This is a genomic window from Actinoplanes sp. NPDC049802, assembly GCF_040656595.1.
Lineage (GTDB): Bacteria > Actinomycetota > Actinomycetes > Mycobacteriales > Micromonosporaceae > Actinoplanes.
The window spans coordinates 1-56,449 of sequence record NZ_JBFAMR010000001.1; the positions used below are offsets into that span (position 1 = coordinate 1).

Below are 56,449 nucleotides of genomic sequence, written 5' to 3' on the forward strand. Positions count from 1 at the left end.
GTGTTGCCCCCCCCCCCGCGGCCGCCCGCCCCGCCCCCCGCCCGGCCGCGGCGGTCAGGGTTCGGTGGGTGTGAGGACCACCTCGGCGGAGCCGGTCTGCCCGTCGGCGTCGGTGTATTCGGCGACGAAGACGGCCACCAGGCCCTCGGCTCCGGCGTGACCGGGGTCGATGAACGTGGTGATGGATCCGGTGCAGCCGGACGTGGTGGACAGCGGGTGCCCGTGCTCGTCGTGGCCGAGGATGTAGGACACCTCGACGTTCGCGCAGTCGACCGGCTGGTCGTCGACGACGTTCACCTGGAAGGTGACGGTGTCGCCGAACTCGAACGGCTGGTCCTCGGTGGGTGTCACGAACGAGACGGTCGGTGCGACCGGCCCGACGTGCAGCAGGAACTCGGCGGAGGCGGATCGCCCGGTGGAGTCGGTGACTTTCAGGGTGGCCCGGTAGTCGCCGTTCTCGGTGTACGTGTACGCCGGGTGCGGATGCCGGGAGTCGACGTCGCCGTCGGCGTCGAAGTCCCAGGCGTAGCGCAGCGCGTCGCCGTCCGGGTCGACGGTGCCGGCGCTGGTGAAGTTGACGGTGAACGGCGCCGAGCCGACGGTCGGCTCCGCGTTGATCTTCACGATCGGGGTCTTGTTCTTCGGCGCGTAGTCGATGCGGGCCAGCTGCGCCTCGGGGTTCTCGGCGAAGAAGCCGTCGCCGTACTCGAGGACGTAGAGGGCGCCGTCGGGACCGAATTCGAGGTCCATCGGGTTGTCGAAGACGATCGTCGGCAGGACCGCTTCGACGGCGGCGACCTGGTTGGCGCGGTCGAGGGTGAACGCCTTGACGTAGTCGCGGGTCCATTCGTAGAACAGCGGCTTGCCGTCGAAGTGGGCCGGCCAGCGGGTGGGCGAGTCGTTGCGCCGGTCGTACTGGTAGGCGGGTCCGCCCATCGGGCCGATGCCACCGGTGCCCAGTTCGGGGAACTGGGTGCTGGCCGTGTACGTGTAGACGACCTCCGCCTTCTCCACGCTCGGCAGGTTGCGCAGCCCGGTGTTGTTGGGTGACTCGTTGACCGGCTGGGCGCAGTTGAACGGCGCCCGGGAGGTGCTGGTGGCGAAGTCGTAGTCGACGTACGGCATGTCGGGCGCGACGCAGTAGGGCCAGCCGTAGTTGGCGGGTTTGTCGATGGCCATCCAGCGGCCGTGGCCGGCGGGCCCGCGGGCCGGGTCGGCGTTGCGGGCGTCGGGCGAGTAGTCGGCCAGGTAGATGACGCCGGTCTTCTCGTCGACGTCGAAGCGGAACGGGTTGCGCAGACCCATGGCGTAGATCTCCGGGCGGGTCTTCGGGGTGCCCGGCTTGAACAGGTTGCCGCGCGGGACCGTGTAGCCGCCGTTGGGTTTCACGGTGATCCGCAGAACCTTGCCCCGCAGGTCGTTGGTGTTGGCGGAGCTGCGCTGGGCGTCGAACGCCGGGTTGCGGTCGGGCCGCTCGTCGATCGGGGTGTAGCCGCTGGAGGCGAACGGGTTGGTGTCGTCGCCGGTGGACAGGTAGAGGTTGCCGTGCCGGTCGAAGTCGATCTTGCCGCCGACGTGGCAGCAGATGCCCCGGTCGACCGGCACCTGGAGGATCTTCTGTTCGCTCGCCAGGTCGAGGGTGTTGCCGCGCAGCTTGAACCGGGACAGTTGCAGGTGTCCCTTGAAGGGCGCGAAGTCGGCGGCGGTCCCGTTCTCGGGGGCGTTGCCCTCGTTGACGGTCGGGGTGGCCGGGTCGTCGACGGGGGTGTTCAGCACCGGGGAGTAGTAGACGTACACCCAGCGGTTGCGGCTGAAGCCGGGGTCGACGGCGATGCCCTGCACGCCCTCCTCGTCGTGCTGGTAGACCGGGATCGTGGCGGCGAGGACGTTGCGGCCGGTCCTGGGTTCGTGGATGCGCACCTGGCCGCGGCGGGCGGTGTGCAGGACGCGTTTGTCGGGCAGGACGGCGAGGGCCATCGGTTCGCCCGGGTAGTCGTTGAGGGTGACCTTCTGGAAGTCGGTGTCCGGCGGCGGGGCGGCCGCCTGGGCGGGGCTGCCGAGTCCGGAGACCAGGGTGGTGACGAGCAGGATCGCGGCCGCGCCGGTGAACAGCCTCCGCATGTCAGTACCTCAGCCCGGTGAGGTACTGGTAGCCGACACGCGCGGTGTCGAGCGCCTGCTCGGGGGTGCGTGGTGGGCTGCCGGCGTCGTCGCGTTCGACGATGTATTCGATCAGTCCCGCCTCGTGGGCGCGGCGGAAGACCCGCTCGAAGTCGATCAGGCCGTCGCCGGGGTCGGCGAACCCGCTGCTGACGCTCATGTCCTTGACGTGGACCTGCTTGATGCGGCGGCGGTTCTTCTCGATCAGGTCGACCGGGTCGGCGGCGCCGCGCCACGCCCAGTAGATGTCGACCTCGAGGTGCACCAGGCGGGGGTCGGTCTCCCGGGTGAGGATGTCGAAGCCGGTGGTCTCGGTGCCGGTCTGGCGCAGGAACTCGTTGTGGTGGTTGTGGTAGCCGAAGCTGAGTCCGGCGCGGCGGGCGAGTTCGCCGGCCTTGTTGAGGTCGGCGGCGAAGGCCCGGTAGACGGCGGCGTCGCGGATCGGCCCGGTGGGCCCGGTGCCGAAGTACGGGTGCACGATGTATTTGTTGCCGACGATGGCGGCGTCGTCGAGGGCCCGTTTCCAGGTTTCGGCGTTCCACGGCTGCGGGATGCCGGCGTGGCCGGAGGTGGCGCGCAGGCCGGCGTTGTCGAGGGCGGCCCGGAACTGGGCGGCGGTGCGGCCGACGAAGCCGGCGTGCTCGACGCGGGTGTAGCCGATCTCGGCGAGTTCGGCGAGGCTGCCCTCGAGGTCGATGGCGAGCTGGTTGCGCAGCGTGTAGAGCTGCACGCTGATCTGGTCGCGCGGCACCCGGTGCGGGGAGCCGCCGCCCGCGGCGGCGGGTGACCCGATCGCGGTGGACGTTCCGACGGCGGCGGCCCCGGCGGCCGCGGCGCCGAGCAGATGGCGGCGGCTGAGGGCGGTAGGACGGGATGGTGACTCGTGCATGGTGATGCCTCCGGTTACGGCAGTGAACACGGATGGCCCGCGGGCAGCGAGGACATGCGCCCGCAAGCGGCAACTTTCGTGCAGAGCGGTTTCCGTATCGCACGTTACCGCGTATTCACGCTCGTCACTAGAAAAACATCTGCATGAATCAATCTAACTTTCGTACGCGCAAACGAAAGCGCACGGTGGACCGGACCGGGCGCGCACCAGCGCCCGGCCGGACCGCGACCAGGGAAAAGGGCTACTGACTGGAGGAGAAGGCCGCGTCGAACGCCGCCGACGGAGCGTCGAACGCCAGCCCGCGCACGAACTGGAGAGCCTCCGGGGCGCCGACGAGCCGGTCCATGCCGGCGTCCTCCCACTCGATCGAGATCGGGCCGTCGTAGCCGATCGCGTTCAGCGCCCGGAAGCAGTCCTCCCACGGCACGTCACCGTGACCGGTGGAGACGAAGTCCCAGCCACGCCGCATGTCCGCCCACGGCAGGTGGGAGCTGAGCCGCCCCCGCCGGCCGTCGCCGGTGCGCACCTTCGCGTCCTTGCAGTCGACGTGGTAGATGCGGTCGGCGAAGTCGAAGATGAAGTTGACCGGGTCCAGCTCCTGCCAGACGAAGTGCGACGGATCCCAGTTGAGGCCGAACGCGGGACGGTGCCCGATCGCCTCCAGGGTGCGCCTGGTGGTCCAGTAGTCGTACGCGATCTCGCTGGGATGCACCTCGTGCGCGAACCGGACGCCGACGGAGTCGAACACGTCGAGGATCGGGTTCCACCGGTCGGCGAAGTCGGCGTAACCCCGCTCGATCATCGACGGCGGGACCGGCGGGAACATGGCCAGCGTGTGCCAGATCGACGACCCGGTGAAACCCACGACGGTACGTACACCGAGCTTCGCGGCCGCACGGGCGGTGTCCTTGATCTCCTCGGCCGCCCTCCGGCGTACCCCCTCGGGTTCGCCGTCGCCCCAGATCCGGGCCGGCAGGATGTCGCGGTGCCGCTCGTCGATCGGATGGTCGCAGACCGCCTGCCCCACCAGATGATTCGAGATCGCGAACACCCGCAGATTGTGTTTGGCCAGCGTCTCGCGTTTGCGGTCGATGTAGCCGTCGTCGGCGAGCGCCTTGTCGACCTCGAAGTGATCGCCCCAGCAGGCGATCTCCAGACCGTCGTAACCCCAGCCGGAGGCCAGCCGGCACACCTCGTCGAACGGCAGGTCGGCCCACTGGCCGGTGAACAGGGTGATCGGTCGCGCCATGGTCTCACTTCCTCGCAGCAGTGTCTCGAAAAGGGATTCGATGCCCGGCGCGAGGAGCCGGAGAAAAAGGGCGAGCGGGCAGGTGCGGCGGGGATGCCGGGGTGGGTTGCGCCTCCCGTCCCGGGCACCGCTGTGTCCACGGTCGCCGCAACCCACCCTAGTAGCGCCCGGACGTCTAGGGAAGACGCCACCGCTGGTTCGCACCGGTGTGACAGTCCCAGATGTGGATCTGCTGGCCGTCGGCGGAACTGTTCTGCGACACGTCCAGGCACCGGCCCGACTGCGGGTTGCGGACCGTGCCGTCGGCCTGCGCCACCCAGTTCTGCGCGCCGGTGCCGTTGCACGTCCACAGTTGCGCCCGGGTGCCGTTGGCAGTGCCGCCGCCGGCCACGTCGAGGCACTTGCCGGACTGCGGGTTGCGCCACACCTGGCCGCTGACCTGCCAGTTCTGCGCGCCGCTGCCGTTGCACGCCCACAGCTGGATCTTGGTGCCGTCGGCCGAGCCGCCGTTGCTCACGTCCAGGCACTTGCCGGCCAGCCCGACGACCGGCCCGGCGCCACCGGTGCCGCCGCCCAGCTCCTTGACCCGGATGTTGCGGAAGGACGCCTCGTCGCCGTCCCCGTGGTTCTGGATGCCGATGTGGCCGGCCAGTGACCGTACCGGATCGGTGTTGGTGTAGTCGTTGATCTTGACGCTGTTGAGGAAGAGCTGCAGCCGCTCGCCCTCGACCCGGATCTCGTAGGTGTTCCACTCCCCCGGCGGGTTGAGGCCTGCGTCACGGGCCGCGATGTCGGCGGCTTTGAACCCGTAGACCGCGCCGGTGGTGCGGTCGGCCGCGTCGGTGGCGTCGATCTGGATCTCGTAGCCGTTGTTCACCGCCGACCACGGGTCACTCGACGGCGGGAACCCGACGAAGACACCGGTGTTGTCGTCCCCGGCGAGCCGCCAGTCGAGCTTGAGCGAGTAATTCGTGAACTGCTTGGCCGAGTACCAGTACAGGCCCATGCCGCCGGTCGACGTCAGCGTGGCGTCGGTGCTGGTGAAAGCGCCCGGCCCGGCCTGCGACCAGCCGGCGGTGGAGCCGTTGTAGAGCGCCGTGTAGCCGGTCTCCGGACGGCAGTCGGCGTGCGTGCGCCGGGCCGTGTAACGGAGGCCGCCGAGCAGGTGCGCCCGGAACGCCGGTTCACTGTACGCCGACTGCGTGTGCCCGCCGCCGGTGTAGAACGACCGGCCCGCGTCGACGGTCTTGCACCAGGCGTGCGGGTGGTCGGCGCCCATCCGGCCCCCGGAATACGACGCCTCGTCCAGGGTGGCCAGCACGTGCGCGGTGTCGCGGGCGTTGGTGCGGTAGTCGTACCACTCGTCGGTGCGCGGCCAGGTCTGCGGCAGGTGGGCGGTGGCCGCGTGTGCCCGGTCCTCCACCTTGACGGTCGCCTGCTGGACCGCCGGATGCGAGGCGAAATAGGCGCCGACGAGCTGGCCGTAGAACGGCCAGTCGTACTCGGTGTCGGCGGCCGCGTGCACGCCGGTGTACCCGCCGCCGCCCCGCACGTACGCCTCGAAGGCGCTCTGCTGGCCGGCGTCGAGGACGTCGCCGGTGGTGTTGAGGAAGACGACCGTCTCGAAGCGGGCCAGGTTGGCGCCGGTGAACGCCGCGGCGTCCTCGGTGGCGGTGACGGTGAAGTTGTTCGCGGCGCCGAGATCACGGATCGCCTGGACACCGGCGGCGATGGAGTCGTGCCGGAATCCGGCGGTCTTGGAGAAGACCAGCACGTCGTAGGCGGGGTCGGCGGCGGCGGCGGGGGTGGCCGCGGTGGTGCAGGCCAGCGTGGTCAGTGCGGCCGCGGCCACGGCGAGCGTTGTTCGGGAGCGTCTGCGCACGGGGATCTCCTCACAGAGGGGGTGCCGGTCCCGGCGGACGCTGCCGGGACCGGCGGACGGGAGGATCAGGGCAGGTTCCACTGCTGGTTGGCGGCGCCGAGGCAGTCCCAGATGTGGATCTGCTGCCCGTCGTTCGGTTTGGCCTCGGAGACATCCAGGCACCGGCCGGACGCCGGGTTCCGGAGCGTCTTGTCGGCCTGCGCGGTCCAGTTCTGGGCGGCCGTGCCGTTGCACGTCCACAGCTGGACCTTGGTGCCGTTGGCGGTGGCGCCGCCGGCCACGTCGAGGCACTTGCCCGACTGCGGATTGCGCCACACCTGCCCGTTGACCGCCCACACCTGGGCGGCGGAGCCGTTGCACGTCCACAGCTGGATCCTGGTGCCGTCGGCGGTGGCGCCGCCGTTGACGTCCAGGCACTTGCCGGCGAAGCCGGTGACCGGGCCGGTGCGGGCGGTGGCCAGCGTGAACGCGTCGACGTCGAAGAGCGCGCCGGCGCCGCCGCCGAAGGTCAGGTACAGCGTCGTGGCGCCCGCCGGCGGGTTGGTGATCGCCCCGCTGACGTCGGTGAAGACGTTCCAGCCGCCGGTCACCGGCACGGTGGCCGAGCCGAGCACGGTTCCGGTGGCCGAGCCGGCCCGCACCTGGATCGTGCCGCCCACCCCGGCCGACGAGACCCGGGCGCTGAACCGGGACACGTTGCCGAGCCGGTACGGCTGGAACGCGATCCAGTCCCCGTTGTGGATGTCGCCGACGGTCCTGCCGCCCTCCGCCTCCGGCTTGTTCATCGGGGCGACCCCGGCCGAGCTCTTGTAGTGCTCGGCCTGCCGGTGCGCGGGTTGCAGGGTGTGCTGGGCGTGCGTGGTCAGGCCCCCGGCGTCGGTGTACTCGGCGTCGAAGACGGCGAAGATGTTCGCCGCGGTGTCGTGCTCGCCGTCGACCGGGATGGTGAGCGTGCCGGTGCAGCCGGTCTTCGAGGTGATCTGGTGCCCGTGCTGGTCGTGGCCGAGCACGTAGGTCATCTTGACCTTCGCGCAGTCGATCGTGGCGTCCTCCGGGTCGGTGACGGTCACCGAGTACGGGATCGCGTCGCCGAAGGAGAACACCTGCCCGTCGCCGGGCGCGGTGATCCGCACGGTCGGCGCGGTGTTGCCGACGCCGATCTGCACGCTGTCGGTGCCGGTGGCGCCCTGCGGGTCGGTGACGGTGAGCCTCACGTCGAAGACGCCGTCGCCGGTGAACGTGTGCGACGGGCCGGCCGCCGTGGAACTGCCGCCGTCGCCGAAGTCCCACCGGTAGGTGAGCGCTCCGCCGTCGGGGTCGGTGGAGCCGGCCGACGAGAACTGGACGGTCAGCGGCGCCTGGCCGGAGGTCCTGTCGGCGCCGGCCACCGCGGTCGGCGCCCGGTTGCCGCCGCCCACGTGGTCGTAGCGGTACAGCGCCGAGTTCTCGTCGCCGCTGAAGTAGCCGGTGCCGTAGTCGAGCACGTAGAGCGCGCCGTCCGGCCCGAACGCGAGGTCCATCACCTGTTTGCCGTTCCAGGTGAACGCCGAGATCTCGCCGGCCGAGCCGTCGGCGCCGACGTGGATCGGCTTGATCCAGCCGCGGCCGAACTCGGCGGCGAAGAAGTGCCCGTCCAGCGACTGCGGGAACTTCGTGGTGGACGGGTTGGCGGCGTTGTAGCGGTAGACCGGGCCGCCCATCGGCGACTCGGAGCCGCCGCCGAACTCCGGCGGGGTGCCGGCGTCCCCGCCGTACCGGATCCAGGAGGCCTTGGCCGGCGGCAGCGTGCCCAGGCCGGTGTTGCGCGGCGAGTTGTTGACCGGCCCGCCCGCGCAGTCGTACCTGGCCCCGGTCGCTCCGGTGGCGAAGTTGTGGTCGGCGTACGTCTCGGCGGTGGTGTTGGTGCCGGTGCAGTACGGCCAGCCGTGGTTGCCGGGCCCGGTGACCCGGTTGAACTCCACCTGGCCGCTCGGGCCGCGTGCCGACGACGATCCGGCGTCCGGGCCGTAGTCGCCGACGTAGACCACGCCGGTGGCCTTGTCGACACTCATCCGGAACGGGTTTCGGAAGCCCATCGCGTAGATCTCCGGGCGGGTTCCGGCCGTGCCCGGCGCGAACATGTTCCCGGCCGGCGACGTGTACGTGCCGTCCGCGTCGACCTTGATGCGCAGGATCTTGCCGCGCAGGTCGTTGGTGTTGGCCGCGGTCCGCTGGGCGTCGAAGGCCGGGTTGCGGTCGGCGCGCTCGTCGATCGGCGTGTAGCCGCCGGACTGGAACGGGTTGCTGTCGTCGCCGGTGGACAGGTAGAGGTTGCCGGCCGCGTCGAAGTCGATGTCCCCGCCGACGTGGCAGCAGATGCCGCGGGTGGCGGGCACGTCGAGGATCGTCTTCTCGGCGCTGAGCTTCCAGTCCGCGGTGAGGGTGAACCGGGAGAGCCGGTTGACGCCGTTCCAGGCGGAGAAGTCGCCGCCGGTGTCCGGCGCGTCCCCGGACGGGGTGCTCAGCGGCGGCGCGTAGTAGAGGTAGATGAACCGGTTCGTGGCGAAGCCGGGGTCGGCGCCGACACCCTGCAGTCCCTCCTCGTCGTGGGTGTAGACGGCGAGGTTGCCGACGACGGCGGTGTTGCCGGCCGCGTCGGTGCGGCGCAGCGTGCCGTTACGGGCGGTGTGCAGCACGGACCGGTCCGGCAGCACCGCGAGGCTCATCGGTTCGCCGACCTCGGGTTCCCCCTTGGCGAGGGTGACCTGCTGGAAGCCGGCCGGGTCGACGGGGTGCGCCCGGGCGGGGGCCTGGCCGGTCGCGAGCACCAGAACGGCGGCGAAACCGGCGGTCCACCATCGGCGGCAAGACGTTTCGGGCATACCTGTTCCATCCTTCGGAGCTGGAGGAATGGGTGGTCGCGCCGCCGACTACCTTGCCGGGAACAGTAAAGAACCCATCGACTTTTGTCACTACGTACGGAACTTTTCAACGCTGACGGTCAATCGTCTCGTGCGCCAGCGCCGTCAGGCGGGCCGCCACCTCCGCCGGGATCCCCGACCCGGCCAGCGCCGCCAGCGCCGACTCCACCCGCAGCTTGATCAGCCGCTCGACACCGTCCAGGGCGCCGGTGTCGACGATGATCCGGCGCAACTCGGCCGCGCCCTCCTCGTCCAGATCCGGGCGGCCCAGCAACGCCCGGATCCGGGCCACCTGCCGATGGTCGGCGGCCTCACGGGCCAGCGCCATCAACACCGTGCGCTTGCCCTCGCGCAGATCGTCGAGCACCGGCTTGCCGGTCACCGCCGGATCACCGAACACGCCGAGCACGTCGTCACGCAACTGGAAGGCGTCGCCGAGCGGGTCACCGAACGCGGCGAACGACTCCAGCAGGCCGTCCCCGGCGCCGGCCAGAGCCGCGCCGATCTGCAGCGGCCGGGTCACCGTGTACCGGGCCGACTTGAGCCGGATCACGGTCAGCGCACTGGCCGTCGACCCGTCACCGACCCCGGACACCAGATCGAGATACTGGCCCGCGATCACCTCGGTACGCATCGCGCAGAAGACCGCGTAACCCCGGCTCAGCTGCTCGTCGTCCAACCCGCAGCCCAGGAACATCTGATCCGCCCACGCCGCGCACAGGTCACCGCACAGCAGCGCGGTGTTGCGCCCGTACCGGGCCGCGTCGCCGCGCCACGACGACCGGGTGTGCAGATCGGCGAAGAACGCGTGCACCGACGGCTCACCACGGCGCCGCTCGCTGCCGTCCATGATGTCGTCGTGGATCAGCGCGAACGCGTGGAAGATCTCCAACGCCGCGGCCGCCGTGACGATGCCCGGACCGTCCTCACCGCCCGCGCCGTGCCAGCCCCAGTAGCAGAACTTCGGCCGCAGCCGCTTGCCCCCGGACAGCAGGAACCGTTGCAGCGTGCTGAACAGTCCCCGCGGCGTCCCCTCCGGCCACTGCGGGCCCTGCCCGGCGAGGAAGTCGGCGAGCCGTGCGTCGAACCGGGCCCGCAAAGTCAAAGTCCCCTCCCCTGTCCCTCGGCCAGGCGCAACAGCAGGCTCTTCACCTCGGTCGCGGCGATCCGGCCGACCGCCCCGGCCGGATCCGAGCACAGCAGGACCGGGGAGTCGGCGGCACTGTCCGGCAGGCGGCCGTGCGAGCCGCGTACCGCCCCGGCTCCGGCGTCCAGACCGACCACCCGCATCAGATACCGCATACCGAGCTTCTTGCGGCCCAGCGCGACGGCGGCCCGCCGCTTCGCGGCGGCCGGACCGGCCGGATCGAAGAACAACTCGGCCGGGTCGTAGCCGGGCTTGCGGTGGATGTCGACCAGCCGCGCGAAATCCGGGGCACGGGCGTCGTCGAGCCAGTAGTAGTAGGTGAACCACGCGTCCGGCTCGGCGACCAGCACCAGCTCCCCGGAGCGGGCGTGACCGAGCCCGTCACGGACCTCGGCCACCCCGGGCAGACCCTCCAGCAGCGCCGCGACCGCCGGCACGTCGTCCGGGTCACGCACGTACACGTGGGCGATCTGATGGTCGGCGACGGCGAACGCCCGCGACGTCCACGGGTCCAGATACTCCATGCCGGCCTGCGTGTAGACCCGCAGCAGGCCCTTCTCCCGCAGCAGCCGGTTGACGTCCACCGGCCGGTCGACCGGGGTGATCCCGTACTCCGACAGCGCCACGATCGTCGCCCCGCGCGCCGCCGCGGCGTCCAGCAGCGGCCCGAGCACCCCGTCCAGCTCGGCAGCGGCGGCCGCCGCACGCGGGTCGCCGGGCCCGTACCGTTGCAGGTCGTAGTCGAGGTGCGGCACGTACACCAGGGTCAGGTCCGGGTCGTGGGCGGCCATCACGTGCTCGGCGGCCCGGCAGATCCACCGCGACGACGCCAGGCCCGCGCCCGGCCCCCAGTAGGTGAACAGCGGGAACGTGCCCAGTTTCGCGGTCAGCTCGTCGTGCAGCTCGGGCGGGTCGGTGTAGCAGTCGGGTTCCTTGCGCCCGTCGGCGTGGTAGACCGGCCGTGGGGTGACCGTCCAGTCGACGTCCGCGCCCATGGCGTACCACCAGCAGATGTTGGCGACCGTGTAGCCGGGCGACCGCTTGCGGGCGGCCTGCCACACCCTCTCCCCGCCGATCAGGGCGTGATGCTGGCGCCACAGCAGCACCTCACCCAGATCGCGGAAGTACCAGCCGTTGCCGACGATCCCGTGCCCGGCCGGGGTCCGGCCGGTCAGCAGGGTGGCCTGCACGCTGCAGGTGACGGCCGGGAGCACCGGGTCGAGCCGGGCGGCGGGGCCGATCGCCCGCAGCCGGGGCATGTGTTCGAGCAGGCGCGGGGTCAGCCCCACCACGTCGAGGACCACGAGTTTCGTCATCCGTGCGCTCCGGTCAGCTGGTCGCGGGTCCAGGCGAGTTCACCGGCGATGCCATCGGCCAGTTCCGCGGGCGAGGTGGGCCGCCGCCCGGCCGGCAGGACGTCCCAGGTGTAGGTCTCCACATCGAAGTGGTCGCAGTCCACGACCGCGAGCGCCTGCCGCAGCACGTCCGTGGTGGCCGTCAGCGGCGGCTCCGGCGGGGTGTGCACCGGCACGTGGAAATGCACCCGCCACGGCCCGGCCGGATTCTCGGCCAGCGCGATGTCCAGGTCGTCGTAGCCGTGCCCGCCGGCGGTCCGGGTCTGGTGCAGGAACCGGGGCTCGGCGTAGCGCTGCAGCACCGCCCGGGCGGCAACCGGGTCGGCGACCTCCAGCGCCGCCGACACCTGCACCTTCACCACCGGGATCCCGGCCGTGGCCAGCCGTTTCACCGCCTCCGCCGGGTCCTCCCACGCGCACGCCAGGTGCGCCAGGTCGAGGCAGACGCCGAGCCGGTCGGTGTCCGCGCCGGCCAGCATGCCGACGGCCTGGGCGGTGGTCTCGGCGACACAGCCGGGCTCGGGTTCGAACGCCACCCGTACCGGCCGGCCGGTCTCCCAGGCGATCTCGGTGAGACCGTGGGCGAGCCGGTCGAGCATGTGCCGGGCCGCGTCCCGCCGGGCCCGCGGCCACGGCTCGCGCCAGGCCAGCGGCAGCGTCGACACCGAGCCCCGCTCGGCGTCACCGGGCAGCAGGTCGACCAGGATCCGGGCCAGGTCCAGCGTGTAGTCCAGGCGTTCCGGGGTGGTCCAGTCCGGCCGGTAGACGGCGTGCTTGACCACCGGCGCCTGGAACGCCTGGTACGGAAAACCGTTGAGGGTGACCACCTCCAGGCCGCGCACGTCCAGCTCCCGGCGCAGCCGCCGCCGGGCGTCGCGGTCGCCGGCCAGCGCGGCGGCCACCGGGGCGGCCAGCCACAGGCCCAGGCCCAGCACGTCGGCGCCGAGCCGCTCCCGGACCGCCACGGCGTACGTGCCGAGCTGGCCGACGATGCCGGGCAGGTCCTCGGCCGGGTGCACGTTGGTGCAGTAGCCGAGATGGACCTGCCGGCCGTCCGGGCGGCGTACCCGCATCAGCTGCCCCCTCGCAGGATGGAACTGCCCTCGAACAGCGGCCCCGTGCCGGCCTTCCCGCTCAGGTCCAGACGGCCGGACTGGGCGAAGAACTCCACCGGATTACGCCACAGCACCCGGTCCACGTCGTCGTCGCCGAAACCGGCCGCCAGCATCGCCTCACCGGTACGCCTCGTCAGCAGCGGATCCGAACGGCCCCAGTCGGCGGCCGAGTTCACCAGCATCCGGTCCAGGCCGTGCGTACGCAAAATCTCCACCATCCGCGGCGGCGACATCTTGGTGTCCGGGTAGATCGAGAAACCCATCCAGCAGCCGGAGTCGTGCACGTCGCCGACGGTCACCTCGTTCAGATGGTCGATCACCACCCGGCCCGGGTCGATGCCGCTGTCGCGCACCACGCCGAGAGTCCGTGTCACGCCCCGCGCCTTGTCCCGGTGCGGGGTGTGCACCAGCGCCGGCAGCTCGTACTCGACGGCCAGCGCCAGCTGCGCGGTGAACGCCTCGTCCTCCTCCGGCGTCATCGCGTCGTACCCGATCTCGCCGACCGCCACCACCGAGTCCTTGTCCAGGTAGCGCGGGATCAGGTCGAGCACCGGCCGGCAGCGCGGGTCGTTGGCCTCCTTGGGGTTCAGCGCGATGGTGGCGTGGTGACGGATGCCGAACTGGGCGGCCCGGAACGGCTCCCACCCGACCAGCGAGTCGAAGTAGTCGGTGAACGAGCCGGGATTGGTCCGCGGCTGGCCCAGCCAGAACGCCGGTTCGACGACGGCACGGACACCGGCCTCCGCCATGCGCTGGTAGTCGTCGGTCGTGCGTGAGGTCATGTGGATATGCGGGTCGAAGATTCGCACGGGACCTCCCAGGGGGACGGGGTCAGGGGATGCGGTCGAGCAGGCGGCGCGCGTCCGGTGGCAGCTCACGCCCGGCCGCCGCACGCTCCGCGTGCAGTGCGGCGATCATCGACGCCAGCTCACGGTCGGCGCGTTCGTCCAGGTGGTCGACGTTTTCCAGGGGTACGCCGAGGAAGACGCACTTCAGGACGGCGTGCCGCCAGGAGTGCTGGTCGAGATGCCGGGCGTACGGGCCGAGCGCCGCCGCGATCAGCCGGGTGTCGTTGGTGCGCAGCGCGTCGTGCAGCAGCGGCACCGCCTCGGCCCCGAGCGGCAGCGACGGCAGCGCCGTGAGGACGGCCAGTCTCTCGGCCGCGTCGCCGTGCCGGTACAGGTCGTCCACCCAGTGCGGAACCGTCTCCGGCGGCAGTGCGAGCAGCAGCCGTGTCCGGGCGTCCTCCTCCGGCCGGCAGTGGCGGCCCGCCGCGGCGAACAGGCGCACGATCGCCCGGGGGTCGTCGCGGACCCGCGCTACGGCGTCGGTGAGCCAGCCGTTCTGGTGCATGGCACCTCCTCGTCTAGCGCTCGGTGGCGCGGCCGCCCTGCTCAGCAGACCGGCTGCCCTGCCCAGTGGTCCGGCCGCCCTGCTCAGTGGTCCGGCTGCCCTGCTCAGTGGTCCGGCCGCCCTGCTCAGTGGTCCGGCCGCCCTGCTCAGTGGTCCGGCCGTCCTTCTCCGCTGCCCGCAGGAATTCCAGGGACCGGGCCGCCACCGTGGGGGCGGCGTGCGAATGCCGGGGCAGTTCCACGGCGACGAGCCCGGCGTACCCGGCCGCGGACAGCGCCGCCAGCACCGGCGGGAAGTCGATCTCCCCGGCGCCGAATTCGAGGTGCTCGTGCACGCCCCGCCTCATGTCGTCGATCTGAACGTTGACCAGGTGCCCCGCCACCGACGCGACACAGTCAGGAACCGGATCCGGCTCCAGACATCGACAATGCCCGATATCGAGCGTGATGCCGAGCGTCGCCGGCGAGCCGAGGGCCGCGTGCAGCCGCCGCCAGCCGGCGATGTCCGCCACGAGCATGCCCGGCTCCGGTTCGAATCCGAGCGTCACACCGCGCCGCCGGGCGACGTCGACGATCCGGGCGCAGCCGTCGGTGAGCCGGTCCCAGGCGGTGTCCTCGGTGACGTCGGCCGGGCGAATCCCGGCCCAGAACGACACCGCCTCGGCCCCCAGGTCGGCGCCGATGTCGACGGCCCGGCGCAGGAACTCCAGCCGCAGCTCCCGCTCGTGTTCCAGCAGCGTCGGCGAGTGTTTGCGCCAGGGATCGAGCAGGTAACGGGCACCCGTCTCGATCACCACGGACAGGCCGAGCGACGACAGCCGCGCGGACACCTCGCCGACCCGGCGCGCCAGGTCACCGGCGAACGGATCCAGGTGGTCGTGGTCGAGGGTGAGCGCCACACCCGCGTACCCGAGGTCGGCTATCACGGCGAGCGCGTCGCCGAGCCGGTGGTTGGCGAACCCGTTGGTGCCGTAGCCGAACCGCAGGCCGCTCACGTGGGGCCGGCCTTCCGTGCCGGCGGACCGTCGAGGACCGCGGCGCCGGCCGCCGCCACACCCGCACCGGGACGCCCGGCCCGGGCGGTCACCGTGCCCCGCGACACCGGGAACGCGACGATCCCGGCCGTCACCGCGCCCCGCGGCGCCACCGGATCCCGGCTGGTCAGGCGGCCGTTCATGCCGGGGCCTGGCCGAGACCGGCGACGAAATCGGTCAGCATCCGGAACTGGTCGGCCAGGCCGTGCGGGACGTCGCCCGGCGGATCCTTGAAGAAGAACGCCAGCTCGGTGAGGGCCCCGGATCGCCCGGCGGCGTGCGCGGCCGCGGTCAGCCGCGCCAGGTCCAGCACCAGCGGGGCGGCCAGCGCCGAGTCGCAGCCGTGCCAGGTGAACTCCAGTCGCATCCGGGTGCCCAGGAAACCGGCGAACGTCACCAGGTCCCAGGCCGTCTTGAAGTTGCCGATGTCCTCGACGTACTCGATCCGGACCGTCCCCTGCGGCTGGTGGCCGAGAGTCTCCCGCAGCACTCGCTGTTTGCTGGCGCTCTTGGCGTCGTTGGCGGCCGGATCGGCGAGGTTCGCGCCGTCGCCACCGCCGAGCAGGTTGACGCCGGACCACGTGAGCACGTCCAGGTTGCGCTGGGCGAACATCGGCGCCAGCACCGACTTGAGCAGGGTCTCTCCGGTTTTGCCGTCCCGGCCGGCGTAGGGCAGCCCCTGCCGCCGGGCCAGTTCGTCGAGGGCCGGCAGCCGGGCGCCGGTCGACGGGGTGAAGTCGACGTACGGGCAGCCGGCCCGCAGTGCCGCGTAGGCGTGCAGTGCGCTCGGTGGCAGCACCGGCCGTCGCCCGCCGAGGGCGGTCTCCAGCAGCGCCAGGTCGGCGTGCGCCGGGTCCGGTACGGCGGCCGGCTCGGTGGAGGCGACGTTCACCACGACGACCCGGTCCAGCCGGTGCCGTTCCCGGAACTCCACCAGGTCGGCGATGACGAGGCCGGCCCTCGCCGCCTGGGTCGGGCCGTCCGGCAGCGGCCGGATCTCGGGGTCCAGGGCGGCCAGGTCGGCCTGCACGGCGGCCACCAGGCGCGCCGGCACCACCCCGGCGTCGGACAGGGCCTCGGCTCTCTTGGTCAGCGGCACCGTGGACGGATCGTGGCCGCCGAAGACGAGATCACCGAAACCGGGGAGGGCGGCGCCGCGCAGGCCCGGCAGTTCGGTGACGCACCCGGTCGGTGCGGCCAGGCCGGCGCGCACGGCGAGAGCTCCGACGATGCTGGTGACCGCGACGCTGCCGCGGCCACCGACCAGCCAGACACCCAGGGACATGACTCCTCCGCATTCGTTGGCGTTGCCGGACGGCGCCGCCGGGACAGCGGCGGCGGGCAGGCGGAGCCGGTGCGGCGTTCCGGCTCCGCCTGCCGGTCCAGGGGGGTTTGCCGCGGTTCACCCGGCCCGGCCCGGGAATCCCGTCCGTGCCACGCCGGGTGGCGGTCGTCTCCCGCACCGCCCGTCCGGACACGGGGCGCACCGTGTCCGGACCCTCGCGGACGTGCGGGAGGCCGGTCGATCAGCAGCGGTCAGGCGGCCACCTCCGCGAGGATCGGCTCCACGTCGGTCCATCCGGAGCCCTGCCCGGCCGACCGGAGAACGGCGTCCAGCACCAGCTGCACCTGGAGCGCGTCGGTGAACGACGGCGCCGGGGCGGCGCCGGTGGCGATCGCCTCGATCAGGTCGCGGGCCTGGTGGGTGAAGGAGTGCTCGTATCCGATCCCGTGGCCGGGAGGCCACCAGGCGGACATGTACGGGTGCTCCGGTTCGGTCACCAAAATCCTGGTGAAACCCTGTTCGGTGGACGGCCCGGTGGCGTCGTAGAACTCGAGCTCGTTCATCCGCTCGAAGTCGAAGGCGACCGACCCCAGCGAGCCGTTGATCTCCACCCGCAGCCCGTTCTTGCGGCCGGTGGCGAAGCGGGTGGCCTCGTACGTGGCGACCGCGCCACCGTCGAGCCGGGCCAGGAACAGCGCGGCGTCGTCGACGGTCACCAGCCCGGTGGCGGCGGATCCGTTGCCGTCACCGGCCGCGGCGCTGAGCCCGCTGGAGGCCTGCGGCAGCGGCCGTTCCTTGACGAACGTCTCGGTCAGCGCGGTCACCCCGGTGATGTGCTGACCGGTGACGAACTGGGTGAGGTCGATGATGTGCGCGCCGATGTCGCCCAGCGCGCCGGAGCCCGCCTTGTCCTTCTGCAACCGCCAGACCAGCGGGAACTGCGGATCGGTGATCCAGTCCTGGAGGTAGGCGGCGCGGATGTGCCGGATGTCGCCGATCCGCCCGCCGGCCACCATCCGGCGCATCAGCGCGACCGCGGGCACCCGGCGGTAGTTGAACCCGCACATCGACCGGACTCCCGACGCGGCGGCCCGGTCGGCGGCGGCCACCATCTGCCGGGCCTCGTCGATCGTGTTGGCCAGCGGCTTCTCGCACAGGACGTGCTTGCCGGCGGCGAGGGCCGCGATGGCGATCTCGGCGTGGCTGTCGCCGGGGGTGCAGACGTCGATGAGGTCGATGTCGTCGCGAGCGACCAGGGCACGCCAGTCGGTGGTGTGCTCGTCCCAGCCGAGCCGGGCCGCGGCGGCCGCGACTTTCGCCTCGTCGCGGCCGCAGACCGCTGTCATCCGGGCATGCAGGGGCAGGTCGTGGAAGCGGTTCACGGTGCGCCACGCCTGTGAGTGCGCGGCGCCCATGAACGCGTAGCCGACCATGCCGACCCGCAGGTGCGATTGCGTGGACAAGATGGGTCTCCCCCCGGTACGCGCGTCAGAACCCGAGCTTGATGTAGTCGCTCGCGTTCTCCTTCGTGATGGTCTCCGAGGCCAGCACGATCTCCTTGGGAACCTGGAGTTCCACCAGGTCGGCCATGCCCTTGTTCTGGCCGATCAGCCGGGCCAGCGAGATGGCGGAGGACGCCATCGACGGGCTGTAGGTGACCGTGGCCTTGAGCGGCGTGTTGTCGGCCTGGATCGTCTCCATCGCCTTCTTCGAGCCGGCGCCGCCGACCATGATGAACTCGCTGCGGCCGGCCTGGTTGATCGCGGCGAGCACGCCGACGCCCTGGTCGTCGTCATGGTTCCAGAGGGCGTCCATCTTCGGCAGCGCCTGGAGCAGCTGGGAGGCCTCCTGCTGGCCGGAGTCGACGGTGAACCGGGCCGCCCGGCGGTTGGCGATCTTGAAACCGGCCGCTTTCAGGGTGTCGGAGAAGCCCTTGGACCGCGTCTGGGTCAGCTCCAGCTCGTCCATGCCGGCGATCTCGCCGATGATCGGGTTGCTGACGCCTTTGGCCCTCATCTGGGTGATGATGTAGTCGGCCGCGGCGACGCCCATGCCGTAGTTGTCACCCATGATCTGGGTCCGGTAGGCGCGGGCGTCGGGGAAGGCCCGGTCGAGGTTCACCACCGGGATGCCGGCCGCCATCGCCGCGAGGCCGACCGAGTTCAGCTCCTTGCCGTCGTAGGGCAGCATCACGATGACGGTGGGCTTCTGCCCGACCAGGGTGGACAGGGCGGCACGCTGGGCGGCGGCGTCCGCGCCCGCCTCCACCGACTTGAACTCCACGTCGGAGTACGCCTGGGCCTGAGCCTTGGCGTTGGAGGTGATGGCGCCGATCCATCCGTGGTCGGCCGCCGGCGCGGAGAAGCCGATGACGACCTTCTGGCCGGGGGCCGCGTTGCCGCCGGTGTCCGTGGCCTTGGTCTGCGCTTCGGTCGGCGAGGCCTCGTTGCTGGTGCAGGCGGTGAGAAGGGTGCCCGCGCCCACCGCGGCGCCGCCGAGCAGCAGCCCGCGTCGCGACAGGTCGGAATTGAACTTTGCCATGATCGGCTCCTATGTCATCAGGGTGTGCGGAACCCGGCGGCCGCCCTGCCGGCGGTCACCTGTGGACGAGCGGGTTCACGTGTGGGAGGTGACCTTGTGACGGGCGAGGAACTGGGTGACGGACTTGAAGCGGAACTGCTGAACCAGGACCGCGGCGACGATGATGCCGCCCTTGACCATGTTCTGGGCCTCGGTGGAGAGGCCGTTGATGGCGAACAGATTGGTGATCGTCGCGAAGATCAGCACGCCGAGCATGGAGCCCACGATGGTGCCCCGGCCGCCGCTGAGCAGGGTGCCACCGATGATGGCGGCGGCGATCGCGTCCAGCTCGTACAGGTTGCCCATGGCCGCCTGCGCGGAGGTCGCCTGGGACGTCAGCATGATCGCGGCGATGCCGCAGCACAGGCCGGACAGCCCGTACAGGAGCATGGTGTGGCGTTTGACGTTGATGCCCGCCAGGCGGGCGGCTTCCGGGTTGCCGCCGACGGCGACCGTGCGCCGGCCGAACGTGGTGCGGTTGAGCAGCACCCAGCCGGCCACCGCCACCGCGGCGAGGATGTAGACCAGCTGCGGGATGCCGAGGATCTTGTCGGCGGCGATGCCGTTGATGAACTGGTCGGAGGAGATCTGCGTCTGTTTCCCGGAGATCGCCGCGGCCAGGCCGCGGGCGGCGACCAGCATCGCCAGGGTGGCGATGAAGGGCACCAGGCGACCGTACGAGATGAGCACGCCGTTGATCATGCCGACCGCCACGCCGACGGTGATCGCCGTGAAGATCATCCCGGCGGCGCCGTAGGACTGGGTGGCCACCGTGGTGCACCAGACACCGGCGAGCGCCACGATCGCGCCGACCGACAGGTCGATGCCGCCGCCGATGATCACGAAGGTCATCCCGACCGTGACCACGCCGACGACCGACGCGAGCTGGAGGATCGACAGCATGTTGTTCCACACCCAGGTGGAGTCGCTGTAGAGCTCCGGCTTCGTGATCGCGCCGATGGCGATGAGGGCGAGCAGCACACCGACCAGGATCAGGTTGCGGGTCACCGACTCGCCGGACTCACCGCCCCACGACCGCCGCCGGTCACCCCCGTCGGGTGGCGCCGTGCCGGCGGCCTCCACCTTGCCTTCGCTGAGGGTCACGCGGGCGCCCCTTCCATGAGCGACCCCGCCATGACGAGGTCGAGGACCGTGTCTTCGTCGAGCTCTTCGGACGGCGCCTCACGGACGACCCGGCCCTCGCGCATCACCAGCACGCGGTCGGACAGGCCGAGCACCTCGGGCACCTCGCTGGAGACCAGCAGCACGCCGACGCCCTCGGCGGCGAGACCGCGGATCACCCGGTACAGCTCGGCCCGGGCGCCGACGTCCACGCCGCGGGTCGGCTCGTCGAGCAGCAGCAGCCGGGTGTCACCGAGCAGCCACCGGCCGACCACGACCTTCTGCTGGTTGCCGCCGGACAGGGTGCGCACCGGGCGGCGGACGTCGCGGGGCCGCATGTCCAGCGATGTCGCCACCCGGTCGGCGGCGGCGCGTTCCCGGCGGGCGTTGGTGAACCCGGCCCGCGCCAGACGGGAGAAGGTCGCCAGCGTCATGTTGCGGTAGATCGGTTCGCCGAGCAGCAGGGCCTGGCTCTTGCGCTCCTCGGGGGCCATGCCCATGCCGGCGCGGACCGCGGCGCCGACGTTTCCGGGGCGCAGGGCACGTCCGTCGAGTTCGACGGTTCCGCTGTCCGGGCGCCGGGCCCCGTACAGGGTTTCCAGCAGCTCGGAGCGGCCGGAGCCGACCAGCCCGGCGATGCCGACGATCTCGCCGGCCGCGACGGTGAGCGAGACGTCCCGGAACTCGCCGGCCCGGGTCAGGTCACGCGCCCGCAGCAGTTCCCGCCGTTCCGGCGGCGCGGGCGGGCGCGGCGGGAACACGTACTCGATGGTGCGGCCGGTCATCCGGCTGACCAGTTCGCTGGTGGGGGTGGTCGCGGCGGACAGGTTCGCGGCGGTGGTGCGCCCGTCCTTGAGGACGGTGACCCGGTCGCCGATCTGCCGGATCTCCTCCAGCCGGTGCGAGATGTAGATGACCGCGATGCCCTGCGCGGTCAGGGTGCGGATGATGCGGAACAGGTTCTCCACCTCGTCGTGGGCGAGCACCGCGGAGGGCTCGTCCATGATCAGCAGTCGGGCCTCCTGGGACAGTGCCCGGGCCATGCTGACCACCTGTTTGCCGGCGGACTGGAGGGCGTAGACCATCCGGCGGACCGGGATCTCCTCGTGGCCGAGCGAGCCCAGGATCCGCCGGGCGCGGTCGGCCATGGCGCCGCGGCGGATGAAGCCGAACCGCCGCGGTTCGTGACCGAGGAACACGTTCTCCGAGACGTTGAGGTCGTCGACCAGGTCGAGCTCCTGGTAGATGGTGGCGATGCCGGCCTTCATGGCGGCTTGCGGGCCGGCGAACGCGACCGGTTCGCCGAGCCACTCGACCGTGCCGGCGTCCGGGCGGTGCACCCCGGACAGCACCTTGATCAGAGTGGATTTGCCGGCGCCGTTCTGCCCGAGCAGACAGTGCACCTCGCCGGCCCGGACCTCCAGTTGCACCCCGTCCAGGGCCCGCACCCCGGGGAAGGTCTTCACCAGATCGGTGAGCCGCAGGACGACCTCGTGCTCACTCATTCCGGCACCCTCGATTCGCTCCGGCGGTTCACACCCCGGCCCGACGGTCCACCCGTGCGCCCGTTCATGAGGCCTGCTCGAAGGCGACGTCGCTGGCCAGCACGGCCGCGCCGGTCACCCCGGCGCGGGAGCCGAGCTCGGACAGCACGATCGGCAGGTTGCCGGTGGCCAGTGGCAGCGATCGGCGGTAGACCGCGCTGCGGATCTCCGCCAGCAGTATGTGACCCAACTGAGCGAGCCCTCCCCCGATGACGATCATGGACGGGTTGGCGAAGCTGACCAGGGAGGCGAGCACGGACCCGAGCTTGTGCCCGCCCTCCCGGATCAGCTTGATGCAGGTGACGTCGCCCTCGGTGGCACCCTCGGCGACGTCCCGGGCGGTGAGCACGCCGTTGACGGCCAGCCGGTCGGCGAGCGCCGGGGAGCCGCCGGCCCGGGCGGCCACCATCGCGTCCCGCGCCAGCGCCGTGCCGCTGAACAGCGCCTCCAGGCAGCCGACGTTGCCGCACGAGCACATCGGACCGTGCGGGTCGACCTGGATGTGCCCGATGTCCCCGGCGCAGCCGTCGGTGCCGCGGTAGACGTCGTCGTTGAGGTAGATGCCGCAGCCGATGCCGGTGCCGATCTTCACGAACAGGAAGTCCTGAACGCTGTGCGCCACTCCCCCGTGCTGCTCGCCCACGGCCATGATGTTCACGTCGTTGTCGACGACCGCCGGGCAGCCGTGCTCACGGGTGAGCAGCTCACGGACCCCGAACCGGTCCCAGCCCGGCATGATCGGCGGCGAGACGGGCACTCCGTCGCGGAAGCTGACCGGGCCCGGCACGCCGATCCCGATCGCGTCGAGCCGGTCGTAGACCCCGTCCACCCGCGCCTTGGCCAGGAGCTCGTTGACCCGGTGCAGGATGGCCTTGGGGCCGGAGCGGATGTCGGCCTCCTCGGTGTAGGCGGCGACCGGCTCCAGCCGGGCGTTGGTCACCTCCACGTCGATCGAGCTGGCGCCCAGATCGACCGCGGCGAACCGCAGCCGCGGATGCAGTTCGACGAGCGTCGAGCGTCGCCCGCCCCGGGAGGCCGCCATCCCGGCCTCGACGAGATAGCCGGCGGCGACCAGGCGCTCCACTTCGGCGAGCAGCCGCGGCCGGGGAAGTTGCAGGCGATCGGCCAGCTCGGCCCGCGACGTGGCGCCCTCGTTGCGCAGCAGGCGCAGCAGCCGCAGGTAGGGAGGATCGATCGTCATACGCACGGTTTGACCTCATATCCGCACGCCGCAGCGCGCCGCGGCCGCCAAAGTCACATCGGTGTTTCGTCGATGTGTTACATGCGCCACAGTAGAAGTGATTGATTTAACTGTCCATAGCTTCCTTAGGATCCACATCGAACTTTCGACAGATCATGCAAAAGCTTCGGGTCACCAGGCGAGGTCCTCCAGATCCAGACCCCAGCCATCCATCGGTACGGTCGGCAAAGCGCCCGGCCACGACAAAGGCATGCAGTCCATCGCGGAGTCGCACAGGTCAGGCAGATCCAGCGGCCCGAACGGATGCCCACCGCCGCCGGCCAGCCCCACCAGCCCGGGGTCCAGGTCATCGAGGAACACCGGCCGATCATGGCGGCGCCGGTGCTGCCCGGACCCGTCGCGATGCGGCCGATTCCGCTGCTGGTGAGCCCTCACACCGGCGGGCTTCGCGACCGGCTTGGCCACCGGCCTCCCGACCGGCTTGGCCGCAGGCTTCGCGACCGGCTTGGCCACCGGCTTCACGACCGGCTTGGCCACCGGCTTCACGACCGGCTTGGCCACCGGCCTCGCGACCGGCTTGGCCACCGGCTTCACGACCGGCTTGGCGACCGGCTTGGCCACCGGCTTGGCGGCAGGCTTCGCGACCGGCTTCGCCAACGGCTTGGTCGCAGGCTTGGCCACGGGCTTCACTGCAGGTTCGGCATGGACCGGCTCGGTCGCCGGCGTGACGGCCGGCTGGGTGGTGGCGGGCGTGACGGCCGGCCGGGTGGTGGCGGGCGTGATGGCCGGGACGTACGGCTTGGTGACCTGCGCCGGGCGGACAGGTGCCGGCTTGCCGGTGGGCGCAGGCGGCAGATCGGGGCCCGGCCGGCCGCCGGTGGGCACAGGCGAGCCGGCGACCGGCCCTGCGGAGGTGGGCACCTCCTGGCTGACGGTCGGGAACGCTTGGCTGACGGTCGGAACGGGCTGGCTGACGGTCGGCACCGGCCGGGTGGTGGGCGGACTGGTCACCGGCCGGCTGGCACTGGGCGAAGGCGTGACGGGAGTCCCGAGTGGACCGAGGATCCGCAGAACGACGGCGTCGGCGTCACCGTCGGACGACGGGCTGGGGATGGGATCCGGTATTCCGCTGCGCGCGATCGGCGGCGGCAGCAGCGACGTGATGACGACGACCCCGGCGACGGTGGCGAATCTGCGCATCCGGGCGACCTCCTTGAACAGAAAGGACGAAACACCCCGAGGCTAACGCCAAGATCCGACAAAACGGTCATTACTCGCATAAGTCGAGCCGTCATCATTCCGCGGCGGCCGACGGGCCGGCGTCCAGGGCGATGTGCGCTCTGAGTCCTCACAACCCGGGGTTGATCACGCTGAGCGTGAAACCTGGCCTGGTCGCGGTTGTCGCTGGTTGGGGTGATGAGGAAGGCCCGGTATGCGACGACGCCTCACCATTGGTGATAGCGAGTGCGGCTGTCGGGGCACCCTCCCCGCCGGCTCACCAGCGATACCTCCGCCCCAGCCCGGATCTGGTCCGCCTGGACAGCCTCCTGCGCCCACAGTCAGGATAGTTTCCGGTCAGAACGCGACACCCGTTGTGGATGTGATGACACCCGTTGCGGGTGTCATGTTGCCGGACCACACATACAGCCGTGAGCCGTGTCCGTCTCATCGGATAGGGATTCGTTCCTGAGTGCTGCGAACCCGTGATCGTCGCAGCGGTTCCGCATCTCGGCTGGCCGACGCCACCCAGCAGCTCCACATCCCAGCCAGCCGACGCCACCCAGCGGTTTCGCATCTCGGCTGGCCGGCGCCACGCGGTGGCATTCATGGACGGTGTCAGGGGCCGCCGGCGGTCACCGACGAGTCGTCGCGGCCGGGCAGGTCTTTCTCACCGCGCGGCGCTCAGCTGTCGCGCGCCGACCCGTCGAGCGGCAGCACCACGATGCCGTCGTCGTCGCTGACGACCTCGGCGCCGGGCGTGAACCGGCAGCCACCGAATTCGATCACGCCGTCACGCCGCCCCGCCCCGGTCTTGCCGCTCTTGCGCGGGTTGGAACCGAGCGCCTTGATCCCGATCGGCAGCTCCCGCAGGGCGGCCACGTCCCGGACCGCTCCGTTGATGATCACGCCGGCCCAGCCGTTGCCGACGGCGAGCCCGGCGATGACGTCACCCATGAGGGCGGTGTGCACCGAGCCTCCGCCGTCGACGACCAGGACGCGGCCGCCGCCGGGTTCGCCGAGCACCGACTTGAGCAGGGCGTTGTCCTGGAAGCACGAGACGGTGACGGCGGGCCCGGCGAACCCGGCGACGCCACCGTACTGGCGCAGTTGGGTGTCGCAGGACTCGAGACGGTCGCCGTGCTCGTCGTACAGGTCTGCGGTGCTCTTCATCGGTTTCCCCTCGACGCGGTGGCGCACGCCACGATGCCTTCGGCGGTGAACCCGCCGCCGCTGATCATCGCCGATGACGGCGGCATCGTGGCGTGCGGGCGGTCAGCCCTCGGCCGGCCAGGTCTTGGCCACGAGGGTGAGCACGTCGTACGTGGCGACCGGCTGGTCCTCCTGGTTGGTGACCACGGCGTCCCACCGGACCTCGCCGTAGTCGGCGCTGTCGCGCGGCTTGATCTCCTTGACCGTCAGGGTGACCGCGATGGTGTCGTCGACCTTGACCGGGGTGAGGAAGCGCAGGTTGTCGACGCCGTAGTTGGCCAGGACCGGGCCCGGCGACGGCTCGACGAACAGTCCGGCGGCCAGGGAGACGACCAGGTAGCCGTGGGCGACGATGCCGCCGAAGAGCGGGTTGCGGGCGGCGGCCTCGGCGTCGGTGTGCGCGTAGAAGGTGTCGCCGGTGAACTCGGCGAAGTGTTCGATGTCGGCGAGACCGACGGTGCGCCCGCCGGACCGGATGGTGTCGCCGATCCGCAGCTCGGCGAGGCTCTTGCGGAACGGGTGCACGTCCTCCGTACGCTGCGAGGCGCCCGTGGTCCAACGGCCGGTGACCGCGGTGAGCAGGTCGGGTGACGCCTGGATCGCGGTCCGCTGCATGTGGCCGAGGACCGCGCGGACGCCGCCGAGCTCCTCGCCGCCGCCGGCCCGGCCGGGGCCGCCGTGCACGAGCATCGGCAGCGGCGAGCCGTGTCCGGTGGACTCCTTGGCGTCGTCGCGGTCGAGCAGGAGCACCCGGCCGTGCCACGGCGCCAGGCCGAGGACGACGGTCCGGGCGACGGCCGGGTCGTGGGTGGCGACGGAGGCGACGAGGCTGCCCTTGCCGCGGGCCGCCAGGGCGACCGCCTCGTCCAGGCCGTCGTAGGTGAGCACGGTGCTGACCGGGCCGAACGGTTCGACGTTGTGCGGTTCGGTGGCGCCCGGCGTGGCCCGCAACAGCAGTGGGGTGAAGAAGGCGCCGCGTTCGGCGTCGCCGTCCAGCAGCGGCTGCCCGGCCGGGTCGCCGACGACGATCTCGGAGCCGGCCCGCAGCGCTTCGACGGCTTTGCGGACCTCGTCGCGCTGGCCGAGGCTGGCGAGCGCGCCCATCCGTACGTCGGGGTTGCGCGGATCGCCGACGGTGATCTTCGAGAGCCGGTCGGCGAGGGCGCCGACGACCTGGTCGGCGATCGTGGACGGCACGATGACCCGGCGGATGGCGGTGCATTTCTGGCCCGCCTTGACCGTCATCTCGGTGACGACGCCCTTGACGAACAGGTCGAACTCGGGGTCGTCGGCGCGCACGTCCGGGCCGAGGATCGAGCAGTTCAGCGAGTCGGCCTCGACACCGAGCCGGACGCCCCCATCGAGGACGTTGGGGTGGCGGCGCAGGATGCCTGCGGTGTGGGCGGAGCCGGTGAAGGCCACCGAGTCCTGCTCGGTCAGCTCGTCGAGCAGGCTGCCGGCGCTGCCGGTGATCAGCTGCAGGCTGCCTTCCGGAAGCAGGCCGGACTCGATGATCCGCCGGACCACGAGTTCGGTGAGGTAGGCGGTCTGGCTGGCCGGTTTGACGATGGTGGGCAGGCCGGCGAGGAAGGCCGGAGCGAGCTTCTCCAGCATGCCCCAGACGGGGAAGTTGAAGGCGTTGATCTGTACGGCGACGCCGGGCCGTGAGGTGAAGACGTGCTGCCCGACGAAGGTGCCGGCCTTGCCTAGGCGTTCCACGGCGCCGTCGATGACGATCGTGTCGTTGGGCAGCTCGCGGGTGCCCTTGCCGGCGAAGCTGAACAGGGTGCCGATGCCGCCGTCGACGTCGACGGCGGTGTCACGGGTGGTCGCGCCGGTCCGCACGGACAGCGCGTAGAACTCGTCCTTGCCGGCCATCAGATGTTTGGCCAGCGCTTTGAGGGCGGCGGCGCGCTGGTGGAAGGTGAGCGCCCGCAGCGCCGGCCCGCCGACCGTCCGCGCGTGGGCGACCATGGCGCCGATGTCGAGCCCACGGCTGGAGATGCGGGCGACCTCCTCGCCGGTGGCGGCGTCCAGCAGCGGGTCGCCCTCGGCGGCGGCGCGGAACCAGCGTCCGGCGGCGTAGCTCTCCAGCAGCGTGCTCACGCTTTCCTCCTACGGCTGATGGTTGCGCGATGCGGCAGACTCGTGTCACGGTATTACAGACCGATCGGTAAGTAAATCGCCCGGTAAGTAGATGCGTGGAGGTGCCAATGACGGACGCCCTTCTACAGGCGGAGTTCGACGCCACGATCGCGCATCACGACCGCATCGAGCCGCGCGACTGGATGCCCGACGGCTACCGCAAGACCCTCATCCGGCAGATCGCGCAGCACGCCCACTCCGAGATCATCGGCATGCAGCCGGAGGGCAACTGGATCAGCCGGGCCCCGTCGCTGCGCCGCAAGGCGATCCTGCTGGCCAAGGTGCAGGACGAGGCCGGCCACGGGCTCTACCTCTACTCCGCCTGCGAGACCCTCGGCATCTCCCGCGCCGAGCTGGTCGAGCTGCTGCTGTCCGGGAAGCAGAAATACTCGTCGATCTTCAACTACCCCACCCTTTCGTACGCCGACGTGGGCACCATCGGCTGGCTCGTCGACGGCGCCGCGATCTGCAACCAGGTCCCGCTGTGCCGCACCTCCTACGGCCCCTACGGCCGGGCCATGATCCGCATCTGCAAGGAGGAGTCCTTCCACCAGCGGCAGGGCTACGAGCTGCTGATGACGATGATGCGCGGCACCGAGGAGCAGCGGGCCATGGTGCAGGAGTCGGTCGACCGCTTCTGGTGGCCGTCGCTGATGATGTTCGGCCCGCCCGACGACCAGTCGCCCAACAGCGGGCAGTCGATGGCCTGGGGCATCAAACGCAACTCCAACGACGAGCTGCGGCAGCGGTTCGTCGACATGACCGTGCCGCAGGCCGAGGCGCTCGGCGTCACCCTGCCCGACCCGCGGCTGCGGTGGAACGCCGACCGGGACCACTACGACTTCGGCGAACCGGACTGGGCCGAGCTGACCGCCGTGATCCGCGGCAACGGCCCCTGCAACGCCGAGCGCATGGCCCACCGCCGGGCCGCACATGAGGACGGAGCATGGGTACGCGAAGCGGCCACCGCCTTCGCGGAAAAGGCCGCCCGGTGAACCCCGGCCGCGGCGACTGGCCGCTCTACGAGGTGTTCGTCCGCGGAAAGCGCGGGCTCAACCACGTGCACGTCGGCTCCCTGCACGCCCCCGACGACGCGTTCGCCCTGTCGCACGCCCGCGACGTCTACACCCGCCGCAACGAGGGCGTCAGCATCTGGGTGGTCCGCGCCGAGGCGATCACCGCGTCCAGCCCGGACGAGAAGGATCCGTTGTTCGCGCCGAGCGGCGACAAGGTCTACCGCCATCCGACGTTCTACGAGATCCCCGCCGACGTCCCGCACATGTGAGAAGGACCCATGAACGACGACAGCGTCTACGACGGCCTGCTCGGCGGCGACTCGTCGCAGTGGGCGTTCGGCACCGACTTCGAGGATCCGCTCGCCGGTGTCGACACCACGGTCCCGGCCGGGATCGACGGCGCGGAGCTGGCCGTCTACTGCCTGATGCTCGGCGACGACACCCTCGTGCTCTCGCAACGGCTGGCCGAGTGGTGCAGCCGCGCGCCCGAGCTCGAAGAGGACATCGCGCTGGCCAACTTCGCCCTCGACCTGCTCGGCCAGGCACGGCTGCTGCTGGCCCGGGCCGCGGCCGCCGACCCGTCGATCGTGCCGCCGTTGCCGGAGGGGTCACCGGTGCCGGCCGAGGACGCCCTGGCGTTCTTCCGTGACGCCGGGCGGTTCCGCAACGTACGCCTCGCCGAGGTGCCCAACGGCGACTTCGCGCACGTGGTCGTACGTCTGCTGCTCTTCTCGATCGCCCGGCTGGCGATCCTGCAAGAGCTGCGCGGCAGCGGCGACGCGGTGCTCGCCGCGGTCGCCGCCAAAGGCGTCAAGGAGCTGACCTACCACCGCGACTGGGCCGGCCGCTGGTTCGTCACCCTGGCGCGGGGCACCGCCGAGTCCCGGCGCCGGTTGCTCGCCGCGCTGGAACAACTCTGGCCGCTGCGCGCCGAACTGACCGCCACCCATCCGGTGGAACGGTCACTGGCCGCCGCGGGCGTCGGCGTCGACCCGGCCACCATCGCCGCCGAGACCGAGGTGGTCCTGGACCAGGTGCTCGCCGTCGCCGAGGTGGACCGCCCGCAGCGGGCACCGCTGGCCGGGGTCGGCGGCCGCGCCGGCCGCGACGGGCTGCACACCGAGGCGCTGAGCCGGATGCTGGCCGAGATGCAGGTGGTCGCCCGCGCCCACCCGTGCGGCCGATGGTGACCGTCCGCGAGCGGGCCGCCGCCGTCGCCGCCGCCGTCCGCGACCCCGAGATGCCGATGCTGACCCTCGCCGACCTGGGCATCCTCCGCGACGTGCGGGTCGAGGGCGACGTCGTGGTCGCGTCGATCACTCCGACGTATTCGGGATGCCCGGCCATGGCCACGATGCGTGACGACCTCGTGCACCGGCTCACCGACGCCGGATTCGCCCGGGTCGAGGTTCGCGTCGTCCTCGATCCGGCCTGGTCCAGCGACTGGATCACCGAGACGGGACGGGCCGCCCTGCGCGCCGCCGGTCTCTCCCCACCCGGCCCCGCGAACCGCCCCGCCGGGCCGGTTCCGCTCACGCTGGGGCCGGCCCGGCGGGCGCTGACGTGCCCACGGTGCGGCTCCGCCCGTACCGAGAGGGTCTCCGAATTCGGCTCCACCGCCTGCAAGGCCCTCTACCGCTGCGCGGACTGTCTCGAACCGTTCGACCACGTCAAGGAGCTGTGAGTGACCGCCGCCGTCCGCACCCGCACCGCCTTCCACCCGTTGCGGGTCGCCGCCGTCGAGCGCCTGTGCGACGACGCGGTCGCGGTGACGTTCACGGTTCCCGAAGAGCTGCGGGAGGCGTACGCGTTCCGGGCCGGGCAGTCACTCACTCTGCGCCGCGTGATCGACGGGCGGGAGGAACGCCGCACCTACTCGATCTGCGCGCCGGCCGGGCAGGCGCCGCGCATCGGCGTCCGCGAGATCCCGGACGGCCTGTTCTCGTCGTGGCTGGTTCACGACGTCCGGCCGGGCACGGTCATCGAGGTGCAGACCCCCACCGGGGCGTGGCACGCCGACCCGGCGCTCGGTGAGCGGCACCTGCTGATCGCCGCCGGTTCCGGGATCACGCCGCTGCTGTCGATCGCCGCCACCGTCCTGACCCATCCGGGCGCCCGGGTGTCGCTGCTCTACGGCAACCGCAGCAGCAACACGGTCATGTTCGCCGAGGAGATCGGCGACCTGAAGAACCGGTACGGTCCGCGCCTGCAGGTCGCGCACGTGCTGTCCCGGGAGCCCCGCGAGGTGGAGCTGTTCTCCGGCCGCCTGGACCGCGACCGGCTGCACCGGCTGCTGACCGACGTGATCCCGGCCGAGGCGTTCGACCACGTCTGGCTCTGCGGTCCCCTGCCGATGATCACCGACGCCCGCGCCGTGCTCACCGAACTGGGTGTGCCGGCCGACCGGGTCCACGTCGAACTGTTCTACGTCGACGCGCCACCGCCCCGGCCGCACCGTCCCGACGCGGAGATCACCGGCAGTACGGCGGCGCTGACCACCGTGCTCGACGGCCGGCGGGCCACCGTCACGGTCTCGAAGGATGTCACGATCCTGGATGGCGCCCAGGCGAGCCGCGCCGACCTCCCGTTCGCCTGCAAGGGCGGCGTCTGCGGCACCTGCCGGGCCCTGGTCCGCGACGGCGAGGTGGACATGCGCCGCAACTATGCCCTGGAAGAGCGGGAGATCGCCGCCGGATTCGTGCTGACCTGCCAGAGCTTCCCCGTCAGCGACACGGTCACCGTCGACTACGACGCCTGAGCGCAGCCGGTGGCGTTTCAGGCGCGGCATTTCAGCGGCGCGGCATTTCAGCGGCGCGGCGTTCAAGCGCCGCCATTTGAGCGGCGCAGCAGGCGGCGGCATTTGAGCGGCGCAGCAGGCGGCGGCGTCTCAGCGGCGCAGCAGGCGGCGGCGTCTCAGCGGCGCAGCAGGCCGTCGAAGGCGACCGCGGCCACCGTCGCCGCGACCGTCGCCGCGTCGTGGGTGCCCTCCGGCCTGTACCACTCGACCAGCGAGTTCACCATGCCGAACAGCAGCCGGCTGACCAGTTCCGGCGGCAGGTCGTCGCGCAGCGCCCCCTCGGCGACCGCGTCCCGGACCAGCCCGGCGAGCTGGTCGTCCAGCCAGCGGCGCCGTTTCAGGGCGTCGACCTCGACCGGGGTGTTGCCCCGCACCCGCAGCAGCAGCGTGACGGCGGGCTGGTGGGCCACGAGCACCTCCACCGACCGGCGGACCACCTCACGCAGCCGGTCGTGGGCGCTGCTGCCGTCGTCCGCGTGGGTCGCCGCCGACACCACCGCGGTCAGCTCGTCGAGGGCGTCGCCCAGAGCCAGCCGGAGCAGGTCGTCCTTGCTGGCGAAGTGGTGGTAGATCGCCGCCTTGCTCAGGCCCAGCTCGGCGGCCAGGTCACCGATGCTCGTCGCGTCGTACCCCTTGCGGTTGAACAGGGCGACCGCCGTCCGCAGAACCGCCGCCTGGTCGTATCCGGGCCGCCCACGGCCACGGCGCACCGCTGGCGCGGGCTCGGCTGCTGTCACCCCGGAAGCGTCTCACGGTCCGCCCGGAAAGATCTTCCAGGGTACGGTCTCGACCGGGTCGAGGTCGGCGGGGCTGAGGGCGCGCATTCGTAGCCCGCTGCGAACCGCGCCGGGTCGAACGCCGTGGAGACGGGTGGACGCCGGTGCGCGTACCGCGTGATCTGGGGTTTGAGGTCGGGAGGACCGGGGTGGAGTTCACGCGGCTGGGCCGGACCGCTCACCGACGAGGAGGTCGCCGGATTGGAGGCCCCATACCTGTCACAGGACAACTACTGGTGGTGATCGGAGGCGCTGCCCGCGACGGGTCGTGACCACCGCCCCGGTGTGACGGGCCGCCTCAGGCCACGCAGAACTCGTTGCCCTCGGGATCGTGCATGACGACGTGGCTGAACCGCCCGCCGTACGACTGTTCCCGCACGATCGTCGCCCCGGCCCGGACGAGGCTGTCCGCCTTCTCGCGAATGCCGCGCTCGTGCTCGGACGGAGCCCCCGACGGCCCGGCGGGCACCCGGATGTCGATGTGCATCCGGTTCTTGGCGGTCTTGCCCTCGGGTACCCGCAAGAAGCTGATGGCCGGGCCCGCCCCGTCCGGATCGACGATCGAGGCGCCGTCCGGCTCGTCGTAACCGGGTTCGGGAATGTAACCGAGGGCTTCCGCCCAGAATGCCGCCATCCGGTGCGGATCGGCGGCGTCACAGCCCAGCGTCCACCGCATCGCCATGCGATCACGTTATCGCCACGAGCGGCGCCGCCCCAGCCGCGGGGCGGCTGGGGCGGCGCGGTGTTCAAGAATCAGTAACCGAAGTTCTGGGTGTAGTACGGGGTGCCGTCTGCGGAGAAGACGACGCCGACGCCGACGGTCTTGGACTTGCAGTTCACGATGTTGGCGCGGTGGCCGGAGCTGTTCATCCAGCCGTTGACCACTTCGGCGGCGGTGCGGTAGCCGTAGGCGATGTTCTCGGCCGACGGCTGGGCGTAGCCGGCGGCCTTCACCCGGGTGGCGAAGGTGGAGCCGCCGCTGCCGGTGTGCGAGAACGTGCCGGTCTGCGCCATCCAGGCGCTGTGGCCCCGGGCGGCCGCGGTGAGCTGGTCGTTGACCGTCAGGGCCGCGCAGCCGTTGTTGCCGCGCTCGATGTTGATCAGGCGGTTGACCTCGGTTTGCAGGGTCTGCTCGCTGGACTTCGCCGGAGCGGTCGTACCCGGAGCCGGCGTGCCCGGCTTGGCCGGGGTCGTCTGCGTCGGCGCGGGCTTGGTGGGGGCCGGCTTGGTGGGGGCCGGCTTGATCGGCGCCGGCTTGCCCGGGGTGGGCCACGACGGACTGCGCTTGGACGGGCCGGGGTTCCAGTAGCCGTACCGGTCCGAACCGTACCGGTCCGAGCCGTACTTGTCGGAGCCGTACTTGTCGGAGCCGTACTTCCAGGAGTCCTGGTCCCACGGGCCGGGCTGCGACGGGCCGGGCTTCGCCGGAACGGCCTCGGCAGGGCTCGCGATCATCGTGGTGGCACCGACAGCGGCGACCGGGGCGAGGAGGGCGGTCACGGCGAGGCGGCGAAGAAGCTGGCGCAAGAGCAGGCCCTTTCGAAGTGGTGAATCCGCTGTCTGCGGGCTCACCACTGACTTCGGCGCACCCCGGGCCGCGACGATCACAGAACCGGTGTTTGCCCGTCTCCGAACGGTTGCCGAGCCGCCCGCTTGTTGATCTCCCCAGTCGAGTGTCAGCCGATTCCGAGCGGAGTGTCGTATCGTCGGCCGGTGCCCGATTCCGTAACGAGCCGCAGTAGCGCGGCTGTCAAGCGCCCCGCCCCCGTTCCCCCGCGCAAGACCAAGGCCGTGAAAAGGGCCGAAGCCAAGATCGCCAAGGCGCGCGCCCGGACTATGCAGCGACGTCGCGAGGCGCTGAGCATGGCCGGTGTGGCGGCGGCCGTGGTGGCGCTCATCGTCGGCCTGGTGCTGTGGATCGGCAACACCTCCCAGCCGGCCGACCCGACCGCGGCGGGCACGACGCCGGACGCGACAACGGCGGCGACCTTCCCGCCGCTGCCCGAGGGCGCCGACCCGGCCCTGAGCACGAAGCCCGCGGCGACCGCCGGCACCGGCACCGTCACCGAGCTGAAGACGACGACCCTCGTCGAGGGCACCGGCCCCGCCGTCCGGTCGGGCCAGTCGATCAACGTGAACTATGTCGGTGTCACCTACACCGACGGCAAGGAGTTCGACTCGTCCTGGAGCCGGTCGAAGCCGTTCAGCTTCACGGTCGGTGCGGGCAAGGTCATCCCCGGCTGGGATCAGGGCCTTCTCGGGGTGAAGGTCGGCAGCCGGGTGCAGCTCGACATCCCGGCCGACCTGGCCTACGGCGAGAACCCGAGCGGCGGGCAGCCGGCGGGCACGCTCCGCTTCATCGTCGACGTCCTGGCCGCCGACTGAGCCGACGGGGGTGTTGCCCGGCGCCGGGCAGCACTCCCACCGGCTGGTCCGGCGATCGGTCGCTCGCTGAACTCGTTCACGGAGAACGCCGGTCCCGCCGGCGGCCGGCCAAGTCGTCCCGGCGGGTGTGACGCAGACCACTTCCCGCAGTTGCCGGGATGCGCGCGACGTCTACGAGGTAGCGGCAACCAACCCAACGGGAGGATGCCATGACCGCCGTCGTCACCACCTCGGGCCCGATCGCCCACATCCGGACCGGCACCCGCGCCCTGCTGATCGCGGGCGCCTGGGCGGGGCCGTTCTTCGTCGTCTCGTCGCTGTTGCAGATGCTCGCCCGCGACGGTTTCGACCTGCGCCGGCATGCGCTCAGCCAGCTCGCCGTCGGCCACCTAGGGTGGCTGCAGGTCGCCACGTTCACACTGACCGGCCTGGGGATCGTCGCCCTGGCCGTGGGGCTGTGGCGCACCCTGGCCACCGGCGCCGGCCGTCGCACGGTGCCGTTGTTCACCGGTGTCTTCGGCGCCGGGCTGGTGCTCGCCGGGCTGTTCCCGCCCGACGCCGAGAACGGCTTTCCGGCCGGCACACCGGGCGGGCCGGTGGCCGCGATGTCGTGGCACGCCGTGGTGCACGCGACCGCCGCGGTGCTGGCGTTCACCGCGCTGGCGGTCGCCTGCGCGGCCCACACGATCCGGTCGGCGCGGCGGCGGGCGGTCGCCGCGGCCGTTCTCAGTGGCATCGTGACGGTGGTGCTGCTGTTGCCGCCGGCTCCGGCGTACACCGGCATCCAACTCGCGGTGACCGGCCTGATCTCCTTCGCCTGGACCACCGCGCTCGCCCTGTCCGCTCTCGCTGCGAGGACCGCCCGATGAAATATCTGCTGCTGGCCTACACACCGGTCGCGACGTGGGATGCCGAGAACTCGGGGATCGACTCCGAGGAGGCCATGGCGGCGTTCGCCGTCTACCAGAGGTTCCAGGAGGAGCTCACCGCCACCGGGGAGTTCGTCGGCAGTGAGGGGCTCGGCCATCCCGCGGTCAGCACCACCCTGCGGCGCACCCCGGACGGGGTGGTCGCCACCGACGGGCCGTTCGCCGAGCTCAAGGAGGTGCTGGCGAGCTACGCCGTGATCGACTGCGCCAGCCAGGAGCGGGCGGTCGAGATCGCCGGCCGGATCGTCGCGATCCTCGGTGAGCCCATCGAGATCCGGCCGATCATGTGCGCCGACCTCACCGGGTGACCATGCCGGGCGACACGGTCGAGCACCTGCTGCGCACCGAGGCGCCGCAGGTGCTCGGCGCGCTGGTGCGGCGGTTCGGCCATTTCGACCTGGCCGAGGACGCCGTGCAGGAGGCCCTGCTCGCGGCGAGCCGGCAGTGGCCCGCCGACGGGATCCCGGCAGACCCGCGCGGCTGGCTCATCCGGGTCGGCTACCGGCGGCTGGTTGACCTGCTGCGCTCCGAGCAGGCCCGCCGCCGGCGCGAGCATCAGGCGGTGCTCGCCGAGCCGGAGCCGGCCGGTCCCGCTCCGGCGTCCGACGACAGCGTGACGTTGTTGCTGCTCTGCTGCCATCCGGCGCTCAAGCCCACCGATCAGGTGGCGCTCACCCTGCGTGCGGTCGGCGGGCTCAGCACATCCGAGACAGCCCATGCGTACGGGGTGAGCGAGCCCACGATGAGCGCGCGGATCACCCGGGCGAAACGACGGCTCGCCGAGTCCGGTGCCCGGTTCACCGCCCCGACCGCCGCCGACCGTGACGGCCGGGTCGCCGCGGCCCTGCAGGCGCTGTACCTGATCTTCAACGAGGGCTACATCGCGTCCCGTGGCGACCGGCTGGGCCGGATCGACCTGGCGCGGGAGGCGATCCGGCTCACCCGAATGCTGCACGCCGCGGAGCCCGCCGACCCGGAGATCGCCGGTCTGCTCGCGTTGATGCTGCTCACCGAGGCGCGCCGGGCCGCCCGCACCGACGGCGACGGACGGCTGGTGCCGCTCGCCGAACAGGACCGGTCACGCTGGGACTCCGGCCTCCTCCGGGAGGGCACCGACCTGGTCGACGGCGTGTGGGGCGCCCCCGACGCCGGTCCCTACCGGATCCAGGCGGCGATCGCCGCCGTGCACGCCGCCGCCGCATCGGCCGAGGCCACCGACTGGCCGCAGATCGCCGCGCTCTACCTGGGGCTGGAGCACGTCAACCCGACCGGCCCGGTGCGGTTGAGCCGGGTCGTCGCGGTGGCGCACGCGTACGGGCCGGCGCGCGGCCTGGCCCTCTTGGACGACTTGGACGAGCGGCATCGGCTGTCCGGCGACCAGCTCACCAGCCAGCGCGAACGCGCCGTCCGGGCCCACCTGCTCGAGATGCTCGGCGATCGGCCCGCGGCCGCCCGGCTCTACCGGGAGGCTGCCGCGCTGACCGCCAACGTGGTGGAACAGCGGTACCTCCTGGGCCGCGGCCGCCGTTGCCAGGATTGAGGCCGGTCAGCGAAAGACGCGTTCCACTCGCCCGCCGAAGCCCGAACCGCCACACCTACCCGAACACCCCAGGGGTACGGCGAGCGACGGGCACCGGGCGATGATAGATGGTCTTCGTCGTACTCCGCGGCCTGAGGGGCCTGCGGATTCAGGAGCGTTGATCAGCCTCGACCGCACCGGGACGACACCGGATAGCGGCCTCGACTCGTACCGCGGCACCGACGAACACCAGGAGCCCCGCGAAGCAATAGCCTCTCACCGGCACGCCGTCCGTCAGGAACCCCAAGCCGGCTATCAAGAGGCCGATGATCACAGCGAAGGCCCCGAAGGTCCGCGCTGATTCACCTGGCTGTTCGTCGATGCTCACGGCGGGCAGCATACGGGTTGTGATCCCGGTCAGCGACGGTGCGTCCGTCGAACCCTGGCCGGGCCACCGGCCATGACGGCGCGGCCCGAGCTATGGGTTCAGCTGTTCCCGTAGTAGCGATAGCGGACTTCCGCCAAGGGAAATCCGCGCGACTCGTCCGTCTTCGATGAACCGTCGACACGCCAACCGCCGGCTTCGTAGAAGCGCCGCGCGCGGTCGTTGGTGTCCAGCACCCACAACACGACCTCGCTGTAGCCGGCCTTCTCGAGCCGATGCAAGCCGGCCTCCATGAGAAGCCGTCCAGCACCGTGTCCCCAGTACTCCGGTAACAGGTAGATCGCCTTGATCTCGCCTACCAGCTGTGGATCCGTGTCCGGGTCTCGGCTCGGCGAGACATTGACGAATCCGACCACACCATCGACTTCGTGTTCCAGCACGAGGGTGACCGCAGGCGCGTGGTCCGATTGGAGCCACCGAAGCCATCCCTCCCGCCGTTGAGAGGGATCAAGCTGATCCAAGTATTCCTGGGGAACCTTCCCGCGATACGCCTCCTGCCAGGTACGGACGTGTACGACAGCGAGCGCCCCGGCATCATCCATCGTTGCCGATCTAACGATCATGGCGGCCATCTTGCCAGGACTGATGCCGGCCACGAGCCAGGGAAATGTCCACGACAAGGGGGTCTTTACTTCAATCGCACTTCAAGTGTCAGCCTGAAGCCGCGGGACGGTGCCGGGTGGCGGAAGGGGCGGGTCGGTGCGGGTTCGAGGTATCTCATGGGTCGGCGTGAAGACGGATTCCTACCAGCAGATGAGGGACTTCTTCGCTGACGTGGCAGGGCTGGCGATCGACCACGAGCAGTCGGGCTTCGCCGTTTTCCGTTTCCCCGACGGCGACAAGCTGGAGATCTTCGGTCCCGAGGCTGATGATCCGCCGGAACAATTCGCCCGGGAGAAGGTCGTGGCAAGCCTGCTCGTAGACGTTTTTCGCCGGCGGTCTGCCACAATCCCCAACCATGCCCGAGATCGTCACCGGAGCGCTGGTCAGCGAAGGTCGCGTCCTACTCGTCCACCGAAGTCCGAACCGCCGCGTCTACCCGAACGTGTGGGATCTACCCGGCGGGCACATCGATCCAGGTGAGACAGAACTGGCTGCCCTCACCAGGGAGTTGCGCGAGGAGCTGGGCGTTCAGATCGGGGCAGGCTCGGCGATCCATCTGTGCCGGTTCAACATAGGCCGCGACGAGGAATCCGTACGCTTCAGCGCCTGGCTTGTCGGTGAGTGGAAGGGAACACCGGCGAACGCCGCTCCCGACGAACATGACGAGATCCGTTGGTTCCGGCATGAAGAGCTCCCCCCACTCGCCCACGACCTTCTGGGCCCGGCGCTGGTGAAAGCGATGAGAGAGTCCCGCCCCTGAACTTCAGCGCCCTGTCATCGCACGGTCGTCGATGCCGGTGGATCAGTGTGCCCGTGCCGGGGTGCCGGTCTCCGTGACGTCCTCAGCGTCCCGGGGATGCGGCGCCGGCACGTCCGGGCCCTCGGCGACGTCGAGCCGCGGCAGGATCCGGTCGAGCCCGCGTGGCATCCACCAGGTGGTGGGCCCGCACAGGTGCATCAGGGCCGGCATCAGCATCGTACGGATGACGAACGCGTCGAACAGCACGGTCACGCCCAGGCCGATCCCGAACAGCATCATGGCCCGGTCGCCGGCGGTGAACGAGAGGAACACCAGCACCATGATCGCGCCGGCCGCGGTGATCACCCGGCCGGTCTCCACCTGGCCGGTGATGACGGCGCGAGCGTTGTCACGGGTGGCCAGCCACGCCTCGTGGGTGCGCCCGAGCAGGAACACCTGATAGTCCATGGAGAGCCCGAACAGGATCGCGAACAGGAACACCGGCAGGAACGCGTCGATCGGGCCGGGCTTGTCGATGCCCGTCAGGCCGTCCAGCCGGCCCCACTGGAAGATCGCCACGATGGTGCCGAAGCAGACGGCGACCGCGATCAGGTTCATCACCGCGGTGAGTATGGAGATCACGACACTGCGGAAGGCGAGCAGCAGCAGCAACGCGCCGAGCAGCACCACGATGCCGATGAACAGCGGGAGCCGGCTGCTGATCGTACCGGTGAAGTCGACCTGAGTCGCGGTGAAGCCGCCGACGTAGGTGCGCAGGCCGTTGTCGGCGACCGCGCCGGGCAGCGTCGAGTCCCGCAGCCGGTGCAGCGTCCGCTCCGTCTCGGCCGACTGCGGTGCGGTGCCCGGGAACGCCTGAAGGACGGCGACGTCACCGGACGGGCTCGTCCGGGCCGGTGTCACCGCGGCGATGCCGGGGGTGGCGCTCACCGCCGAGCCGATCGCCTGGACCGCGTCGTCCGGGACCGCCCCATTGCCCTGCACCACGATGAACAGCGGGGCGTTGAAGCCTGGCCCGAAGCCTTCCGCGAGGGTGTCGTACGCGGTCCGGGTGGTCGAGCCGACCGGGTCGTTGCCCTGGTCGGTGAAGCCCAGCCGCAAGCTGAGGAACGGTGCCGCCAGCGCGGCGCTGAGCGCGAGGCTGAGCAGCGTGAACCCGAGCGGGCGCCGCTGGATGAGGCCGGCCCACCGCCGCCAGCCGGGGCTGTCGCCGTCCTCCGGCACGGGTCGGTCGCCGCGCGCCGGCGGTCCCGCCGGGAGAACACCCGCTGCCCGAAGATCGCCAGCAGGGCCGGCAGCAGGGTCAGCGCGGCCACGACCGTGAAGGCGATGCCGATCGCGGCGGAGGCGGCCATCCCGGAGAGGTAGTCCACCCGCAGGGTGAAGAGGCCCAGCAGCGCGACGCAGACGACCGCGCCGGCGAACAGGACCGAGCGACCGGCGGTGCGCAGCGTGCCGACGAGGGCGTCTTCCACGCTCTCACCGCGGCGCAGTCCGCGCCGCTGGCGGGTGACCAGGAACAGCGCGTAGTCGATGCCGACACCCAGGTTGAGGAGGATGGTCAGGCTCGCGGCGAAGCTCGGGACGGTGAGCACCCGGGAGACGATCCCGATCAGAGCGACCGCGGGGATGACCGAGGCGATCGCGGTGATCAGCGGAAGCGAGACGCTCAGCAGCGATCCGAAGGCCAGCCACAGCACGATCGAGGCGGCCAGCACACCCACCAACTCGCTGATCGAGGTGTCGAACGTCATCGTCGCTTCTTTGACCGCGTAGCCGCTCAGGCTCACCGTCACGGTGTCGTCGGAGTAGCCACGGGCGGTGTCGATGACGTCGGTGACGACCTCCTTGTCCAGTTCGTCGCCGCCCCGGTCGAAGTTCACCAGCGCGAAGGCGATCCGCCCGTCCTGGCTGATCGCCTGGGCGCCGGCCGGATCGTAGGGGCTCTGCACGCCGATGACGTGGGGCCTGCGCCGCACGTCGTCGAGCATCCGGCCCATCCGCTCCCGCACGGCCGGGTCCCGGACGGTGCCCCGGCTGACCTCCCACACGATGGTGTCGACCTCGCCGGGCTGGTCCGGGAACTGCCGCTGGAGCAGCGCGGCGGCCTGATGCGACTCGGTGCCCGGGACCGACTCGCCGTAGCCGTAGGTGGCTGGTACGAGCCGGCCAAGACCGAAGATCCCGGCGACGGCCACCAGCCACAGCACCACGACCAGACGGCGATGCCGGAAACTCCATCGCGCTAGCCATTCCATCGATCGGTTCCTTTCCCGTACGCGCGGTTCAAGGGGTCCGGCGGCGCCGGCCCGCTCGACTATATACGGAGCAGACAGTCCGGTTAAGGGTGACACAGCGTCTATTCGAGCTGCACAGTTGATCGAGATGCCTGACAACCGGACTGGCAACTCACATTAGAGATCCGCATCCTAGACTGACCGCGACGAGCGGAAGGACGGCAGGATGGCCATCGAGCAGCCCCGGCGGGCCGACGCCCGGCGTAACCGCGATGCCGTCCTCAACGCCGCCGAGGAGGTGTTCGCCGAGGAAGGGCTGGACGTGCAGACCCCGGCCATCGCCCAGCGCGCCGGGGTGGGCGTCGGCACGGTCTTCCGGCACTTCCCGACCAAGGAGGCGCTGATCGAGGCCATCGGCGAACGGCAGTTGCAGGCCATCGTCGACCGCATCGAGCGGAGCCTCACCGAGCCCGACCCGCCGGGCGCCTTCGAGCGGCTGATGTGGCACTTCACCGGCCAGTTCGCCCGCTATCGCGCGGTTCCGCGACTGTTGGCCAACCCTGCCGCCCCGGCCTGGGCCGAGTCACGCGAGGCGCTCTACCGGGCCCTGTCGAAACTGGTCGCCCTCGCCCAGGACGCCGGCCGGATGCGCCCCGACCTGGAGATGGCCGACATCCTCCTGCTCATGAACGCGTGCGCCCACGTCGCCGACAGCACCAGCCGGGTCGATCCGGCGATGCGGAAACGGTTCATGGCCGTGGTCTTCGACGGGCTGCGGGCCACCGGCGGCGAGCGGCTGCCACCGCTGGGCCGCAGCGCGCAGGTCGACACCTGGCTCACCGTCTACCGCACGCAGAAGAATCTCCCACCGTCCTGAACTCGCCGGTCAACCTTCGCGTCTCCTCGGCTTTCGGGCGTACGACCACAGGCATGTGGAGCAGTGGCCGACGGGCCAGGGTTCCCCCGCCCTCGAATCTCCGTCACGGTGAAACCCATACGAACGACGCACGACGAAGGAGACCGTCGATGTCTGAGACCGGCGTCATCCACGACATCGGGTACCAGCGGTACTCCGGTCCCCGGCTGGGCCGCGTCGCGATGCAGCGGGCCCTCTTCGTACACGGGTTGCGCGCCGCCTTCGGGCTCGGCCGCTCCGCCAAGGCGAAGACCTTCCCCTGGCTCGTGGCCGGCATCATGCTGCTGGCCGCCGTCATCGCGGCGGCCGCCCGCTCGATCACCGGAGAGGTGTTCTTCACCTATTTCCAGTACGCCGACCAGATGAGCTTCCTGATCGTCTTCTTCGCGGCGATCGTCGCGCCCCAACTGGTCTCCCGTGACGTGCGGGCCGGGGTGCTGCCGCTCTACTTCAGCCGTCCGCTGCGGGCCGCCGACTACGTGATCGCCAAGTTCGCCGCCATGACGGCCGTGACCTGGCTACTGATCGGCGTACCGCAGTTCATCATGTTCCTCGGCGCCGCGTTCACCACCAAGACCGGCGTCAGCGGGGTGTTCGACGAGCTGTGGGATCTGCTGCCCGGGTGGGCCTACAGCCTGCTCTGGGCGGTGATGTTCGCCGGCGTCAGCCAGCTGATCGCGTCGCTCACCGGAAAGCAGGCGTTCGCCGCCGGCGGCATCGTGGCGGTCTTCATGATGACCGTCCCGGTCGTCGGCGTGCTCGCCTCGCTGCCGAACACCACCGCCAACAGCCTGTCCGGGCTGGCCAGCCCGACCTTCCTGATCGGAGGCGTCGGCGAGTGGCTCATCGGGAGGGAGAGCCGGCTCGACGTGGGCGTGGGCAGGTTCGGCGCGGTCTACGGCATCGAGGCTGCCTGCCTGGTCGCCGCCTGCTTCCTGCTCCTGCTCGCCCGTTACCGGAAGGTGGCCTCGCTGTGACCATCCAGGCTCCCGGGCCCGGGTCCGCCACCCGCACCGGCGTGGTCGAGCCGACCGGCGTCTCGTCCGTTCCCCGTCCACGGACCTGGAACGATCCGTTGGTGTGGTAACCACACCGAAGGCCGGTCGCCGCTCCGCCGTCACGTCGTGGTGACCTTGCGCGACAGGGCCCGGCCGATCGGCAGTGCCGCGAGCAGCGCCAGCGCGGCCCGGGTGGCGCCGGCCCGGGCGGTCAGCGCCGCCTGCAACGGGACCAGGCTCATGATCCCGCTGCCCACCGCTTTCTGCAGGTTCTTCGGCGTCGGCTGGTTGACCGCTTCGAGCTGGGATCTGCCGAACGTGCCGGTGTAGACGGCGGAGAGCGCCGCGGCGACCGCACGGTCGACCGGGCGGGCCGCGTCGCCGCCGATCAGCGGCGCGGCCACCCCGACCGCGGTGGTGGCGGCGAGGGTCGCGGCCGGCAGGACCGCGCTCGAACCCTCCACCTCGCGCCGCGAGATGGCCATCAGGGTGAGCGTGTGCGCGGCCGTCACACCCGCCGGCCGGGCCGCGGCCCGCCAGCCGCCGGTGCCGGCGCCGTGCAGCACGTTCATGGCCCGGGCGAACGCCATCGACGGCGCGCCGGCCGGCGTGTCCTTGAGTGCCAGGTCGTACGCCCAGATCCCGGCTGTCAGCGGCAGGGTGACGCCGAGCGCCTTACGGCCACCGGCCACCCCGGCGATCAGGAGCCCGGCAGCGGTGAGGCCACCGGCGATGCTCAGGGCGGTGTCCGGGGTCACCCGGCCGGACGGGATGGGGCGGTCCGGCCGCTCCTTGGCGTCGATCTCCCGGTCGGCGTAGTCGTTGAGCGCCATGCCCGCCCAGTACAGGCAGACGGAGGAACCGATCATGGCCGCGGTGCGCCGCCGGCCGAACGGCCATCCGGCGGCCGCGGCGCCGGCCAGCAGGTCGCCGGGCACGCTCAGCGCGGCGGGCGCCCGGACCAGTTCGACGACGCTGCGGAAGGTGGGACGGCGGATGTCGAGGGCTCGCCGCTTCACGCGGCCGCCGCCGCGCCCCGCGCCCAGGTGGGCGGCTGCCCGGCGCCCGCCGGGTCGCCGAGGGCGGACGGACCGGCGCCGGAGAGGGCCGGCGGCCCGGTCACGCAACCCGCCGGCGGCGCCATCCCGGAGCTCACTGCCGCCGCCCCGAGGGGCCCCTTGGCTTCCGTCGTCATGCTCGCAGTCCTCTTCTGTCGTGTGCTCACGAACTCGTCGGGGAACCGGTCGCCGAGTCACCGGCCGTTCGGTGAGATGAGGCGCGGAGGAACGGCCGGCGCGATCGCGGTGCGGCGACCGTCGGCTCCCATGACGGTACGGGCCGCGGCCTCGGGCAGCACCGTGCAATCAGGGTGCGCCGATCGAGAGAGCGCCACAACGGGCGGCGCGGTTCTGTTTCCAGGAGATGACAAGACATAGATCATGCGCAATCATGGGAGCGCTCCCGAAATCCCCCGCACGCCGGGGCCGGATCCCCCCGGGCTCGATCGACCCGATCCACGATCCCGAGCCCGGCCGGTCCGCGCGTGAGACCGACGAGAGGTAACACCTATGCACACCACGATGAGGAAGGCCGGGCTGGCGTTCCTCGCCGCGACACTGACCTTCGCCGGCACCTGGTACGGCGTGACAAGACCCGCGTCGGCCGAGGTCGTGGCCCCACTGAACGGCACCCAGCTGGTCGCCGACATGGGCGCCGGCTGGAATCTCGGCAACACGCTCGAGGCCAACAACAACGGCATCCCCAGTGAGACGGCCTGGGGCAACCCGGCCGCGACGCAGGCCCTCATCGACCGCGTCCGGGACTCCGGGTTCAAGACGATCCGGATCCCCGTCTCCTACCTGGGACACATCGGCGCCGCCCCGGACTACACGATCAACACGGCGTGGCTGAACCGGATCCAGCAGGTCGTCGACTACGCCCACAGCCGGGGCCTGTACGTGCTGATCAACATGCACGGCGACGGCTACAAGTCCGTCGCCGGCTCCTGGCTGATCTGTGACGCCGCCGATCAGACCACGATCCGGGACAAGTACCAGAAGGTCTGGCAGCAGGTGGCGACGCGGTTCCAGGCGTACAACGACCACCTGATCTTCGAGTCGATGAACGAGAACTTCGACGGCCAGTACGGCAACCCGACCCAGCCGTGCTACTCGAACATCAACGCCTACAACCAGATCTTCGTCGACACGGTACGCCGTACCGGCGGCGTCAACGCCTCCCGCTGGCTGCTGGTCCCGGGCTGGAACACCAACATCGACCACACCGTCGGCAGCGGCTTCGTGATCCCGACCGACCAGTACCGCTCCTCCACCATCCCCGCCGCCGAACAGCGGCTGATGATCTCGGTGCACTACTACGACCCGTGGGACTTCACCGGAACCGAGGACGGCACCATCACCCAGTGGGGTGCGAACGCGACCAACCCGGCGAAGAAGTCGGTCTGGGGCCAGGAAGACTTCATGGACGGTCAGCTGAAGAAGATGCGGGACACCTTCGTCAACCGCGGCTACCCGGTCTTCGTCGGTGAGTACGGCTCGATCGACAAGACGAGCTACGACTCCACGAACAACCGGTACCGTGCCGACTACGCCCGTGCCCTGGTCGCCACCGCCAAGAAGTACGGGGCGGCCACCGCCTACTGGGACAACGGCTGGAACGGCCAGCACGGCTTCGGGCTGTTCAACCGCAGCTCCGCCACGGTGACCCAGCAGGGCATCATCGACGCCATCATGAGCGCCATCGGCACCCAGCCCAGCTCGTCGCCGACCGCCTCCCCGTCCACCTCGCCCTCGGCCAGCACCTCGCCCTCGGCCAGCGCCTCGCCCTCGGCCTCCACCGGTACGGGCGGCTGCCGGGTCACCAGCGCCGTCAACGCCTGGAACAGCGGCCTGACCAACAGCATCACCATCACCAACACCGGCGCCACCGCCATCAACGGCTGGAGCCTGTCCTTCACCCTGCCCGCCGGGCAGACCATCGTCTCCGGCTGGAGCGCCGGCTACTCCCCCACCAGCGGCACGGTGATCGCGACGAACGCGAGCTACAACGGCGCTCTCGCGCCGGGCGGCTCCACCACGATCGGTTACCAGGCCACCCACACCGGCAACGCCGGCGCCCCGACCGCCGCGAAGCTCAACGGCACCACCTGCAACTGACCGAGCCCGACGGGCCGGCGCCGCTGGGGGCGGCACCGGCCCGTCGCCCATCCGCCAGCAGCGTCGACCGCCGCTGTAGCAGATCCTGTTCCGGCTGGTCGTGGGCGCCGCCTCAAACGCTCGGAGACGGCCCCACGACCAGCCGGAAACACCCGGGACGCCCGGCCGGCGCTGAACGCTGACTCAGCACTGTTGAGACAGCGCCCACGACCGGCCGGAATCCGGGCAGGCTCGGAGCGTATCCGTGCCTGACGGATCGGGTCGGGTCGATCCACCGGCAGCGCTTGCCGGGGGACGCAAACCGCAATCCGCCCGGTACGGGACCGTGCATTCAGGGAAAATCAGACTATGCGTCGTTCTTGTCTGTTTATGGTGGGATTGCTGATGGTGAGCGGGGCCCGCATCGCGGGGCCTGCTGAGGCGTCTGACGGCTATCGGGCCTCGATTCGGGCCATCGACGCCGCCACCGCGAAGGCCATGACCGGCGTCTCGTGGCGTCGTGGCTGCCCGGTGCCGATCTCGGATCTGCGGCGGGTGGAGTTGACGCACTGGGGTTTCGACCGGCGCCGCCACCAGGGTGAGCTGATCGTCCACAGGGACGTGGCACGCGACGTGGTCGCCGTCTTCGGCACGTTGTATGCGATCCGTTTCCCGATCAGGTCGATGGTTCCGGTGGATAGTTTCGGCGCCGACGACGACCGGTCGATGGCCGCGGACAACACGTCGGCGTTCAACTGCCGTCCGATCACCGGGGCGGCGAGCGGCTTCTCGGTGCATTCGTACGGCAAGGCGATCGACGTCAACACCGTGGAGAACCCGTACGTCAGGGGCACGACCGTGCTGCCGGCCGCGGGACGGGCGTTCGCCGACCGCGCCGACGTCCGCCCGGGGATGATCCGGCACGGCGACCGGGTGTGGCGGGCGTTCACCACACGCGGCTTCACCTGGGGCGGGGACTGGCGGTCGCCGAAGGACTACCAGCACTTCCAGGCCCCGATCAGATAAGTGGAAACTTTCTCTCGAAGTCACGAAACATAGCGTGGCGATCGATCGAGAACCGTGGTTGAATCTTGACCGTTCACGCGCTCACCGCCGGCCCTCGGCGGGCGGAAACCGTTTCGCACCGGAAGGCGCGCGCATGGTCGAGGCACGGTTCACGAACCCGGTGATCGCCGGTATGCACCCGGATCCGAGCGTCTGCCGGGTCGGCGACGACTACTACCTGGCCTGTTCCAGTTTCGAGTATTTTCCCGGCGTGCCGGTGTTCCACAGCCGCGACCTGATCCACTGGGAGCAGATCGGCAACGCCCTCGACCGTCCCGGCCAGCTCACGATCCCCGACTCGACACCGTCGTCCGGAGGCGTCTACGCGCCGACGTTGCGCCACCACGACGGCCGGTTCTGGCTGATCACCACCAACGTCGCCCCCGGCGGCGGCACCATGATCGTCACCGCCACCGACCCGGCCGGGCCGTGGTCCGATCCGATCCCGGTGCCGGGCATCGGCATCGACCCCGATCTCGCGTGGGACGACGAGGGCCGCTGCTGGTGCACGTCGGCCGGGATCCGGCAGTGCCGCATCGACCCGTGGAGCGGCCAGCCGTTCGGCACACCGGAGCCGATCTGGTCCGGCAGTCCCGGCGCTCTGGCCCCGGAGGCCCCGCACCTGTACCGCATCGGCGAGCACTGGTACCTGATGATCGCCGAGGGCGGCACCGAACGCGGGCACGCGGTGTCCATCGCCCGAGGCCCGGCGCCCGACGGCCCGTTCGAGCCGTGCCCCGCCAACCCGATCCTCAGTCACCGCGGCACCGGCCGGCGGATCCAGAACACCGGCCACGCCGACCTGGTCACCGCACCCGACGGCAGCTGGTGGATGGTGCTGCTCGGCGTTCGCTCCGGCGGCGGCACCCCCGGCTGGCACGTCCTCGGCCGGGAGACGTTCCTCGCGCCGGTCACGTGGGGCGACGACGGCTGGCCGGTCGTCGGCGAGTTGGAGACGGACCTGCCGGAGCCTGCCTGGATCGTGGACGCTCCGCGCGTACCCCCTGGTTGTGATGATTTTGATCTGCCCGATCTGCATCCGCGGTGGATCTCGGTGCGGTCGCGGCCGGACGGCTGCTGGTCGACGACCGAGCGACCCGGCTGGCTCACCCTGCACGCACGCGGCGGTTCCCTCGACGAGCCCGGCATCACCTTCGTCGGCCGCCGTCAGCAGCATCCGTCCTGCCGCGCTCGCACGCTGATCGACAGCGGACACGGCCACGGTGGTCTCGCGGTCCGGCTCGACGAGCGACACCATTACGAGATCGAAACCCATAACCATTCGGTACGGGTGATCGCGCGCATCGGCTCGGTCCGGCACGTCGTCGCCACCCGGCCGGCGCCGGCCGGACCGGTTCGCCTGCGTGTGGACATCGTCGCCGCCTCGCCCGCCGACGGCCATCCCCGCCAGGAGCCCGACGTGCTGCGCCTCGGCATCGAGGACATCGGCGGCGGTTTCGAGCAGCTCGCCGAACTCGACGGCCGCTACCTGTCCACCGAGGTCGCAGGCGGTTTCACCGGCCGGGTGATCGGCATGTACGCCGCCGAGGGCACCGCCCGTTTCGACTGGTTCGACTACGAGGCGTTGTGATGGCCGACGATGTGTCACGGCCGGTGACCATCTCGTTCATCGCCGAGTCGGCCGGCGTGTCGGTCCCGACCGTCTCCAAGGTCATCAACGGGCGTTCCGGAGTCGCCGCCGGGACCCGTGCCCGCGTCGAGGAGCTGATCACCCGGTACGGCTACCGCAAGACGGCGCCCGCCCAGCGCAGCGACGTCCTGGAACTCGTGTTCGAGCAGCTCGAACACCAGTGGAGCATCGAGATCATCCGCGGGGTGCAGCGGGTCGTGCGCGGCAACGGTCTCGGGCTGGTCCTCACCGAGTTCGGCCCGGACCGCAGCACCATCCGCTACTGGATCGACGACACCCTGGCCCGCCGTCCCGCGTGCGTGGTCAGCGTGGCCCAGTTGTCCTCCGGCGAACGCGACCAGTTGCGCGCCCGGGGCATCCCGTTCGTCGTCCTCGACCCGATCGTGGAACTGCCCGACGACGTCCCGTTCGTCGGCGCCACCAACTGGAGCGGCGGCCGGGCGGCCACCCGTCACCTGATCCAGCTCGGACATCACCGCATCGCCATGATCGCCGGGCCCGGTCACCTGTTCGATCTGGCCCGCCTCGACGGCTACCGGTCCGCGTTACGGTCCGCGGGCATCGAGGTCCGCGACGATCTCATCGTCACCACCCCTCTCACCCAGGAGCACGGGCAGGTCGCGGCCCTGCAGCTGCTGAACCGGCCCGACCGGCCGACCGCCGTGTTCACCTGCAACGATCTGCAGGCCATCGGTGTCTACCAGACCGCCCGTGCCCTCGGCCTGCGCATTCCCGGCGACCTCAGCGTGGTCGGCTTCGACGATGTGCCGATCGCCGCCATGATCGACCCGCCGTTGACCACGGTCCACCAGCCGCTCACCGAGATGGCGGCCGCCGCCACCGAACTCGCCCTGGCCCTCGGCCGCGGCGAGACGCCCGCCCAGCCGGGCATCGAACTCGCCACCACCCTCACGGTCCGCTCCAGCACCGCGGCGCCGGCGGCCTGAACTGTGCCACCATCTGCCGGTGCGTAACGAGCGACGACTCCCGACCCGAACTGCCGAATCGCGGGCCTTCGCGCAGCGCGTACAGGTCGCCATGGCCCTGTCCGCCCAGCTCAACCTGCTGCCGTTCGACGACCTCGACGGGCGCCGGAGAATCCTCGCGGAGATCTTCGGCGGGCCGGTCCCGGAGTCGCTGTCGATCCTTCCGCCGTTCCATTGCGACTACGGGCTGGGCGCGTCGTTCGGTGAGCGCGTCTTCATCAACCAGGGCTGCTTCTTCCTCGACCTCGGCGGCATCACCATCGGCGATCGCGTCCTGACCGGCCCCCGCGTCACCCTGACCACCGCCGGGCATCCCGTCGAGGTCGACGAGCGGTTCGGCGCCATCACCCACGCCCCGATCGTCATCGAGGACGACGTGTGGATCGGCGCGGCGGTCACCGTCACACCCGGTGTGACGATCGGCCGCGGCTCGGTCGTCGGCGCGGGCGCCGTCGTCGCGAAGGACGTGCCGCCGCTGAGCGTCGTGACGGCGACGAGCCTCGTCGAACGCAAGCGGTTGAAGACACCCTCTCCCCGCTGACGAACGGACGCGGCCCGGCCGCTTCGAGACCGGTCGGCGTGTCGCAGGCGGCGCGGCCGGTGCCCCCACTCCGGGATAGTCACCACCACCCAGCGTGTGGAATTCGGGCGCGCATGGCACCCCAACTCCACACACAACCCCAGGACCCAGCGTGTGGAATTCGGGCGCGCATGGCACCCGAACTCCACACACAACCCTGCCACCCAGCGTGTGGAATTCGGGCGCGCATGGCACCCGAACTCCACACACAACCCCAGGACCCGGCGTGTGGAATTCGGGCGCGCATGGCACCCCAAAACCACACACAACCCTGCCACCCAGCGTGTGGAACTCGGGCGCGCATGGCACCCGAACTCCACACACAACCCTGCCACCCAGCGTGTGGAACTCGGGCACGCACCGCACCCCAAAACCACACACAACCCTGCCACCCAGCGTGTGGAACTCGGGCACGCACCGCACCCCAAAACCACACACAACCCCACCACCTGGCGTGTGGAATTCGGGCGAGCATGGCACCCCAACTCCACACGGAGTGGTCCGGCATTCGTCTCGGCCGCGTACGGGTGGGTGAGGAACGTCTGGACGCCCACGCCGTACGCCGGCCGGCGATGTCATCGGCGCGGACGGAGGCCCTGCATGCCGCCGTCGACGGCGAGGACCGTGCCGGTGGTGGCCGACGCCGACGGCCCGGCCAGGTAGGCGATGGCGGCAGCGACCTCGGCGACGGTCACCAGCCGGCCGGTGGGCTGCCGGGCTTCGAGGGCGGCGCGTTCGGCGACCGGATCGGCCGCCTTGGCCAGCAGCCGCCCGATCCAGGGCGTGTCCGCGGTGCCGGGGTTGACGCAGTTGACCCGGATGCCCTCGGCCAGGTGGTCGGCGGCCATCGCCAGGGTCAGCGACTGCACGGCCCCCTTGGTCGCCGAGTAGAGGGCACGCTGCGGCAGCCCGGCGGTCGCCGCGATCGACCCGGTGTTCACGATCGCGGCGGACCGGGATCTGCGCAGGTGGGGCAGGGCGGCGCGGGCGACACGGACCATGCCGTACACGTTGACGTCGAACACCCGGGCCCATTCGGCGTCGTCGTTGTCGGCGACCGTGCCCTGTGCTCCGATACCGGCGTTGTTGACGACGATGTCGATGCCGCCGAGGGTTTCGGCGGCCGCGGTGACCGCCGCCCGTACCGAATCGTCGTCGGTGACGTCGCAGCCGATGCCGATCAGCGGCTTCTCCACCTCGGTGTCGAGATCGAGGCAGGCGACCGTGCAGCCGCGGTCGGCGAGCAGGGCGGCGGTGGCCAGGCCGATGCCGGAGGCGCCGCCGGTGACGATGGCGCGCAGTCCGTCGAAGTCCCTCATGGCGGGAAGATCCTCTCAGTGGGTGGCGCTGACGACACGGGCGGCGTTGGGCGCCCCGGGCTGACCGGGTGGGCTCCGGGTCCGCGGAGGCGCCGCCGAGGCTGCGGAGCGCATCGTGACTCGTGCCTGAATTCCGCCCAAATGGAATATCGAACAGGAGAACGGAATCCAGGTCGCATAGTAATCAGAACGCCACAGGGAAGGGAACATCTTCATCTATGCGGAGCGACGGTCCGACATCCGGAATCACGAGGCAGAGGCAGCGTGCCGCCTTCGTGAGCAGGCCGTGCTCATCCCGCACGGATGAGGCGCGGTCGGCGCGGCGGCGACGACCATCGCCTGATACCTAGGGGGAGTCGTCGTGGCCGTGGTCGAGTACGAACAGGGTAAGCAGTTTCCCGGCGTGATCGGACGGACGGTGGAGGAGTCCTCCGCCGCCTGGCCGTCACCGAACCGGGCCGAACCGGGCGCTCCCAACGTGCTGTTCGTGGTGCTGGACGACGTCGGTTACGGGCAGTTGAGCTGCTACGGCGGGCTGGTCGAGACGCCGAACATCGACCGGATCGCCGCGATGGGGCTGCGGTACGCGAACATGCACACCACGGCGCTGTGCTCGCCGAGCCGGTCGTGCATTCTGACCGGCCGCAACCATCATTCGAACGGGGTCGCGGCGATCATGGAGATCGCCACCGGCTATCCCGGCTACGACGGGCGGATGCCGTTCGAGAACGGCATGCTCTCCGAGCATCTGCTGGAGGCCGGTTACAACACGTTCTGCGTCGGCAAGTGGCACCTGTCGCCGTCGGAGGACAACACCGCCGCCGGCCCGTTCCACCGTTGGCCGCTGGGGCGTGGCTTCGAACGCTTCTACGGTTTCCTCGGTGGCGAGACGAATCAGTGGTATCCGGACCTCACCAAGGACAACGGGTCGGTTCTGCCGCCCCGGACACCGGAGGAGGGCTACCACCTCAGCGAGGATCTCGCCGATCAGACCATCCGGTTCATTCTGGACGCGCACGTGAACGCGCCGGAGAAGCCGTTCTTCGCCTACTTCGCTCCCGGGTGCGGGCACGCGCCGCACCATGCGCCGAAGGATTGGATCGCGAAGTACGCGGGACGATTCGACGACGGCTGGGACGCGTACCGGGAGAAGGTCTTCGCCCGGCAGAAGGAGATCGGGCTGTTCCCGGCCGACACGCGGCTCTCCCGGCACGATCCGGACGTCCCGGAGTGGTCGACGCTGACGGCGGACCAGCGCCGGCTCTACACCCGGATGATGGAGGTGTACGCCGGCTTCGTGTCCCACTTCGATCACCATCTGGGCCGCATCCTGGACACCCTGGAACGGCTCGGCGAACTCGACAACACCCTGGTCATGGTGATCTCGGACAACGGGGCCTCCGCCGAGGGCGGCCCGACCGGCTCGTTCAACGAGATGCTGTTCTTCAACATGGTGGCGGAGGACTTCGACGAGAACCTCGCCCACATCGACGAACTCGGCGGGCCCACGGCGTACAACCACTACCCGTGGGGGTGGACGTGGGCCGGCAACACCCCGTTCCGCCGGTGGAAGCGGGAGGTCTACCGGGGCGGGGCGACCGATCCGTTCATCGTCGCCTGGCCGGCCGGAATCGCCGCGCGCGGCGAGGTCCGCCATCAGTACGCCCACGCCATCGACATGGTGCCCACCGTGCTGGACGCGTTGAGCCTGGCGGCGCCGGAGACGATCCGCGGTGTGCCGCAGGCCCCGCTGGAGGGGACCAGTTTCGCCCACACGTTCGACGATCCCGGCGCGGCGTCGCGGCACCGGGTGCAGTACTTCGAGATGTTCGGTGAGCGGGCGATCTACTACGACGGTTGGCGGGCGGTCTGTGCCTGGCCGGGGCCGTCGTTCGCCGAGGCCGCGGAGCAGGGCCACGCGTTCGCCGACCCGATCACCCGGCGTGACCTCGACGTGCTCGAGATGAGCGGGTGGGAGCTGTACCACATCACCGAGGATCCGACCGAGTCGGTGAACGTGGCCGCCGAGCATCCCGACAAGGTTCGCGAACTGATCGGTCTCTGGTGGACCGAGGCCGGCAAGTATCAGGTGCTGCCGCTGGACGGAACGGCACAGCAGCGGCTCAGCGCGGACCGGCCGCAGATCGCACAGCCGCGGTCCCGGTTCGTCTACTTCCCGGACGGCGCGATCGTTCCGCCGTTCGCGGCGCCACCGATCTTCAACCGCCCGTACAGCATCGAGGCGGACCTGGAGGTGGACGGCGCCGGCGCCGAGGGTGTGCTGCTGGCGCAGGGCGGGGATGCCGGCGGGTACAGCTTTCACCTGGTCGGCGGACGGCCCCGGTTCACCTACAACTACGTGGGGCGCGACCGGTTCGAGGTGAGCGCACCGAATCCGCTGCCCGCCGGCCGGCACACCGTTCGCTTCGAGTTCTCCCCCACCGGCAAGCCGGACATCCGCAACGGCAAGGGCGTACCCGGGCTGGGTCAGCTCTACGTCGACGGTGACCTGGTCGCCGTCACCGAGTTCCCGCACACCACCCCGATCTTCTTCGAGGTCGAGGGACTGAGTTGCGGTTACGACTACGGGGCGCCGGTCGCGGACTACTCCTCGCCGTTTCGGTTCACCGGCACTCTCCATCAGGTCACGGTCGACCTGTCCGGTGACCTGATCGAGGACGACGAGGCGACGATGCGCCGTCTGCTCGCTCAGCAGTGAGAGAGGGTACGGGGATGAGCGCACACGGGCCGGGTGGGTGCTGTGCTCCGGCGCGGGCCGCGGCCGCCGTGCCGGGCGCCGTCGAAGCGCCGCCGGGGCGGGCCGGTTCGGCCGCCGGGGACATGGTCGCGCTCGACGGTGGCACGTTCCGGATGGGTAGCGACGACGTGTACGCCTACCCGGAGGACGGCGAGGGTCCGGTCCGGCCCGTACGGGTGGAGCCGTTCCGGGTCGCCGCCACCTGCGTGTCGAACCAGGAGTTCGCCGAGTACGTCGACGCCACCGGCTACGTCACCACTGCGGAGAGTTGCGGAGCGTCGTTCGTGTTCGCCGGGCTGCTGCCGGACGACTTCCCCCCGACCCGGTCGGTGGCGGCCGCGCCGTGGTGGCGGGAGGTGCCCGGCGCCTGCTGGCGGCGGCCGGAGGGGGCCGGCTCGACGCTGGACGGCCGGGCCGAGCACCCGGTGGTCCACGTCAGCTGGGCGGACGCGTCGGCGTACTGCCGGTGGGCCGGCCGGCGGCTGTTGACCGAGGCGGAGTGGGAGTACGCCGCCCGCGGCGGCCTGGACGGCAGGCGCTTCCCGTGGGGGGACCGGTTGCGGCCCGGCGGCGAGCACCGGATGAACGTGTGGCAGGGCGAGTTCCCGGCCCGCAACACCCTGGCCGACGGCTATCTCGGCACCGCCCCGGTCGGTGCGTTCCCGCCGAACGGTTACGGCCTCTACAACATGACCGGCAACGTCTGGGAGTGGACCGACGGCTGGTTCGGCGACGATAGGCGAGCGCTGCGCGGCGGGTCCTATCTCTGCCATTCGTCCTACTGTTTCCGGTACCGGGTCTCGGCCCGGATGGGCAACACCCCCGACAGCAGCGCGGGCAACATGGGTTTCCGGTGTGCCGGCTGAGCAGCGGTGAATCCCGCACGATCGGCGGCGATTCATAATGTGCAAGTTGCAGCTCGGAACGGCACGTCGGTCGTTGGGTGGCCGACACCGTCACGGCCCCGCCGCCCGGACAGTGATCCTTATGGATGATATTTTTCGGTCCCCACGCCCCCTGTCCCTCGGCCAGATCGACAACCTCAGCCACCGCGAAGTGCAGATCCTGACGCTGGTGGCCGAGGGTAAGACGAACAAGCAGATCGGCGCTCACCTGTACCTGAGCGCGGCGACCATCCACAGCCACCTGAAGAACGTGTTCCGCAAGCTGGACGCCAACGACCGGGCGCACGCGGTGGCCAAGGCCTTCCGCGCCGGCGTCCTTCAGTGACCGAGGCCCACCGATTCCGGCCGGGCGCGGTGTATCGCCGGGCCCGGCCGGCCGGGTCAGTCCTTCGACTCGATCTCCGCGCGCATGCCGGGGAAGTCGCCCTTCACGTCCACCGTGGTCTCGTAGAAGAACAGGAACATGCCGACGCTGCCCTCGTCGGCCCAGCCGCAGATCGCCACGTCCGACTCCGCGACCACCGCGCCGCCGCACTGTGCCACCCCGCCGAGGTCGCCGGTGCTGGCCGAAGTGACGTTGGTCAGCTGATTCTCGCCGCTGAACGACTGGAACACCGTGTCCAGCATCAGCTGCGGATCGTCGATGTCGACCTCCGCCGCGAGCGCCGCGGTCATCTTCTTCTCGGCCAGGTCGCCGTAGACGGCCCCGAACGCGTTCGCCGCGCCCGGGTAGCCCTCGAGCTCCTGCTCCATCCGGCTGGTGAGCGAGGACAACTCCTCGGCGTCGAGCTTCGGCAAGCCGTTCAAGGTGGACGGCTCCCGAATGGTGATCCGGTCCCGGGCGTCCGTCCCCTCGCCGGCGAACTTCTCCCCGACCAGGTAGAAGACGACCCCGCCACCCACCAGCAGGACCAGCGCGATCGCCGCCGAGAGCAGGATGATCGGCACTGTCCGTGACCTGACCGGAGGGGGAGGAGGCGGCGGCGGGTAGGCGCTGTAGACCGGCTGCCCGTAGTGGGGCTGCTCGTAGAGCGGCGCCGTGTGCGACGACGATTCATACGGGTCGACGGGCGGCGGAAACTGCTCGCCGGGTGGCGGAGGATAGGTCATCGACGCGCTCCATATTCGGACTGTCGCTGGATCCTATCGACCGCCGAGAACGGAATCGGGTGGAGTGCACGAGGCCACCGCCGGGCACCGAGGGCCGGGGTGATCCCCATCCCCCGGCTCGCGCGTTCGTCAACCGGCCCGGGTACGAAGGG

54 protein-coding genes (1 of these 54 cut by a window edge) are annotated in these 56,449 nt (G+C 70.9%); 20 read left to right on the top strand and 34 right to left on the bottom strand.

Annotated elements, in window-relative coordinates:
- Nucleotides 1-54 precede the first annotated feature (54 nt).
- The 21 genes from AB0I88_RS00005 to paaZ all read right to left on the bottom strand — a co-directional run bounded on the left by AB0I88_RS00005 (nucleotide 55) and on the right by paaZ (nucleotide 27,351).
- Complete coding sequence (locus tag AB0I88_RS00005; RefSeq protein WP_361016410.1) at nucleotides 55-2,121, bottom strand: PQQ-dependent sugar dehydrogenase; 2,067 nt, start codon at nucleotides 2,119-2,121, stop codon at nucleotides 55-57.
- A 1-nt stretch (nucleotide 2,122) separates the two neighbouring features.
- Nucleotides 2,123-3,049 carry a sugar phosphate isomerase/epimerase gene (locus AB0I88_RS00010; protein ID WP_361016413.1) on the bottom strand — a complete coding sequence of 309 codons (927 nt, stop codon included), beginning with the start codon at nucleotides 3,047-3,049 and terminating at the stop codon, nucleotides 2,123-2,125.
- Nucleotides 3,050-3,290: 241 nt separating this feature from the next.
- Nucleotides 3,291-4,298, bottom strand: a complete 1,008-nt coding sequence (locus tag AB0I88_RS00015) for a sugar phosphate isomerase/epimerase family protein (protein ID WP_361016416.1) — start codon at nucleotides 4,296-4,298, stop codon at nucleotides 3,291-3,293.
- Between the two features lie 175 nt (nucleotides 4,299-4,473).
- The gene (locus AB0I88_RS00020; protein ID WP_361016419.1) at nucleotides 4,474-6,180 is read right to left on the bottom strand and encodes a ThuA domain-containing protein; all 1,707 of its coding nucleotides are present in this window, start codon (nucleotides 6,178-6,180) and stop codon (nucleotides 4,474-4,476) included.
- A 65-nt stretch (nucleotides 6,181-6,245) separates the two neighbouring features.
- The gene (locus AB0I88_RS00025) at nucleotides 6,246-9,041 is read right to left on the bottom strand and encodes a PQQ-dependent sugar dehydrogenase (protein WP_361016423.1); all 2,796 of its coding nucleotides are present in this window, start codon (nucleotides 9,039-9,041) and stop codon (nucleotides 6,246-6,248) included.
- 106 nt (nucleotides 9,042-9,147) lie between these two features.
- Entirely contained in the window at nucleotides 9,148-10,185 is a 1,038-nt protein-coding gene (locus tag AB0I88_RS00030; RefSeq protein ID WP_361016426.1) for a polyprenyl synthetase family protein, read from the bottom strand.
- Nucleotides 10,182-11,543, bottom strand: a complete 1,362-nt coding sequence (locus tag AB0I88_RS00035) for a nucleotide pyrophosphatase/phosphodiesterase family protein (RefSeq protein ID WP_361016428.1) — start codon at nucleotides 11,541-11,543, stop codon at nucleotides 10,182-10,184. The genes AB0I88_RS00030 and AB0I88_RS00035 overlap by 4 nt, the downstream gene beginning before the upstream one ends.
- The gene (gene eboE / locus AB0I88_RS00040; protein WP_361016431.1) at nucleotides 11,540-12,655 is read right to left on the bottom strand and encodes a metabolite traffic protein EboE; all 1,116 of its coding nucleotides are present in this window, start codon (nucleotides 12,653-12,655) and stop codon (nucleotides 11,540-11,542) included. Before eboE ends, AB0I88_RS00035 begins: the two co-directional genes overlap by 4 nt.
- A complete protein-coding gene (locus tag AB0I88_RS00045; RefSeq protein ID WP_361016434.1) occupies nucleotides 12,655-13,506 on the bottom strand; it encodes a TatD family hydrolase in 852 nt (283 codons plus the stop codon). The genes eboE and AB0I88_RS00045 overlap by 1 nt, the downstream gene beginning before the upstream one ends.
- Before the next feature lie 22 nt (nucleotides 13,507-13,528).
- Nucleotides 13,529-14,050, bottom strand: a complete 522-nt coding sequence (locus AB0I88_RS00050; protein ID WP_361016436.1) for an EboA domain-containing protein — start codon at nucleotides 14,048-14,050, stop codon at nucleotides 13,529-13,531.
- A gap of 13 nt (nucleotides 14,051-14,063) precedes the next feature.
- Nucleotides 14,064-15,044 carry a sugar phosphate isomerase/epimerase family protein gene (locus AB0I88_RS00055; protein WP_361016439.1) on the bottom strand — a complete coding sequence of 327 codons (981 nt, stop codon included), beginning with the start codon at nucleotides 15,042-15,044 and terminating at the stop codon, nucleotides 14,064-14,066.
- On the bottom strand, nucleotides 15,041-15,226 hold the full coding sequence (locus tag AB0I88_RS00060; RefSeq protein WP_361016440.1) for a hypothetical protein: 186 nt from the start codon (nucleotides 15,224-15,226) through the stop codon (nucleotides 15,041-15,043). The genes AB0I88_RS00055 and AB0I88_RS00060 overlap by 4 nt, the downstream gene beginning before the upstream one ends.
- Entirely contained in the window at nucleotides 15,223-16,368 is a 1,146-nt protein-coding gene (locus tag AB0I88_RS00065) for an inositol-3-phosphate synthase (protein WP_361016443.1), read from the bottom strand. Before AB0I88_RS00065 ends, AB0I88_RS00060 begins: the two co-directional genes overlap by 4 nt.
- Before the next feature lie 251 nt (nucleotides 16,369-16,619).
- On the bottom strand, nucleotides 16,620-17,834 hold the full coding sequence (locus tag AB0I88_RS00070) for a Gfo/Idh/MocA family oxidoreductase (RefSeq protein ID WP_361017109.1): 1,215 nt from the start codon (nucleotides 17,832-17,834) through the stop codon (nucleotides 16,620-16,622).
- 22 nt (nucleotides 17,835-17,856) lie between these two features.
- Nucleotides 17,857-18,909 carry a substrate-binding domain-containing protein gene (locus tag AB0I88_RS00075; RefSeq protein WP_361016446.1) on the bottom strand — a complete coding sequence of 351 codons (1,053 nt, stop codon included), beginning with the start codon at nucleotides 18,907-18,909 and terminating at the stop codon, nucleotides 17,857-17,859.
- A 75-nt stretch (nucleotides 18,910-18,984) separates the two neighbouring features.
- Nucleotides 18,985-20,031, bottom strand: a complete 1,047-nt coding sequence (locus AB0I88_RS00080; protein ID WP_361017111.1) for an ABC transporter permease — start codon at nucleotides 20,029-20,031, stop codon at nucleotides 18,985-18,987.
- Nucleotides 20,032-20,048: 17 nt separating this feature from the next.
- Nucleotides 20,049-21,575, bottom strand: a complete 1,527-nt coding sequence (locus AB0I88_RS00085) for a sugar ABC transporter ATP-binding protein (protein ID WP_361016449.1) — start codon at nucleotides 21,573-21,575, stop codon at nucleotides 20,049-20,051.
- A gap of 64 nt (nucleotides 21,576-21,639) precedes the next feature.
- Complete coding sequence (locus AB0I88_RS00090) at nucleotides 21,640-22,815, bottom strand: ROK family protein (RefSeq protein WP_361016451.1); 1,176 nt, start codon at nucleotides 22,813-22,815, stop codon at nucleotides 21,640-21,642.
- A 171-nt stretch (nucleotides 22,816-22,986) separates the two neighbouring features.
- Nucleotides 22,987-23,799: a hypothetical protein gene (locus tag AB0I88_RS00095; protein ID WP_361016454.1), complete on the bottom strand. Its 813-nt coding sequence runs from the start codon at nucleotides 23,797-23,799 to the stop codon at nucleotides 22,987-22,989.
- 918 nt (nucleotides 23,800-24,717) lie between these two features.
- Complete coding sequence (gene rraA, locus AB0I88_RS00100) at nucleotides 24,718-25,206, bottom strand: ribonuclease E activity regulator RraA (protein WP_361016457.1); 489 nt, start codon at nucleotides 25,204-25,206, stop codon at nucleotides 24,718-24,720.
- A 102-nt stretch (nucleotides 25,207-25,308) separates the two neighbouring features.
- On the bottom strand, nucleotides 25,309-27,351 hold the full coding sequence (gene paaZ, locus AB0I88_RS00105) for a phenylacetic acid degradation bifunctional protein PaaZ (RefSeq protein WP_361016460.1): 2,043 nt from the start codon (nucleotides 27,349-27,351) through the stop codon (nucleotides 25,309-25,311).
- A gap of 107 nt (nucleotides 27,352-27,458) precedes the next feature.
- On the opposite strand from paaZ, the gene paaA reads away from it, so the two are divergent.
- The 5 genes from paaA (at nucleotide 27,459) to paaE (ending at nucleotide 31,164) form a co-directional block, all read left to right on the top strand.
- A complete protein-coding gene (gene paaA / locus AB0I88_RS00110; protein ID WP_361016463.1) occupies nucleotides 27,459-28,385 on the top strand; it encodes a 1,2-phenylacetyl-CoA epoxidase subunit PaaA in 927 nt (308 codons plus the stop codon).
- Nucleotides 28,382-28,675, top strand: coding sequence for a 1,2-phenylacetyl-CoA epoxidase subunit PaaB (gene paaB / locus AB0I88_RS00115; protein ID WP_361016465.1), 294 nt, complete (start codon nucleotides 28,382-28,384; stop codon nucleotides 28,673-28,675). Before paaA ends, paaB begins: the two co-directional genes overlap by 4 nt.
- A 156-nt stretch (nucleotides 28,676-28,831) precedes the next feature.
- Complete coding sequence (gene paaC / locus AB0I88_RS00120) at nucleotides 28,832-29,596, top strand: 1,2-phenylacetyl-CoA epoxidase subunit PaaC (RefSeq protein ID WP_361017113.1); 765 nt, start codon at nucleotides 28,832-28,834, stop codon at nucleotides 29,594-29,596.
- Nucleotides 29,590-30,090 carry a 1,2-phenylacetyl-CoA epoxidase subunit PaaD gene (paaD, locus tag AB0I88_RS00125; protein ID WP_361016468.1) on the top strand — a complete coding sequence of 167 codons (501 nt, stop codon included), beginning with the start codon at nucleotides 29,590-29,592 and terminating at the stop codon, nucleotides 30,088-30,090. Before paaC ends, paaD begins: the two co-directional genes overlap by 7 nt.
- Nucleotides 30,091-31,164: a 1,2-phenylacetyl-CoA epoxidase subunit PaaE gene (gene paaE, locus AB0I88_RS00130; protein ID WP_361016471.1), complete on the top strand. Its 1,074-nt coding sequence runs from the start codon at nucleotides 30,091-30,093 to the stop codon at nucleotides 31,162-31,164.
- A gap of 155 nt (nucleotides 31,165-31,319) precedes the next feature.
- On the opposite strand, the gene AB0I88_RS00135 is transcribed toward paaE, so the two are convergent.
- From AB0I88_RS00135 to AB0I88_RS00145, 3 genes are all read right to left on the bottom strand, one after another.
- Entirely contained in the window at nucleotides 31,320-31,940 is a 621-nt protein-coding gene (locus tag AB0I88_RS00135; RefSeq protein ID WP_361016474.1) for a TetR/AcrR family transcriptional regulator, read from the bottom strand.
- A 337-nt stretch (nucleotides 31,941-32,277) separates the two neighbouring features.
- Entirely contained in the window at nucleotides 32,278-32,661 is a 384-nt protein-coding gene (locus AB0I88_RS00140) for a VOC family protein (protein WP_361016477.1), read from the bottom strand.
- Between the two features lie 71 nt (nucleotides 32,662-32,732).
- Entirely contained in the window at nucleotides 32,733-33,506 is a 774-nt protein-coding gene (locus tag AB0I88_RS00145) for a CAP domain-containing protein (protein ID WP_361016480.1), read from the bottom strand.
- A gap of 186 nt (nucleotides 33,507-33,692) precedes the next feature.
- Between AB0I88_RS00145 and AB0I88_RS00150 the strand changes: the two genes are divergently transcribed.
- The 4 genes from AB0I88_RS00150 to AB0I88_RS00165 all read left to right on the top strand — a co-directional run bounded on the left by AB0I88_RS00150 (nucleotide 33,693) and on the right by AB0I88_RS00165 (nucleotide 36,833).
- Nucleotides 33,693-34,364 carry an FKBP-type peptidyl-prolyl cis-trans isomerase gene (locus AB0I88_RS00150; RefSeq protein ID WP_361016483.1) on the top strand — a complete coding sequence of 224 codons (672 nt, stop codon included), beginning with the start codon at nucleotides 33,693-33,695 and terminating at the stop codon, nucleotides 34,362-34,364.
- A gap of 209 nt (nucleotides 34,365-34,573) precedes the next feature.
- A complete protein-coding gene (locus tag AB0I88_RS00155; protein ID WP_361016485.1) occupies nucleotides 34,574-35,233 on the top strand; it encodes a DUF998 domain-containing protein in 660 nt (219 codons plus the stop codon).
- Nucleotides 35,230-35,601, top strand: a complete 372-nt coding sequence (locus tag AB0I88_RS00160) for a YciI family protein (RefSeq protein WP_361016488.1) — start codon at nucleotides 35,230-35,232, stop codon at nucleotides 35,599-35,601. Before AB0I88_RS00155 ends, AB0I88_RS00160 begins: the two co-directional genes overlap by 4 nt.
- Nucleotides 35,602-35,603: 2 nt before the next feature.
- Nucleotides 35,604-36,833, top strand: coding sequence for a sigma-70 family RNA polymerase sigma factor (locus AB0I88_RS00165; RefSeq protein ID WP_361016491.1), 1,230 nt, complete (start codon nucleotides 35,604-35,606; stop codon nucleotides 36,831-36,833).
- A gap of 148 nt (nucleotides 36,834-36,981) precedes the next feature.
- On the opposite strand, the gene AB0I88_RS00170 is transcribed toward AB0I88_RS00165, so the two are convergent.
- The 3 genes from AB0I88_RS00170 to AB0I88_RS00180 all read right to left on the bottom strand — a co-directional run bounded on the left by AB0I88_RS00170 (nucleotide 36,982) and on the right by AB0I88_RS00180 (nucleotide 38,232).
- Entirely contained in the window at nucleotides 36,982-37,200 is a 219-nt protein-coding gene (locus AB0I88_RS00170) for a hypothetical protein (protein ID WP_361016494.1), read from the bottom strand.
- A 98-nt stretch (nucleotides 37,201-37,298) separates the two neighbouring features.
- Nucleotides 37,299-37,853 (bottom strand): GNAT family N-acetyltransferase, encoded by a 555-nt coding sequence (locus tag AB0I88_RS00175; protein ID WP_361016497.1) that lies wholly within the window; start codon nucleotides 37,851-37,853, stop codon nucleotides 37,299-37,301.
- A 121-nt stretch (nucleotides 37,854-37,974) separates the two neighbouring features.
- Nucleotides 37,975-38,232 carry a hypothetical protein gene (locus tag AB0I88_RS00180; RefSeq protein WP_361016499.1) on the bottom strand — a complete coding sequence of 86 codons (258 nt, stop codon included), beginning with the start codon at nucleotides 38,230-38,232 and terminating at the stop codon, nucleotides 37,975-37,977.
- Between AB0I88_RS00180 and AB0I88_RS00185 the strand changes: the two genes are divergently transcribed.
- Nucleotides 38,216-38,620 carry an NUDIX domain-containing protein gene (locus AB0I88_RS00185; protein WP_361016502.1) on the top strand — a complete coding sequence of 135 codons (405 nt, stop codon included), beginning with the start codon at nucleotides 38,216-38,218 and terminating at the stop codon, nucleotides 38,618-38,620. The genes AB0I88_RS00180 and AB0I88_RS00185 overlap by 17 nt on opposite strands.
- Before the next feature lie 42 nt (nucleotides 38,621-38,662).
- Here AB0I88_RS00185 and AB0I88_RS00190 read toward each other — a convergent pair whose 3' ends face one another.
- Both AB0I88_RS00190 and AB0I88_RS00195 read right to left on the bottom strand, forming a co-directional pair.
- Entirely contained in the window at nucleotides 38,663-39,604 is a 942-nt protein-coding gene (locus AB0I88_RS00190) for an MMPL family transporter (protein ID WP_361016504.1), read from the bottom strand.
- Complete coding sequence (locus AB0I88_RS00195; RefSeq protein ID WP_361016507.1) at nucleotides 39,544-40,875, bottom strand: MMPL family transporter; 1,332 nt, start codon at nucleotides 40,873-40,875, stop codon at nucleotides 39,544-39,546. The genes AB0I88_RS00190 and AB0I88_RS00195 overlap by 61 nt, the downstream gene beginning before the upstream one ends.
- 205 nt (nucleotides 40,876-41,080) lie before the next feature.
- On the opposite strand from AB0I88_RS00195, the gene AB0I88_RS00200 reads away from it, so the two are divergent.
- Nucleotides 41,081-41,731 carry a helix-turn-helix domain-containing protein gene (locus tag AB0I88_RS00200; RefSeq protein WP_361016511.1) on the top strand — a complete coding sequence of 217 codons (651 nt, stop codon included), beginning with the start codon at nucleotides 41,081-41,083 and terminating at the stop codon, nucleotides 41,729-41,731.
- Nucleotides 41,732-41,880: 149 nt separating this feature from the next.
- Nucleotides 41,881-42,747, top strand: a complete 867-nt coding sequence (locus tag AB0I88_RS00205) for an ABC transporter permease subunit (protein WP_361016513.1) — start codon at nucleotides 41,881-41,883, stop codon at nucleotides 42,745-42,747.
- Nucleotides 42,748-42,887: 140 nt separating this feature from the next.
- Here AB0I88_RS00205 and AB0I88_RS00210 read toward each other — a convergent pair whose 3' ends face one another.
- Complete coding sequence (locus tag AB0I88_RS00210) at nucleotides 42,888-43,787, bottom strand: SCO3242 family prenyltransferase (RefSeq protein WP_361016516.1); 900 nt, start codon at nucleotides 43,785-43,787, stop codon at nucleotides 42,888-42,890.
- Nucleotides 43,784-43,963 carry a hypothetical protein gene (locus tag AB0I88_RS00215; RefSeq protein WP_361016519.1) on the bottom strand — a complete coding sequence of 60 codons (180 nt, stop codon included), beginning with the start codon at nucleotides 43,961-43,963 and terminating at the stop codon, nucleotides 43,784-43,786. The genes AB0I88_RS00210 and AB0I88_RS00215 overlap by 4 nt, the downstream gene beginning before the upstream one ends.
- Nucleotides 43,964-44,336: 373 nt before the next feature.
- Between AB0I88_RS00215 and AB0I88_RS00220 the strand changes: the two genes are divergently transcribed.
- The 5 genes from AB0I88_RS00220 (at nucleotide 44,337) to AB0I88_RS00240 (ending at nucleotide 50,166) form a co-directional block, all read left to right on the top strand.
- Nucleotides 44,337-45,944: a cellulase family glycosylhydrolase gene (locus AB0I88_RS00220; protein WP_361016522.1), complete on the top strand. Its 1,608-nt coding sequence runs from the start codon at nucleotides 44,337-44,339 to the stop codon at nucleotides 45,942-45,944.
- Nucleotides 45,945-46,313: 369 nt separating this feature from the next.
- Nucleotides 46,314-46,949 carry a M15 family metallopeptidase gene (locus AB0I88_RS00225; protein WP_361016525.1) on the top strand — a complete coding sequence of 212 codons (636 nt, stop codon included), beginning with the start codon at nucleotides 46,314-46,316 and terminating at the stop codon, nucleotides 46,947-46,949.
- A 133-nt stretch (nucleotides 46,950-47,082) separates the two neighbouring features.
- Nucleotides 47,083-48,579 carry a glycoside hydrolase family 43 protein gene (locus AB0I88_RS00230; protein WP_361016528.1) on the top strand — a complete coding sequence of 499 codons (1,497 nt, stop codon included), beginning with the start codon at nucleotides 47,083-47,085 and terminating at the stop codon, nucleotides 48,577-48,579.
- Nucleotides 48,579-49,586, top strand: coding sequence for a LacI family DNA-binding transcriptional regulator (locus AB0I88_RS00235; RefSeq protein ID WP_361016531.1), 1,008 nt, complete (start codon nucleotides 48,579-48,581; stop codon nucleotides 49,584-49,586). Before AB0I88_RS00230 ends, AB0I88_RS00235 begins: the two co-directional genes overlap by 1 nt.
- Nucleotides 49,587-49,605: 19 nt before the next feature.
- Entirely contained in the window at nucleotides 49,606-50,166 is a 561-nt protein-coding gene (locus AB0I88_RS00240) for a sugar O-acetyltransferase (protein ID WP_361016534.1), read from the top strand.
- A gap of 614 nt (nucleotides 50,167-50,780) precedes the next feature.
- Here the strand turns inward: AB0I88_RS00240 and AB0I88_RS00245 are convergent.
- The gene (locus tag AB0I88_RS00245; RefSeq protein WP_361016537.1) at nucleotides 50,781-51,524 is read right to left on the bottom strand and encodes an SDR family oxidoreductase; all 744 of its coding nucleotides are present in this window, start codon (nucleotides 51,522-51,524) and stop codon (nucleotides 50,781-50,783) included.
- 361 nt (nucleotides 51,525-51,885) lie between these two features.
- On the opposite strand from AB0I88_RS00245, the gene AB0I88_RS00250 reads away from it, so the two are divergent.
- From AB0I88_RS00250 to AB0I88_RS00260, 3 genes are all read left to right on the top strand, one after another.
- Nucleotides 51,886-54,243, top strand: coding sequence for an arylsulfatase (locus AB0I88_RS00250; RefSeq protein WP_361016540.1), 2,358 nt, complete (start codon nucleotides 51,886-51,888; stop codon nucleotides 54,241-54,243).
- Nucleotides 54,244-54,365: 122 nt separating this feature from the next.
- Nucleotides 54,366-55,148: a formylglycine-generating enzyme family protein gene (locus AB0I88_RS00255; protein ID WP_361017115.1), complete on the top strand. Its 783-nt coding sequence runs from the start codon at nucleotides 54,366-54,368 to the stop codon at nucleotides 55,146-55,148.
- 121 nt (nucleotides 55,149-55,269) lie between these two features.
- Complete coding sequence (locus tag AB0I88_RS00260) at nucleotides 55,270-55,512, top strand: helix-turn-helix transcriptional regulator (protein WP_361016541.1); 243 nt, start codon at nucleotides 55,270-55,272, stop codon at nucleotides 55,510-55,512.
- Between the two features lie 56 nt (nucleotides 55,513-55,568).
- On the opposite strand, the gene AB0I88_RS00265 is transcribed toward AB0I88_RS00260, so the two are convergent.
- Nucleotides 55,569-56,297, bottom strand: a complete 729-nt coding sequence (locus AB0I88_RS00265) for a hypothetical protein (RefSeq protein WP_361016544.1) — start codon at nucleotides 56,295-56,297, stop codon at nucleotides 55,569-55,571.
- Nucleotides 56,298-56,426: 129 nt separating this feature from the next.
- Nucleotides 56,427-56,449, bottom strand: the 3' end of a protein-coding gene (locus AB0I88_RS00270) for a DUF6069 family protein (RefSeq protein ID WP_361016547.1). The gene runs 643 nt beyond the window's last position; the window shows 23 of its 666 coding nt (coding positions 644-666); the start codon falls outside the window, past its right edge — the gene reads right to left on this strand; it ends in the stop codon at nucleotides 56,427-56,429.

Bases quoted from the DNA above. Each gene is read 5' to 3' on its own strand.
- AB0I88_RS00005 (WP_361016410.1), bottom strand. From the start codon at position 2,121: ATGCGGAGGCTGTTCACCGGCGCGGCCGCGATCCTGCTCGTCACCACC.
- AB0I88_RS00010 (WP_361016413.1), bottom strand. From the start codon at position 3,049: ATGCACGAGTCACCATCCCGTCCTACCGCCCTCAGCCGCCGCCATCTG.
- AB0I88_RS00015 (WP_361016416.1), bottom strand. From the start codon at position 4,298: ATGGCGCGACCGATCACCCTGTTCACCGGCCAGTGGGCCGACCTGCCG.
- AB0I88_RS00025 (WP_361016423.1), bottom strand. From the start codon at position 9,041: ATGCCCGAAACGTCTTGCCGCCGATGGTGGACCGCCGGTTTCGCCGCC.
- AB0I88_RS00035 (WP_361016428.1), bottom strand. From the start codon at position 11,543: ATGACGAAACTCGTGGTCCTCGACGTGGTGGGGCTGACCCCGCGCCTG.
- eboE (WP_361016431.1), bottom strand. From the start codon at position 12,655: ATGCGGGTACGCCGCCCGGACGGCCGGCAGGTCCATCTCGGCTACTGC.
- AB0I88_RS00050 (WP_361016436.1), bottom strand. From the start codon at position 14,050: ATGCACCAGAACGGCTGGCTCACCGACGCCGTAGCGCGGGTCCGCGAC.
- AB0I88_RS00060 (WP_361016440.1), bottom strand. From the start codon at position 15,226: ATGAACGGCCGCCTGACCAGCCGGGATCCGGTGGCGCCGCGGGGCGCG.
- AB0I88_RS00065 (WP_361016443.1), bottom strand. From the start codon at position 16,368: ATGTCCCTGGGTGTCTGGCTGGTCGGTGGCCGCGGCAGCGTCGCGGTC.
- AB0I88_RS00075 (WP_361016446.1), bottom strand. From the start codon at position 18,909: ATGGCAAAGTTCAATTCCGACCTGTCGCGACGCGGGCTGCTGCTCGGC.
- AB0I88_RS00085 (WP_361016449.1), bottom strand. From the start codon at position 21,575: ATGAGTGAGCACGAGGTCGTCCTGCGGCTCACCGATCTGGTGAAGACC.
- AB0I88_RS00090 (WP_361016451.1), bottom strand. From the start codon at position 22,815: ATGACGATCGATCCTCCCTACCTGCGGCTGCTGCGCCTGCTGCGCAAC.
- rraA (WP_361016457.1), bottom strand. From the start codon at position 25,206: ATGAAGAGCACCGCAGACCTGTACGACGAGCACGGCGACCGTCTCGAG.
- paaA (WP_361016463.1), top strand. From the start codon at position 27,459: ATGACGGACGCCCTTCTACAGGCGGAGTTCGACGCCACGATCGCGCAT.
- paaC (WP_361017113.1), top strand. From the start codon at position 28,832: ATGCTCGGCGACGACACCCTCGTGCTCTCGCAACGGCTGGCCGAGTGG.
- paaD (WP_361016468.1), top strand. From the start codon at position 29,590: ATGGTGACCGTCCGCGAGCGGGCCGCCGCCGTCGCCGCCGCCGTCCGC.
- AB0I88_RS00140 (WP_361016477.1), bottom strand. From the start codon at position 32,661: ATGGCGATGCGGTGGACGCTGGGCTGTGACGCCGCCGATCCGCACCGG.
- AB0I88_RS00155 (WP_361016485.1), top strand. From the start codon at position 34,574: ATGACCGCCGTCGTCACCACCTCGGGCCCGATCGCCCACATCCGGACC.
- AB0I88_RS00160 (WP_361016488.1), top strand. From the start codon at position 35,230: ATGAAATATCTGCTGCTGGCCTACACACCGGTCGCGACGTGGGATGCC.
- AB0I88_RS00165 (WP_361016491.1), top strand. From the start codon at position 35,604: ATGCCGGGCGACACGGTCGAGCACCTGCTGCGCACCGAGGCGCCGCAG.
- AB0I88_RS00185 (WP_361016502.1), top strand. From the start codon at position 38,216: ATGCCCGAGATCGTCACCGGAGCGCTGGTCAGCGAAGGTCGCGTCCTA.
- AB0I88_RS00195 (WP_361016507.1), bottom strand. From the start codon at position 40,875: ATGGAATGGCTAGCGCGATGGAGTTTCCGGCATCGCCGTCTGGTCGTG.
- AB0I88_RS00200 (WP_361016511.1), top strand. From the start codon at position 41,081: ATGGCCATCGAGCAGCCCCGGCGGGCCGACGCCCGGCGTAACCGCGAT.
- AB0I88_RS00205 (WP_361016513.1), top strand. From the start codon at position 41,881: ATGTCTGAGACCGGCGTCATCCACGACATCGGGTACCAGCGGTACTCC.
- AB0I88_RS00215 (WP_361016519.1), bottom strand. From the start codon at position 43,963: ATGACGACGGAAGCCAAGGGGCCCCTCGGGGCGGCGGCAGTGAGCTCC.
- AB0I88_RS00220 (WP_361016522.1), top strand. From the start codon at position 44,337: ATGCACACCACGATGAGGAAGGCCGGGCTGGCGTTCCTCGCCGCGACA.
- AB0I88_RS00225 (WP_361016525.1), top strand. From the start codon at position 46,314: ATGGTGGGATTGCTGATGGTGAGCGGGGCCCGCATCGCGGGGCCTGCT.
- AB0I88_RS00230 (WP_361016528.1), top strand. From the start codon at position 47,083: ATGGTCGAGGCACGGTTCACGAACCCGGTGATCGCCGGTATGCACCCG.
- AB0I88_RS00235 (WP_361016531.1), top strand. From the start codon at position 48,579: ATGGCCGACGATGTGTCACGGCCGGTGACCATCTCGTTCATCGCCGAG.
- AB0I88_RS00245 (WP_361016537.1), bottom strand. From the start codon at position 51,524: ATGAGGGACTTCGACGGACTGCGCGCCATCGTCACCGGCGGCGCCTCC.
- AB0I88_RS00255 (WP_361017115.1), top strand. From the start codon at position 54,366: ATGGTCGCGCTCGACGGTGGCACGTTCCGGATGGGTAGCGACGACGTG.
- AB0I88_RS00260 (WP_361016541.1), top strand. From the start codon at position 55,270: ATGGATGATATTTTTCGGTCCCCACGCCCCCTGTCCCTCGGCCAGATC.
- AB0I88_RS00265 (WP_361016544.1), bottom strand. From the start codon at position 56,297: ATGACCTATCCTCCGCCACCCGGCGAGCAGTTTCCGCCGCCCGTCGAC.